Source organism: Streptomyces piniterrae, from assembly GCF_005048155.1.
Taxonomy (GTDB): domain Bacteria; phylum Actinomycetota; class Actinomycetes; order Streptomycetales; family Streptomycetaceae; genus Streptomyces; species Streptomyces piniterrae.
In genome coordinates, this window is sequence record NZ_SUMB01000002.1 from 402556 (window position 1) to 460226 (window position 57671).

Annotated in this window: 43 protein-coding genes and 2 pseudogenes (2 of these 45 only partly in view); 25 read left to right on the plus strand and 20 right to left on the minus strand. The window is 70.1% G+C overall.

What is annotated here, in order from left to right:
* Nucleotides 1-2494: the 5' portion of an ALF repeat-containing protein gene (locus FCH28_RS39665; protein WP_281289680.1), read on the minus strand. 989 nt of this gene lie to the left of the window's left edge; 2494 of the gene's 3483 nt are visible here — the first part of the coding sequence; it begins with the start codon at nucleotides 2492-2494; the stop codon falls past the left edge of the window.
* Nucleotides 2495-2917: 423 nt separating this feature from the next.
* Between FCH28_RS39665 and FCH28_RS06110 the strand changes: the two genes are divergently transcribed.
* The 3 genes from FCH28_RS06110 to FCH28_RS06120 all read left to right on the plus strand — a co-directional run bounded on the left by FCH28_RS06110 (nucleotide 2918) and on the right by FCH28_RS06120 (nucleotide 7129).
* The gene (locus FCH28_RS06110; RefSeq protein WP_136738662.1) at nucleotides 2918-3448 is read left to right on the plus strand and encodes a hypothetical protein; all 531 of its coding nucleotides are present in this window, start codon (nucleotides 2918-2920) and stop codon (nucleotides 3446-3448) included.
* Nucleotides 3449-3498: 50 nt separating this feature from the next.
* Nucleotides 3499-5091, plus strand: a complete 1593-nt coding sequence (locus tag FCH28_RS06115) for a S1 family peptidase (protein WP_136738663.1) — start codon at nucleotides 3499-3501, stop codon at nucleotides 5089-5091.
* 100 nt (nucleotides 5092-5191) lie between these two features.
* Complete coding sequence (locus FCH28_RS06120) at nucleotides 5192-7129, plus strand: trypsin-like serine peptidase (protein WP_136738664.1); 1938 nt, start codon at nucleotides 5192-5194, stop codon at nucleotides 7127-7129.
* Nucleotides 7130-7267: 138 nt separating this feature from the next.
* Here FCH28_RS06120 and FCH28_RS06125 read toward each other — a convergent pair whose 3' ends face one another.
* The gene (locus FCH28_RS06125; protein ID WP_136738665.1) at nucleotides 7268-7888 is read right to left on the minus strand and encodes a hypothetical protein; all 621 of its coding nucleotides are present in this window, start codon (nucleotides 7886-7888) and stop codon (nucleotides 7268-7270) included.
* Between the two features lie 799 nt (nucleotides 7889-8687).
* Between FCH28_RS06125 and FCH28_RS06130 the strand changes: the two genes are divergently transcribed.
* From FCH28_RS06130 to FCH28_RS06150, 5 genes are read left to right on the plus strand one after another with little or no spacing between them, the layout of a single operon-like run.
* On the plus strand, nucleotides 8688-10187 hold the full coding sequence (locus tag FCH28_RS06130; RefSeq protein ID WP_425471886.1) for a sensor histidine kinase: 1500 nt from the start codon (nucleotides 8688-8690) through the stop codon (nucleotides 10185-10187).
* A gap of 50 nt (nucleotides 10188-10237) precedes the next feature.
* Complete coding sequence (locus FCH28_RS06135; protein ID WP_136739135.1) at nucleotides 10238-10624, plus strand: roadblock/LC7 domain-containing protein; 387 nt, start codon at nucleotides 10238-10240, stop codon at nucleotides 10622-10624.
* Nucleotides 10621-10992, plus strand: coding sequence for a DUF742 domain-containing protein (locus tag FCH28_RS06140; protein WP_136738667.1), 372 nt, complete (start codon nucleotides 10621-10623; stop codon nucleotides 10990-10992). Before FCH28_RS06135 ends, FCH28_RS06140 begins: the two co-directional genes overlap by 4 nt.
* Nucleotides 10973-11596, plus strand: a complete 624-nt coding sequence (locus tag FCH28_RS06145; protein ID WP_136738668.1) for a GTP-binding protein — start codon at nucleotides 10973-10975, stop codon at nucleotides 11594-11596. The genes FCH28_RS06140 and FCH28_RS06145 overlap by 20 nt, the downstream gene beginning before the upstream one ends.
* The gene (locus FCH28_RS06150; RefSeq protein ID WP_136738669.1) at nucleotides 11593-13068 is read left to right on the plus strand and encodes a cytochrome P450; all 1476 of its coding nucleotides are present in this window, start codon (nucleotides 11593-11595) and stop codon (nucleotides 13066-13068) included. Before FCH28_RS06145 ends, FCH28_RS06150 begins: the two co-directional genes overlap by 4 nt.
* A 604-nt stretch (nucleotides 13069-13672) precedes the next feature.
* On the opposite strand, the gene FCH28_RS06160 is transcribed toward FCH28_RS06150, so the two are convergent.
* Both FCH28_RS06160 and FCH28_RS06165 read right to left on the minus strand, forming a co-directional pair.
* A complete protein-coding gene (locus tag FCH28_RS06160; protein WP_136738670.1) occupies nucleotides 13673-15142 on the minus strand; it encodes a prenyltransferase/squalene oxidase repeat-containing protein in 1470 nt (489 codons plus the stop codon).
* Nucleotides 15139-16239 (minus strand): terpene synthase family protein, encoded by a 1101-nt coding sequence (locus FCH28_RS06165; RefSeq protein ID WP_136738671.1) that lies wholly within the window; start codon nucleotides 16237-16239, stop codon nucleotides 15139-15141. The genes FCH28_RS06160 and FCH28_RS06165 overlap by 4 nt, the downstream gene beginning before the upstream one ends.
* A gap of 778 nt (nucleotides 16240-17017) precedes the next feature.
* Here FCH28_RS06165 and FCH28_RS37935 point away from each other — a divergent pair.
* Complete coding sequence (locus FCH28_RS37935; protein WP_169314062.1) at nucleotides 17018-17179, plus strand: hypothetical protein; 162 nt, start codon at nucleotides 17018-17020, stop codon at nucleotides 17177-17179.
* 308 nt (nucleotides 17180-17487) lie between these two features.
* On the opposite strand, the gene FCH28_RS06170 is transcribed toward FCH28_RS37935, so the two are convergent.
* Nucleotides 17488-18402, minus strand: a complete 915-nt coding sequence (locus FCH28_RS06170) for a LysR family transcriptional regulator (RefSeq protein ID WP_136738672.1) — start codon at nucleotides 18400-18402, stop codon at nucleotides 17488-17490.
* Nucleotides 18403-18540: 138 nt separating this feature from the next.
* Between FCH28_RS06170 and FCH28_RS06175 the strand changes: the two genes are divergently transcribed.
* Genes FCH28_RS06175 through amaB form a run of 3 tightly spaced genes read left to right on the plus strand, consistent with a single transcriptional unit; the run spans nucleotide 18541 to nucleotide 22749 of the window.
* Nucleotides 18541-19725 (plus strand): NAD(P)/FAD-dependent oxidoreductase, encoded by a 1185-nt coding sequence (locus FCH28_RS06175; RefSeq protein ID WP_281289681.1) that lies wholly within the window; start codon nucleotides 18541-18543, stop codon nucleotides 19723-19725.
* A 28-nt stretch (nucleotides 19726-19753) separates the two neighbouring features.
* Entirely contained in the window at nucleotides 19754-21157 is a 1404-nt protein-coding gene (gene hglS / locus FCH28_RS06180) for a 2-oxoadipate dioxygenase/decarboxylase (RefSeq protein WP_136738674.1), read from the plus strand.
* Between the two features lie 59 nt (nucleotides 21158-21216).
* On the plus strand, nucleotides 21217-22749 hold the full coding sequence (gene amaB, locus FCH28_RS06185) for an L-piperidine-6-carboxylate dehydrogenase (RefSeq protein ID WP_136738675.1): 1533 nt from the start codon (nucleotides 21217-21219) through the stop codon (nucleotides 22747-22749).
* A 40-nt stretch (nucleotides 22750-22789) separates the two neighbouring features.
* On the opposite strand, the gene FCH28_RS06190 is transcribed toward amaB, so the two are convergent.
* Nucleotides 22790-23434 (minus strand): LysE family translocator, encoded by a 645-nt coding sequence (locus FCH28_RS06190; RefSeq protein WP_136738676.1) that lies wholly within the window; start codon nucleotides 23432-23434, stop codon nucleotides 22790-22792.
* 144 nt (nucleotides 23435-23578) lie between these two features.
* On the minus strand, nucleotides 23579-24322 hold the full coding sequence (locus FCH28_RS06195; protein WP_246102449.1) for a maleylpyruvate isomerase family mycothiol-dependent enzyme: 744 nt from the start codon (nucleotides 24320-24322) through the stop codon (nucleotides 23579-23581).
* Between the two features lie 169 nt (nucleotides 24323-24491).
* Between FCH28_RS06195 and FCH28_RS06200 the strand changes: the two genes are divergently transcribed.
* From FCH28_RS06200 to FCH28_RS06230, 7 genes and pseudogenes are all read left to right on the plus strand, one after another.
* Nucleotides 24492-26993 (plus strand): SpoIIE family protein phosphatase, encoded by a 2502-nt coding sequence (locus tag FCH28_RS06200; protein WP_136738677.1) that lies wholly within the window; start codon nucleotides 24492-24494, stop codon nucleotides 26991-26993.
* 349 nt (nucleotides 26994-27342) lie between these two features.
* Complete coding sequence (gene sbnA, locus FCH28_RS06205; RefSeq protein WP_136738678.1) at nucleotides 27343-28299, plus strand: 2,3-diaminopropionate biosynthesis protein SbnA; 957 nt, start codon at nucleotides 27343-27345, stop codon at nucleotides 28297-28299.
* 16 nt (nucleotides 28300-28315) lie between these two features.
* Nucleotides 28316-29317, plus strand: a complete 1002-nt coding sequence (gene sbnB / locus FCH28_RS06210) for a 2,3-diaminopropionate biosynthesis protein SbnB (protein ID WP_136739137.1) — start codon at nucleotides 28316-28318, stop codon at nucleotides 29315-29317.
* The gene (locus FCH28_RS06215; RefSeq protein ID WP_136738679.1) at nucleotides 29311-31206 is read left to right on the plus strand and encodes an FAD/NAD(P)-binding protein; all 1896 of its coding nucleotides are present in this window, start codon (nucleotides 29311-29313) and stop codon (nucleotides 31204-31206) included. The genes sbnB and FCH28_RS06215 overlap by 7 nt, the downstream gene beginning before the upstream one ends.
* Nucleotides 31203-32405 carry a trans-sulfuration enzyme family protein gene (locus FCH28_RS06220; RefSeq protein ID WP_136738680.1) on the plus strand — a complete coding sequence of 401 codons (1203 nt, stop codon included), beginning with the start codon at nucleotides 31203-31205 and terminating at the stop codon, nucleotides 32403-32405. The genes FCH28_RS06215 and FCH28_RS06220 overlap by 4 nt, the downstream gene beginning before the upstream one ends.
* Nucleotides 32402-33685: a benzoate/H(+) symporter BenE family transporter gene (locus FCH28_RS06225; RefSeq protein ID WP_136738681.1), complete on the plus strand. Its 1284-nt coding sequence runs from the start codon at nucleotides 32402-32404 to the stop codon at nucleotides 33683-33685. The genes FCH28_RS06220 and FCH28_RS06225 overlap by 4 nt, the downstream gene beginning before the upstream one ends.
* An 86-nt stretch (nucleotides 33686-33771) precedes the next feature.
* Nucleotides 33772-34710, plus strand: a pseudogene (locus FCH28_RS06230) (hydroxyacid dehydrogenase); the annotation flags it as partial.
* 163 nt (nucleotides 34711-34873) lie between these two features.
* Here the strand turns inward: FCH28_RS06230 and FCH28_RS06235 are convergent.
* The 4 genes from FCH28_RS06235 to FCH28_RS06250 form a co-directional block, all read right to left on the minus strand.
* Nucleotides 34874-36325, minus strand: a complete 1452-nt coding sequence (locus tag FCH28_RS06235) for an amino acid permease (protein ID WP_136738683.1) — start codon at nucleotides 36323-36325, stop codon at nucleotides 34874-34876.
* A gap of 251 nt (nucleotides 36326-36576) precedes the next feature.
* A complete protein-coding gene (locus tag FCH28_RS06240; RefSeq protein ID WP_136738684.1) occupies nucleotides 36577-36792 on the minus strand; it encodes a dodecin in 216 nt (71 codons plus the stop codon).
* A gap of 125 nt (nucleotides 36793-36917) precedes the next feature.
* Nucleotides 36918-37379 (minus strand): universal stress protein, encoded by a 462-nt coding sequence (locus FCH28_RS06245; RefSeq protein ID WP_136738685.1) that lies wholly within the window; start codon nucleotides 37377-37379, stop codon nucleotides 36918-36920.
* Between the two features lie 69 nt (nucleotides 37380-37448).
* Nucleotides 37449-38123: a PAS domain-containing protein gene (locus FCH28_RS06250; protein WP_246102450.1), complete on the minus strand. Its 675-nt coding sequence runs from the start codon at nucleotides 38121-38123 to the stop codon at nucleotides 37449-37451.
* 128 nt (nucleotides 38124-38251) lie between these two features.
* Here FCH28_RS06250 and FCH28_RS06255 point away from each other — a divergent pair, with 128 nt between their 5' ends.
* The gene (locus tag FCH28_RS06255) at nucleotides 38252-41443 is read left to right on the plus strand and encodes a cytochrome P450 (RefSeq protein ID WP_136738687.1); all 3192 of its coding nucleotides are present in this window, start codon (nucleotides 38252-38254) and stop codon (nucleotides 41441-41443) included.
* 146 nt (nucleotides 41444-41589) lie between these two features.
* Nucleotides 41590-42774, plus strand: coding sequence for an FAD-dependent monooxygenase (locus FCH28_RS06260; RefSeq protein ID WP_136738688.1), 1185 nt, complete (start codon nucleotides 41590-41592; stop codon nucleotides 42772-42774).
* A 173-nt stretch (nucleotides 42775-42947) separates the two neighbouring features.
* On the opposite strand, the pseudogene FCH28_RS06265 reads toward FCH28_RS06260, so the two are convergent.
* A pseudogene (locus FCH28_RS06265) lies at nucleotides 42948-43451 on the minus strand (DUF2165 domain-containing protein); the annotation flags it as partial.
* Nucleotides 43452-43586: 135 nt separating this feature from the next.
* Between FCH28_RS06265 and FCH28_RS06270 the strand changes: the two are divergent.
* Nucleotides 43587-44624 (plus strand): phosphatidylinositol-specific phospholipase C domain-containing protein, encoded by a 1038-nt coding sequence (locus FCH28_RS06270; protein ID WP_136738690.1) that lies wholly within the window; start codon nucleotides 43587-43589, stop codon nucleotides 44622-44624.
* Between the two features lie 30 nt (nucleotides 44625-44654).
* Here the strand turns inward: FCH28_RS06270 and FCH28_RS06275 are convergent, their stop codons facing one another.
* From FCH28_RS06275 to FCH28_RS06305, 7 genes are all read right to left on the minus strand, one after another.
* The gene (locus tag FCH28_RS06275) at nucleotides 44655-45761 is read right to left on the minus strand and encodes a trypsin-like serine peptidase (protein ID WP_246102451.1); all 1107 of its coding nucleotides are present in this window, start codon (nucleotides 45759-45761) and stop codon (nucleotides 44655-44657) included.
* Between the two features lie 189 nt (nucleotides 45762-45950).
* Nucleotides 45951-46880, minus strand: a complete 930-nt coding sequence (locus tag FCH28_RS06280; RefSeq protein WP_136738691.1) for a phosphatidylinositol-specific phospholipase C — start codon at nucleotides 46878-46880, stop codon at nucleotides 45951-45953.
* A gap of 118 nt (nucleotides 46881-46998) precedes the next feature.
* Entirely contained in the window at nucleotides 46999-47961 is a 963-nt protein-coding gene (gene egtD / locus FCH28_RS06285) for an L-histidine N(alpha)-methyltransferase (protein WP_136738692.1), read from the minus strand.
* Complete coding sequence (gene egtC / locus FCH28_RS06290; RefSeq protein ID WP_136738693.1) at nucleotides 47958-48713, minus strand: ergothioneine biosynthesis protein EgtC; 756 nt, start codon at nucleotides 48711-48713, stop codon at nucleotides 47958-47960. Before egtC ends, egtD begins: the two co-directional genes overlap by 4 nt.
* Nucleotides 48714-48747: 34 nt before the next feature.
* Nucleotides 48748-50070 (minus strand): ergothioneine biosynthesis protein EgtB, encoded by a 1323-nt coding sequence (gene egtB / locus FCH28_RS06295; RefSeq protein WP_136738694.1) that lies wholly within the window; start codon nucleotides 50068-50070, stop codon nucleotides 48748-48750.
* On the minus strand, nucleotides 50067-51383 hold the full coding sequence (gene egtA, locus FCH28_RS06300) for an ergothioneine biosynthesis glutamate--cysteine ligase EgtA (protein ID WP_246102452.1): 1317 nt from the start codon (nucleotides 51381-51383) through the stop codon (nucleotides 50067-50069). The genes egtB and egtA overlap by 4 nt, the downstream gene beginning before the upstream one ends.
* A gap of 322 nt (nucleotides 51384-51705) precedes the next feature.
* Complete coding sequence (locus tag FCH28_RS06305) at nucleotides 51706-52917, minus strand: pyridoxal phosphate-dependent aminotransferase (RefSeq protein ID WP_136739138.1); 1212 nt, start codon at nucleotides 52915-52917, stop codon at nucleotides 51706-51708.
* 117 nt (nucleotides 52918-53034) lie between these two features.
* On the opposite strand from FCH28_RS06305, the gene FCH28_RS06310 reads away from it, so the two are divergent.
* A complete protein-coding gene (locus FCH28_RS06310) occupies nucleotides 53035-53685 on the plus strand; it encodes a winged helix-turn-helix transcriptional regulator (RefSeq protein ID WP_136738695.1) in 651 nt (216 codons plus the stop codon).
* Nucleotides 53686-53730: 45 nt separating this feature from the next.
* Complete coding sequence (locus FCH28_RS06315) at nucleotides 53731-54213, plus strand: phosphatase domain-containing protein (protein ID WP_136738696.1); 483 nt, start codon at nucleotides 53731-53733, stop codon at nucleotides 54211-54213.
* Nucleotides 54214-54252: 39 nt separating this feature from the next.
* On the opposite strand, the gene FCH28_RS06320 is transcribed toward FCH28_RS06315, so the two are convergent.
* Nucleotides 54253-57066: a CHAT domain-containing protein gene (locus tag FCH28_RS06320; protein ID WP_136738697.1), complete on the minus strand. Its 2814-nt coding sequence runs from the start codon at nucleotides 57064-57066 to the stop codon at nucleotides 54253-54255.
* Between the two features lie 309 nt (nucleotides 57067-57375).
* On the opposite strand from FCH28_RS06320, the gene FCH28_RS06325 reads away from it, so the two are divergent.
* Nucleotides 57376-57671, plus strand: partial view of a glycosyl hydrolase family 18 protein gene (locus FCH28_RS06325; protein WP_136738698.1) — the beginning only. It continues 799 nt past the right edge of the window; the window shows 296 of its 1095 coding nt (coding positions 1-296); its start codon is at nucleotides 57376-57378; its stop codon lies beyond the right edge, outside the window.

The following is a 57671-nucleotide window of genomic DNA, read 5'->3' on the forward strand; positions in this document are numbered from 1 at the left end:
CCGCATCCGCCTTCGCGTTGTTGGCCGTGGCCGCCGCCTTGGCCGCCTTCCAGGCGTTCGCCCTGGCCTTCGCGGCCGTCCCGGAGGCCTCGGCGATCAGCCGCCGCATCTGGGCGGTGTGCGTCTCGGCGAGCAGGTCCTTGCGGACGGCCATGTACTGACCGGCCTGGATGAAGGCGTGCAGCTGCTCGGGCGTTCCGGACAGGGCGATCTTGGCGGCCGCCTTGGCCTCCGGGCCGCCGACACTGGTCAGCTGGACTGCGCGGACCCGCTCATCGGAAATCCGGGCCAGATACTGGCCGCTGTTGAGAAAAGCGGCGAGCTTCTTGGGCGAGCCGTCCTTGAGCGCGTCCTTGGCGGCTTCCTTGACGGCCGGTCCGCCGACGCTGTTCACCTGGACGGTGCGCAGACGGTACTGGGCGGCCGCGGCTTCGTACTGCCCGTTGGTCAGGAAGCCGCTGATCTGCCGGGCGTCGCCCTGGAGGGCCTTTTCGGCCGCCGCGCGGACGGTGTCGTAGGGGCTTTCGTAGGCGAGCTGCTCTACCTGCTGACGGATGTCGTCCTGCGCGGCCTGCTGCACGCCGGTACGGAGATAGTCCAGCATGGACGCGTCGGAGCCGGCCAGCGCCCTGGCGGCGGCCTCCTGGCTCCAGGGGCCACGGCTCTTCATCACCCGGATCGCCAGCTTGCGGCCCTTGAGCGCCACGGCCTTGACATCGACATCGGGCTTGCCGGCCTCGGTGGCCAGCCGTCCGGCCTCCGTGTCGAGTTCCCGGTCGTCCCGCAGAGTGTGACCCAGACCGACGGTGAAGTCGTCATCGGCCTTCTTCAGGTCCTTGGCCTGCTCGATCGCGGCGGACGTCCGCTGGGCGAGGTCCGTGGCCTCGGCCTCGCGGGCGATCTCGTACACCGACTTGGCGGCCTTGACCGCCCGGTCGGCAGCATCGGCCGCGTTCTTCGCCGCGTCTGCCTGCCGGCCGGCTTCCGCGGCGGCGCCGGCCGCCTGCCCGGCGTGCGTGGCGGCCTTATCGGCGTCGTCCGCGGCGCGCTGCGCGTGGCGCGCCGCCGACCTGGCCGCATCACGCGCCTCGAAGGCCGCGTTGGCCGACTTGTCGGCGAGCGCCTGGGAGGCTCCGGCCGCGCGCCTGGCCTCGTTGGCGTGGCGGCGGGCCTGAGCTGCCGCGTTACGCGCCTCGCTGGAGTGCGCACCCGCGGCGGCGGCGAACCCGTCGGCCTGCTCGGCAGCGACGGCGGCCGCATCGGCGTTTCCGGCGGCACTCAGGGCCGCACTCGCCGCCTTCCCGGCCTCCTTGGACGCGTTGCCCGCCGACCCCGCCGCTTCCGCGGCGTCGTTGGCACCCTTGACCGCTTCCCGCGCCACCTGCGCGGCCTTCCTGGCGTCGGCCGCCTTGCCCGCGTCACCGGCGGCGGCAGTGGCCGCGTTACGCGCCCGGGAGGCGGCATCGGCCGCGGCCGCCGCGGCGTTGGCCGCCTGGGCGGCGGCGGTGGCGGCGAGGCGGGCGGCGTGGTTGGCGGCGTTCGCGGCGCCGATGGCCTGCCGGGCCGCGGCGGCCGCACCGCGCGCCGCGTCCGCCGCGCGGCCGGCCGCGTTGGCGGCCCGCAGCGAGTCCTTCCCGGCCTCCTTGGTTTCCGTGGCCGCGTGACGCGCGGCCTCCTTGGCCAGCTCCGAGGCCGCCACCGCGCGCCCCGAGGCCGCGGTTGCCGCATCGGTCGACCGTTTGGCCAGCGCACCGGCCGCCTTCGCCTGCAAGGCCAACTGCGCGACCGTGGCCCGTTCTTGGTCCCGCGCGCGGGCCACGTTCTGGCCCACGTCCAGGAATTCCCGTATGTCGTCGGGAGAGCCCTTGAGCGCGACCTTCGCGGCCTCCTTGGTGGCCGGCCCGCCCACGCTCAGGATCTGCACGACCTGCACCCGCTCGTCCTGCTCCCGGGCGCCGTACTGCCCTTCGTCGAGGAACTTGCGGACGGCGTCCGGCGACTGCTTCAGCGCCGCCTTGCCCGCCTCCCGGACGGCCGGACCGCCGACGCTGATGGCCTGGACGGTCTGGACCCGCTGGTCCTGCTCCAGCGGCTCCTTCCAGCCGTCCTTGAGGAACGCGCTCAGATCCTCCCGCTGAGGGCTCTTCAGCGCCTTCTTCGCGGCCTCGCGCACCGCGCTGCCGCCGATGGAGACCATCTGTACGGCCGCGATGCGGTTGTCGTGGTACTCGGCGAGGTCCTTCTCGCCGTCCAGGAAGCGGCGCACATCCGCGTCGCTCCCCAGAAGGGCGGCCTCCGCGGCGGCTTTGACGCCCGGCCCGCCCTGCTGCCACAGCTCCACGACGCGGCCGCGGTCGGTCTGCGGACTCCCGCGGTCGTTGCCGCTGCCGTCACCGCCGCCGCGGTCACTGCCGCTGGCGGCTCCCCGCTCGGCCGCGAAAGCGGGAGTCAATCCGGGCGCACTCGCCAGCACCGCCAGCGGGAGCAGGCTCACCGCCGCGGTACGTATCCCGCGCGACCATTTCCCTCTCGCTCCGTTCGAATGGACTCTTCGCCTCACGAAGCAGACACCTCTTGCTAGTTGCTCGTTGGTTGTGGCCGGCTGCCAGCCGTGCGCAGCCGCCTTTCAGCGACGCGAGCATAACTGCCGTATTTGGCATACGAGAAAAGGGAGTTGGGCATGCCCGGAGCGCCGCTCATAACCCTGAGGGGGTGGATGCACTTCCCCCCTCTGCCTTGTCAGACCGGCCGTGCCACAAAGGGTTGCACGACACTTTGACGACGTAACTGATTCGTTATCGAAACAATCTTGATTAACTCGCCGACTTTTATGGGTGGTACGTTCGCTGCTGCCCATTCGGCCGATTCCCCTGCGGCTGCCAACGTTTCGCCGCAGTACACCCGGAAGGAATCTCTGGTGATACTCCGCGCGCGCAAGACGCTGATAGCCGGCGTTATCGGCGCCGCCATCGCTGTTATGGGGGCCGCCACCCTCGCGGTTGCCCAGGACACCCCGCAACACACGAACAGCACTGGTCAGCAGGCCTCCGGTGGTAACCCGCCCCCTGCGGTGGAGGACTTCACATACCCGGATGCGGACCGGATCCTGAAGGAAACGGGCCTCAAACTCATCAAGGGGGACGGTCATATCCTCCTGGCCGACTGCGATGCCTCCCCGGACTTCGACGTCATGGCGGAGAAGGCGAACCACACCCCCGTCAACCACTGCTTCAAGGTCACCGGGAAGACGGGGCATCTCACCCTCGAAATCCCTAAGGTCAACAGTATTTGGGAGAACGCGGGCCACTCCGCCCGTGCCACTATCAGCACCGAGGGCAAGAGCAAGACCGTCACCCTCAAGAAGAACGACATCACGCCTCTTGGTCAGGGCGACCTGAGCACCGGCGGCAAGGAAGCCACCCTGCTCGAACTCCGCGTCACGGGCTGATCCGGAAACCGCGCGGCGCATAGCTCCGACTCAATTCCAAGGAAAGAAACATGTCTGGCATACGTCCCCGCACAGCGTGGGTGACAGCAATGGCGGCGGCCCTGATCGCCGGTGGCGCCCTCAATGCCGCTCCGGCACAGGCCGTCGCCGGTACCGCGGCCGCCACGGACGGGGCGTACGCATTCGCCGCCAAGCTCGATATCGGCGCGGGCAAACGCAGTTGCTCCGGCTCACTCGTCGACAAGCAATGGGTGCTCACCGCCGCCAGCTGCTTCGCCGATGACCCCGCCAAGGGTTTCCGGGTCGCCGAAGGCGCGCCGAAGTGGCAGACGAAGGCGACCGTCGGTCGTACCGATCTGGCCGGCTCGGCCGGCAGCGTGACGGATGTCGTCGAGCTGGTGCCCTACGAGGGGCGTGACCTGGTGATGGCGAAGCTGGCCACGCCGGTCGCCGGGGTCACACCGGTGCCCGTCGGGAGCACCGCGCCCACCAAGGGCGAGGAGCTGAAGGTCTCGGGCTTCGGCCGTACGAAGACCCAGTGGGTGCCCGACAAGCTGCACGGTGCCGCGTTCACGGTGGACTCGGTGCAGAGCGACTCGATCGGAATCAGCGGCCTGCGGACGTCCTCGGTCTGCAAGGGCGACACGGGCGGGCCGGCGCTGCGGGAAGCGCCCGGCGGCGTGGAGCTGGTCGCCGTCAACAGCACGTCCTGGCAGGGTGGTTGCCTGGGCACCGCCCCGTCCGAGACCCGTACGAACGCCGTCGACGCCCGTGTCGACGACCTCAACACCTGGGTGCAGAAGGTCCGTTACCGCACGGTCTTCCCCCACTCACCCTGGAACAAAGCGACACACATCGCCTCCGGTTACTTCACGGGCGGCTCCGCCGGCGGCACACGGCATATGGACATGATCGTGCGCTGGATCGACGGTGAGGTCACCCTCTACCAGGGCGCTGACGACAAGGACGCCCGGCACCCCTTCACCGCCGAGTTCCAGCTGGCGAAGGCGAAGAGCACCTGGAAGTACGCCAAGCAGATCACGGGCGCCGGCTTCGGCGGAGGCTCGGACGGCCTGGTGGTGCGCTGGATCGACGGGGAGCTGACGCAGTACACCCATGTGGACCAGAAGGGCTTCCACGGGGAGAAGAAACTCGCCCCCGCCAAGAACAAGACCTGGCCGAACGCCAAGCAGATCACCGGGGGCAGGTACACGGCCAACGCGCAGCGCGACGACCTGATCGTCACCTGGGCGGACGGTGAGGTCTCCCTGTACACCGACCTGAACACCAAGGGCCTGAGCGGCAAGAAGAACCTCGCCAAGGCCAAGAACAAGACCTGGCCGCACGCCGAGCAGATCAGCGCGGGTGAGTTCACCGGGAAGAAGACCGCGGACCTGCTGGTGCGCTGGTCCGATGGCGAGGTCACCATCTACCCGGGCGTCGACACCGCCGGATTCCACGGCGAGATCAAGGTCCGGCCGGCCAAGTCGCCGTGGATCAAGGCGACGGTGGTCACTGCTGGCGCCTTCGTCGCCAACGACCGTCCCAATGATGTGCTGGTGCGGTGGGAGAACGGCACGCTGGGCCTCTACCCGGGCGTGAACGCCGCCGGCACACATGGCGAAATCAAGATCGTCGGCTGACAGAGCGAAGCTGCGGGGGCGGCCGATCGCCATACGCGGCGGTCGGCCCTTCCTCCCCCTCCCGAATTCCCCCGAACCTTCCCTCCCCATCGGACATCACGTGCGACGAATACCCTGGCTGCTGCGCGCCGCCGTGCTCGGCATCTGCGCCTCCCTTGCCCTTGCCATCCCGGCGACCGCCATTCCTCCTACGAAACCGGCTCGGGACAGCCCCTCCACCGCCGCCAATGCACCCACCGCCAATGCCCCCACCGCGCCCCCGCCCTCCAAGGGGGTGACGCAGGAAGAGATCCGCAAGGCCCAGGAAACGGAGCGGTACTGGACGCCGGAGCGCATTCGTAGCGCCGTCCCGATCAACGCGCCGCAGCCCCGAGACAGCGCCTCAGCTAACCCGGACACCTCGATTACTCCGGATAGTGGGGGCATCGCGGACGACGACTCGGGTGAGCAGCAGGCTCCGCCCGTACGCCGCAAACGCTCCCTGCGCCAACCGACCCACCCAATCGACGCCGGTATCCCCACCGTCGGTGTGTTCCTGATCCGCGGTGCCGACGGCTCGGCCACGCCCAATCAGTTCTGCACCGCCGGAGCCGTGACCTCGTCGACCAAGAGCCTCGTCATTACGGCGGCGCACTGCCTCAAGGGCGACAGGCGCAACCGTGACATCGCCTTCGTACCCGGATACCGCGTGGGGACCTCAAAAGCAGGCCAGGCGGGCGAAACGCCGTACGGCATCTTCCCGATGAAGCCCGGCAAGGTCTGGATCGACCAGCGCTATCTACAGCCTGCCCCCAACGACGACGTGGATTTCGCCTTCCTACGCGTCGGCCCGAATGCACGAGGTCAGCTGCTGGAGGAAGCCACCGGCCGCGGAAACCGACTCACCGCCGTTCCGACCGCGAAGCTGGCGCGAACGAATGTGACCGTTGTCGGCTACCCCGGCGGTCAGAAGACCCCGTTGCAGTGCACGAACGACACCAGCGCCTTCCAGGGCCGGTTCATGGAAATCAAGTGCGCCGACTTCCGCGCGGGCGTCAGCGGCGGCCCGTTCCTGGAGAATTTCGATGGCAGCCGCGGCGACCTCGTCGGCGTCATCGGTGGCTATAAGACCGGCGGCCTGCACGCCCACACCTCGTACACGTCGCAGTTCGACGATGACGTGTTCCGTCTCTATCAGCAGGCAGCGAGCGACACCACGCCCGACGCGCCCAACCCCCTGGGCAGCGCCGAGACCTGGAAGAACGCCAGGGCCATGACCACTGGTAAATTCCACACCACCTCGGTGGGCAACAACACCAGTGACCTGGTCGTGCGCTGGTCAGATGGTGAGCTCTCCCTCTACCCCGGAGACGGCCAGTACGGCTTCCGCAAGGACATCCAGCTCACCAAGCGGAACGAGACCTGGAAGCGCGCGGCGGCCATCACCGCAGGCAACTTCACCGGCGACAACACCTACGACCTTCTAGTCCGCTGGACGGACGGGGCGCTGACCCTCTACCGGGACGTCAACGAGACCAACAAACTCCGCAACGAGATCAAGCTCCAAGGCCCGAACGGAACTTGGACGCACGCCAGCGGAATGGCCGCCGGACGCTTCGGCGGCGGCAACACCCGCAACGACGACCTGGTGGTGCGCTGGTCCGACGGCGAGGTCACTCTCTATACCAATATCGATGCCAAGGGCCTGCACGCCGAGAAGCAGCTCGCCAAACCCAACAAGACCTGGCCATACGCCCGTGACATCACAGCCGGCGATTTCGGCACCGCCACCACGGGAGACCAGGACCTGTTCGTCCGCTGGGTGGACGGCGAAGTCACCGTCTACGCAAACATCACCACCAAGGCCCTCAAGGCCGAACACCGTCTCCGCCCGGCCAAGTCCCTCTGGCGCCAAGCCTCCCTCGCCACCGCCGGCACCTTCGGCGGCGACAGCCGTCAGGACGACATCGTCACGCTCTGGCCCGCCACCGGCAGACTGACGATCAACCCGGACACCACGGTCAAGTCCCTGGCCCGGGAACGCACCCTCGTCCCCTAGCCCGCAGGCTGACCGGGGACCGGGGACCGTCCGGCCGTACGCGTACGCCCGAGGCGCTCGCCCGGCCGACACGACGATGCCGCGAGCCGAACCAAGACGGGTTCGGCCCGCGGCATCGTCGTGTCGGCCGCCCGTACCTCACTCCCGCGACACTTGCGGTGAGCCGTACTTGCGGCGCTTCTTCGCTGCGACGTCCCAGTCCGAGCGCCGCCGCTGGCCGGCGTAGAACATCGCCGCACCGGTCACCGCGAACAGCCCGCCGGTGATTCCCAGCCCCAGGCCATCAAGAGTGCGGTCATCCGTGGCCTCCACCCAGGGATCGAGGGCGCCGAGCGGGTCCTTGAACAGAATGACATGCTGCCTCGGCGTGAATTGGCCGTGGCAGTTCTGCTGTTCGGAAAGGTCCTGGACCTCGCCTGAAGTGTCGACCACACGGCACACGGCCAGCTCGGACCCCTTGAGGTTCACACGCTTCCCGGTGTCGGCCACCAGAGCATCGACCCGCTCGCCGACCTGCTTCACGTACGTCTCATAAAGGTTGGACCCGGCGAAGAGCGAGAGGGCCATAGCGGCGAAGGCCGCTATGGTCGCGGCACCCGAACGGTTCCAGATACCGCCCGCCACAATCGCCGCGGCTGCCGCCGTGCCGAGCGTGATGATGACCCCGACCCATATCAGTCCGTAGGGGTACTGCGCGAGAAATCCGGCTCCAGTGGCCACCACGGGAATCAGCACGGTCCACAACAGAGTGTTCAGCACACGCCGGTGCGTGGAAACGCCTTCTTCCTCTGCCTTTTCCTCCGTGGTCCCGGATATTCCGGACGTTCCCATGCTGATCCCCCTGCAATAAGTGGCACGCCTTTCGGGGCACACTCTATGGGTCTCGCGAACAGCCAAGTCACGCCCGGGGCAATGCGTTTGCTCGCCCCTGCGAAGCCAGCGTCGTTGATGAAGACGAAGAGGCACCCCAGGTAATCAGTCGGCCATCAGGCGGACCCGTCCCCCCCCGCACCGCGCGGCCCGGCCACCCCTCCCGCTGCAGGGACCCACCACCCCCACGTCCCACACGCCACGTCAGCACCACCACCCGAGGCGCCCTGGTTTCGCCGGCCGATACCGTCCTCGTCGCTCGATCCTCGCCTCTTTGCAGGTCAACGGCCTCGTCCGCCAACGCGGCAGCCGATCACGCAATTCCCCACTAGGTTGAATCCCTGGGGCTAAACGATTCTTCTGCATTTCGCACATGAGTGCATTTATGTGTTATACGCACTCAGGCCACGGAAGCCCCCTCGTCCCCGCTATGCTCGCTGTCGCGCAGCGAGTTGCGGCGATTACCGCACGTCGCCGCTGGCTGTCGTGTGCCGCTAATCGCACAAGGGCTCGGGAGTCCTGGGACCCGGCCTCATGCGTGCGGAACGCCGCCTTGGAATGCACTGAGGCCAAGCAATTGGTGAGCGTGCCCCCACGGTCGTCGATCTCGTTCAGGCGGCCTTCCCCTGGTGCCCATATACGCCATGTATGTCGCCCTATCCATTCCATTAGTGCTTTGAGGATGCCGATGGTTCGTGCTGGTTCGTCACCCGGAGGGCCGGAGTCTGCCTCCACCCCAATATGGCTGTTGCCACCCGTACTCCTGGCCGTGTGCACGGCTGTGGCCGTGTCGTTGACGCCCTCGACCGCCCGCGCCCAGGTCGTCTGGATCGGCGTCTTGGCGACGGCCGCTGTGGCCGTCGCGGCCTGGCAGGCAGCCTGCCGGGCACGCACGCTCGACGAACTGCGCCGTCAGTACGCCGGCAGAGAGGCGATCCTGCACCGGCACCTGTCCGAGCAGGAAGCCGAAACGGTGCGGATGGCCAAAGAGACGCTGCCCGCGGCCATGGCCCAGCTGCAGAAAGGCAGTACAACCGAGGAAGTACTGCACAACGTCGTCCATGTGTCCCGCGTCAGCCCCGAGTTCGAAGCCGCGCACAAGGCAGTGCTGCGTTATGTGCTGGAAGCCGTCGAGGCCGAGGAAGACCTCCGTGACTCCGCCCAGCGCGCCTTCGTCAACATCGCTCGGCGCGTTCAGGCCATCGTCCACCAACAGGCCCAGGAACTAAGGGAGCTGGAGGACAAGCACGGTCAGGACCCGGAAGTCTTCGGCGACTTGCTGCGCGTCGACCACCGCACCGCGCTGGTCGGCCGGCTCGCGGACAGCATCGCCGTACTCGGCGGGGCCCGACCGGGCCGTCAGTGGCAGCAGACCATCCCGCTGTTCAATGTGCTCCGTGGCGCCATGTCCCGGATCACGGACTACCAGCGCGTCGATCTGCACTCCGTGGCCGAGGTCGGCATTCTCGGACGCGGCGTCGAGCCGCTGATCCACGCCCTGGCCGAGCTGCTGGACAACGCCACTCGCTATTCACCGCCCCAGACACGGGTCCATCTGACCGCGACCGAGATCCAGACCGGTGTGGCCATCGAGATGGAGGACGCCGGCATCGGTCTGACCGATGAAGCCCGCACCCGTGCCGAACGGGCCCTGGCGCAGAGTTCCCCCACCGGCATCGACCTCGACGACCTGGGCGAGTCACCACGACTCGGCCTGGCCGTGGTCGGCCGGCTGGCCCGCACGAACGACTTCAAGGTCTCCTTCCGGGCCTCCGCGTACGGCGGTGTACGCGTCGTCCTGATGGTCCCGCAGGAACTGATCACCGCGACTCCGGTTCCCGGTGGAGCGATGGCCAAGGCCGCCACCCTTCCGCCCCCCAGGCGCCGCGGCGGTCCGTTGCGCCGCTCGGAAGTCACCACCGAGGAGCCGGCGCCCGTCGCCTCGTCACGCACCGCGAACGGGCTCCCTCAGCGCAGGCGCCGTACACGCGCCGTGATTCCGCCCATGCGACAGAAGCCTGAGGCCGCCACCACCACTGAATCCAAAACCTCTGTGTCAGCCGCTCCACCCCCACAGGCCGGGATGTGGCTGGCCGCCTTCCAAGAGGGCATCTCCGGCGAGTCCCGAGCTGAGTCCCCAGACCTTCGTTCCGACGGCCTGAGCGACAAAGAGTCCGAGCGTAACTGAGTCATTAGGTAAGGATGAGTAAGTAAGTGGTGACACAGCAGCGGCTCAATATGAACTGGATGCTCGAGGGGCTGGCGTCCAGCGTTCCGCACACCCGTGACGTCGTGGTGCTTTCCTCGGACGGCCTGTGCATGGCTCAGTACGGTACGGACGAGGACACCGCGGATCGCCTCGCCGCCGCCTGCGCCGGACTGCAGAGCCTGTCGGCGGCCATCGCCACGGAATTCCCGCACGGCGACGGGCGAATGAAGCTCGTCGTCATCGAGGTCAACGGCGGCTTCTTCTATCTGATGGCGGCCGGCGCCGGAGCGTATCTGGCAGTGCTGGCCGATGACGACGTGGACGCCGGGCTCATGGGCCAGGGAATGCGGGACCTGGTCGCCCGTATCGGACAGCACCTCACCAGCCCGCCGCGGGCCGACCGGCAGGTCCCATGAGCGACCCGAAACCGGAAAAGCGCCAGAGCTGGGAAGAAGGCGGTCCCGAGCGCCTTTACGTCCTTACGTCCGGCCGGAGCACTCCCTCCGATCCAGCCCCCCTGGACATGGTCACGCTGATCGTGACCCGGAACGGCCCCGGTTCGAGCATGCAGCCCGAACAGGCCGGCATCCTCCGGATATGCGACTACCCGCTGTCGGTCGCCGAGATCTCGGCATACCTCCACCTGCCGGTCAGCGTGGTCACGGTACTGCTCGCGGATCTGCTGGGAAGCGGCCATGTCGAAGCCCGGGCACCGATCCCGGCCACGTCGTTGCCCGATGTCGAACTTTTGGAGGCGGTGATGCATGGACTGCAAAATCTCTGAGCCCATCGTCGGTCCGCGGAGCGAGGACATCCTGCCGGCCTCGGTCTCCACCGCGGTGAAGGTAGTGATCGTCGGCGGCTTCGGGGTGGGGAAAACCACCCTGGTCGGATCGGTCAGCGAGATCCGTCCGTTGACCACCGAGGAGACCATGACGCAGGCCGGCGTCGGGGTGGACGACACCGCCGGAGTCGAGCGCAAGACCGAGACCACCGTGGCCATGGACTTCGGCCGGATCAGTCTCAGCGAAGAACTGGTGCTGTATCTCTTCGGAACTCCGGGCCAGCAACGCTTCTGGTTCCTGTGGAACGGCCTCTTCGAAGGCGCGCTGGGGGCGGTGGTCCTGATCGACACCCGCCGCCTGGAAGACAGCTTCGACGTGATGGGCCGCCTCGAGGAACGCGGTGTGCCCTTCATCGTCGCCATCAACGCCTTCCCGGACGCCCCCCACTACGCGGTGCCTGAACTCCGAAAGGCCATGGACCTCCCGGAATCCGTACGCATCATCGACTGCGATGCCCGCGACCGTGCATCCAGCCGCGATGCCCTGCTCACACTCATGCGTTACCTGTACTCCCTCAACACCACAACCACGGAGCCCCAGTGACCGCCTCTTCCCACGACCAGGCCCGCACCGAGTCTGCATCTGTGCCGCCTCCGGAGTGTCCGGCGCATGCCCGTGCCGTGAACGGTGATGGAGTAGCACGACTCTTCGGGCCCGAGGCAGTTCACGATGCGCCGGGCTTTTATGAACGACTGCGGGCCGAGCACGGCCCCGTGGCGCCTGTCCTGGTGGACGGTGACCTGCCCGCTTGGCTGGTCCTCGGCTATCGAGAGAACCTCGAAGTGGCACGCACACCCTCCCGCTTCTCACGCGACCCCCGTCTCTGGCACTGCTTCCAGGAAAACAAGGTTGCGGCGGACTCACCACTACGGCCAGCCATTGCCTGGCAGCCCGTATGCCTCTTCCTCGACGGTGAGGAGCACGAGCGGCTTCGCGCTGCGCTCACGGACAGCATCGCTCGATTCGACCGTCGCGGGATGCGCCGCTCCGTCACCCACTTCGCTAACCAGTTGATTGACGAATTCGCCGGTGACGGGGTGGCCGATCTCGTCAGCCAGTTCGGGGAGCAACTGCCCCTGCGAGTAATCACACAGCTCGTTGGAATGTCCGACGAGAGCAGTCCGCAGTTGGTCGAGGCCATCAATGACCTACTTAAGGGCACGGAGACGGCCTTCAAGAGCAATGAATACGTCGTTGAGGCTCTGCATGATCTCGTGCAACGCAAACGAGCAACTCCTGCGAACGACTTCACATCATGGCTATTCAGCCACCCTGCAGAGCTCACTGATGAGGAGGTTCTACAGCATGTACGGATCGTCCTCCTCGCTGCCAACGTAAATACCATTAATCTAATGGTGAGTACCATGCGTATGGTGCTCACCGACCCCCGCTTTCGCGCGTCGCTGACGGGGGGACGTATGACATTGCCTGACGCGCTGGAGCAAATGCTGTGGGATGAGCCGCCGACCGCAGTGGTACCCGCCAGGTGGGCCACCGGCGACACGGAACTGGCCGGCCAGTCCATCAAGGCCGGGGACATGCTTCTGCTTGGTCTAAGCGCTGGAAACAGTGATCCTGCTATCCGTCCTGACCTCTCAGTGCCCATGCACGGTAACCGCTCGCACCTGGCCTTCAGCGGCGGCCCGCACGAGTGCCCCGGCCAGGACATCAGTCGAGCCATCGCTGACACGGGAATCGACGTTCTGCTAATGCGTTTGCCCGACATCGACCTTGCGGTCCCCGAGAGCGAGCTGAAGTGGGTGTCCACGTGGATCCACCGTCATCTGACGGCACTTCCCGTGAAGTTTGCTCAGAGTTGCCCTGGGGTTCTTCCTGTATCTTCCAGCGCAACGGGCGATGGACAGAGCAAGCGACCCTTCCCGGGCTCCACTGCTCGCAGTACGGACGGAACAGATGAGACTTCTGAGCCAGCCTCGGCGGCCGTGTCGCCGGGGAGGCGTTCGTCTTGGTGGGGCTCGTTGAAGGGATGGCTGCGAGGAACCCAACCTCGTTAGCGAAGACGCACGTTGTGGCTCTCTCGTAACATAAGGTCAGCACGTCGAGGCACTGATGCATAGCAACAGTGCCTCGGCGTGTGTGTCTTGGCGCCTCAGTCAAACGCCGGACGTGACTACTGTGCGTTAAAGATCTCCCCATGTTTCCTTCGGCAGCTAACAGCGGCTTCCGCAAGATGCCCTCCGCGTGTCCCGAGGGCGGTCAGGGCGTTCCAGAGCTCTTCGCGCTCCGCGTTCCTACCGGACTTCTTGTCGGCGTAGATGCGTACGCAGCCGGCGGCTTCGAGGGCGAGGATCTGGCGGTCGAGGAGTTGACCCTTGTCCGTTATCCTCGCACATCTGATCGACTTACCACTGGGAACGGAGGGGGCCGGCGCGAGAGGATCTGTGTCGTCATCGAGAGGCTGCGGCACCCCGGAAGGTACAGAAATCGGGGTGGTTAAGTTGTTGAGCGCCGCGACTTTCTGACACCGCTTTATAAGCATGATCCATGCGGATCGGCGATCATTCGGGCCGATTTTTAACCTTGCCCAGGTATCGACCGATACATGAACAAGATCGACAGCGGCGGGGGTGAATATGTGTCTGAGTATTTGCCTTGGTCTCACCGCAGTGACATGGACCCGCCTACTGAACGGTTCTCCCTGGCTTGCTCGGCCAGGGCAGTGAGGACGTGGATGTCGGCGAGGACGGGATAGTCGAAGGGGATGGGGCGCGGGCCCACCTGGTCGGGTGGCGCGGTGAAGCCGCCGTCCGGGCGGCGGTGGCTCAGCAGGTAGGCGGCGGCCCGCGCCCGGGAGACTTCGGATCCATGGCTGGCCGCGACGGGGAGCGCATGGGCTGTGGAGATGGCGTCGGAGGGTGCGCCCGGTTGGTGACCCCAGCCGCCGTCGGGGTTCTGGGTCCGGGCCAGGTACCGGGTCGCGGTGGCGATGGCCTGAGGAATGCGGGGGTCGCCGGGTGGGGCCTGAGTGAGGGCCTGCAGCACGTGCGCCAGGACACTCGACGCGCTTGCGGTCCAGCTCGGGGCGAAGGAGCCGTCTTCGCGCTGGGCGTCGAGGAGGAAGGCGAGGGAGGCGTTGAGGAGCGGGGCGTGGCGGGGCCAGGACGGAGCAAGGGCGATGACGGCCCCGGCGGTGAGGTCGGTCTCCGCGGCGTGTCCGGAGAGGTAGGTGGAGTAGCCGCCGCTGGAGTCGGCCATGGCGACGAGGTACTTCTCCGCTTTGCGGAGCGCTTCGGCGTAGCGCTGCGGGGCGAGTGTGCGGAGGAAGTGCATGCATCTGGTGGTGTCGTCGACGTCTGTCTGAGTGGTGGTTTCGGTGTAGCCCCAGGCGCCGTCGATCTGCAGGTCCGCAAGGTAGTCGGCCATGCGGAGCGTGATCGGCTCGGGAGCGCCGGCGAGGGTCAGCGCGGTGCCTGCCAGAGCGGTGACCCAGACCGTCTGGCCTTCGATGAAGGGGATTCCGCCGTCGGGGTTGGCGGTGCGGGTGATGGCGTCGATTCCCTTGGAGAGGAGCGGGCTGTCCGGTCGGCAGTTGTGCAGGGCGTGCAGCGCGATCAGATGGGCGAGGACGTTGCCCTCCCACACGCTCTCTGCTCCGAACCCTTCGAGTCGGCTGATGAGTTGGGCCAGGTCACGCGGGTCCGGCGGCAGGCCACGCGCGTGACCGTGGAGGAGGCCGATTGCGCACAGGGTGAGTTCGGTCCAGCTGGCCTGCGGGCCGTAGTGGGGCGGCTCGGGGCGACTGGTGAAGGGAAGCTCGCCTACGATCCCGAGCACCGCTTCGATCAGGACGCGCTTTCGAGGCCCCGTGACGTGCTGGTAGCTCTGCAGATAGGTGAGGACCGGCCCGGGGTCGCCGGGGCCGTGCAGCGTGGCGTGTGCGAGGCGTTCGTCGAGGAATCCGGACGGACGCGCCGAGTCGAGGAAGGCGCCGAGCTTCTCGTTGCGCAGATCTGTCTTGTCGAGGAGCGCATACAGCAGGGCTGATTCCAGAATGCGGCTTTCGCACGGGGTGCGGACGGCGCCGTCAGCCGCGATCTGGCTGACGATCCGGTCGATGAGACGGTTCACACCTCCCACCACCAAGCGACCGACGGGAGGGCGGTCAACGGCGGATGGGGGTGGCCGCTGGGAGCGTCGGCGAAGACGACAGGCCACCTCACGCGGGTCTTGCGCTGGAAGTAGGAGAAATCGCTCCGATTCCGCATCAGGTCTGACGCCCAGTCCAGATGGCCCCGGATCAGGGCGGTCAGATTGAGCAGATAGGCCCGCAGTTCGGGTCGCGCCGTGGTCAGCACCCGGTCCCTGAGCTTCAGAAAACGGCCCACTAGGAGATCGTGCGTTCCGACAGTCTGGGCTAGCCCAGCGTCGAACGAGCCCACCTCGCGTGCAAGGGTCGCGACCAGAGAGCTCTCGATGTCGCCGTCCAGATCCCTGCCGTAGCTGTACAGATCGTTGTCGATCCTGGCGATCAGGCAGGTGAGCTCAGTCAGGGCCCGCACCTCCGGCCGTTCCAGGTCGTCCGGCGCCACCGTCGGTCCGTCGATGACGGCCATGACGTTGGTGAAGATCTGCAGCAGGCTGGAGCCGATGCCGCGGACGAAGTATTCGTCGAGCGAGGGGAAGCGGCCGCGCTTCTGGTAAGCGGCTTCGTGGAGGCAGACGAAGAAGGTGATTCGCACGGAGGCGGCCCACCGGCCGACCTGCTGATCGGAGGTGCGTTCCTCCATGCGTCTGCGCAGGTCCCGGGCAGCCGCCAGATGGCCAGACCCCGATTCTGGGCCGTCCGGCAAGGGCATTGCGGCGGGAGTGTCGAAGGCGCGCTGGATCCGGGAGAGGAACCCGCACAGGTCGGCCAGATCCGGCGCCTTGGGCTGGGCGTCGTTGGATTGGGGGCTGGGATCTGTGTCGTCGTCGATGATGAAGGTCCAGTAGGCGACGTCCGAGAGCAGTTGCAGACCCTTCAGATCCGCCGCGGGCGCGAAGCGTCCCGCCAGTTCGCCAATCCGGAGCTTCTCCGGCTTAACTTTGACGAGTTGCGGATCGCGAGGAAGTCCGAACCTGCGGGCGAACTCCGCGGTCCCGCGGTCGGCCGCGCGCCAGGCCGGGTTGATCGCGGGCTCGATTGGACACCACAGTGGCGGAATCGTGTACGCCGCATCCGCCATGCCGCCTCCCCTCACTGACCGTGTCATCAGGATTCTGGCGTGATCAGCCTTAGCCAAGAGTCTGATCGTCACCAAACGAAGCAGAAACGTCACCAAACGAAGCAGAAGTAGCACAGGTCGGCGCACATCACGAGTACTTACGCGCCCCCCCGAGTGTCACAGGGGGCACCGGCCCCGGCGCCGTCCCTCCCCTGGGGTGCCGCCGGGGCCGCCCGCTACAGTCCGACTCCGGGCTCGTCGATGGACACGGTCCACAGGGGCGGTGTCCATCGACGAGCTGGGCGAGTTCGCGCGGAACTTTCGCAGGAACGGTGAGGGCGAAGTAGCGGATCAGCTCGTCCTTGCCGATCGTTGGGAAGGACCGTAAGCCCTCCAGTTCCTCATCCGAGAACACCCGCGTTGCCATCGGCCCCTCCCACCCCACTCGATCAACACAGACGGGCACCACCGGTACCCGGCCAGCTGGTGCGGACAGAAGAGAACCCCCAAAGTGGCCTCAGCAGTACGGGGGTTGCGTCAGCCTACGGCATCCGCGACGTGGGCCGTCCCCTTAATCCCGGAGGCTCGCCACGGTCGGGTCGGCCTTGATCCGCTTCGAGCTGCGCACCGCGCCGAGCACCCGCGGTCGGCCGTTCGTCCGGCCATTCCTCGGGCTCGACCATAGTCTGCCGGCCGACCGTGAGTACGGACATCAGCAGCCCCTTGTCTGCTCGTCGTTCAGGTCGTTCAATGGTGGCTCGTCGGCACTCAGCATGGCCGCGACGCTACCGACCCGCCCATGGGCACCACGCCGTTCCCCGAGATCGCCCAGATCAACGGCTGCCGCATGGCTCAGCGTTGTCTCTTCCGCGAGAACTACCGGGATCCCGACGGTGGCGGCCAGGCTGAAGATGCCGACCCCGATGCCGATCATCGTCAGCTGGGTGAGGCCGTGTGCTGACTGGCTGGCTGCTCGTGGGGCAGCGTTCGTCTGAAGACTCCCTGCGGTCCTCTTCCCAGCAATGGGGGAAGGTGCAATTTCGGGGTGTGGTTGGGGGACATCGCTCGCTGCCTGTCAGGCAACGGCGGCACGACGACGGGCCACCGTCGTGGCGTGGTCACTACAGGCCTGAAACCATCGCCCAGGTTCATTGCCCGCAAAGAGATCCCAGCGCGAGCACAGCTGATGAGGCTGTGGATGCGCTGCGATGCGGATGCGTCTGTGTCCGGGCCTGCGCCTGCGCCTGCGCCTGCGTCAGAGCGTGCCCGCTAAGTCGGGCTGCCGCGCCGGGTTTCGGCCACCGCCCGCAGGACGTCGACCAACGCCGCAACCGTCGGTCGGCGTTCGGTCGAGGAGCGGAACACCACGACGATGTGCCGCTCGATCTTCTCGCGCAGCTTCACCACGTCGAAGCGGGAGGCGCGCAGTCGGAGCATGAGGTCTGTCACCGTGCTCACGCCGATGCCCGCCTCGACCAGTGCCAGGGTGGCCGCGGTGTCCGTCACCTCGTGGCGCACGTCGGGTTCGATGCCGGCTCGTCGGCAGGCGGTGCGCACGGCGCGGCCGTAGTAGCTGTCGGCCGACGGGAGGATCCAGCCCAGGTGTTGGGTGTCGGCCAACGAGATGTCCTTGCGGCGGTCCATCGACCCAGCCGGTACCGCGAGTGAGAAACGTTCCCGGTAGAGCCGTCTCACCCGAAGGGCCGGATCGCGGGGGATGGGCACATCCGGGTAGTCCAGGCCGAGGGCCAGGTCGACGGCCCCGGAGGCGACCGCGTCGTACACCTCGTCGACGTCCATATCGCGGCTGTGCACGGCCAGCCCCGGATGGGTCTCGCGCGCCCGTTGCAGGGCCAGCGGCAGAATCTCGGCGGCGGCGGTGGCGAACAGGCCGACGAGCAGTACCCCGGAGATCTCGTTGCGGGTGCGCTCCAGGGCCTCGACCGCTTCGGCCTCCGTGGCCAGGATGCGCTCGGCGTGCGAGGCCAGCGTCCTCCCGGCGTCGGTGAGTTCCACCCTCCGTCCCACCCGCTGCAACAGCTCCATGCCGGTGGTCTTCTCCAGCGCGGCGATCTGCTGGGAGACCGCTCCGGGGGTGTATCCCAGGGCGTGGGCCACCGCGGTGATGGTTCCGCGCCTGGTCAGCTCGACGAGGGAGCGCAGCTGGGAACTCGTCCAGTCCATATAGAGACCCTAATAGATCAGTCGCATTAATTATTCATGGACGTCAATGGTTGGGTGCGCCACGATGGCGGGCAGGCAGCGGGGAGTGGGCAGTGGCTTGTCGGCGTTTGGGGTTGCCTTGTGGAAGGGATCGGCGTTTTGTCCAGCTCACCTACCGCGTCCGCCTTTCGTGCCGTTCCGTCGGCCGCCGATGTGGTGATCATCGGTGGCGGGGTGATGGGTGCCGGCATCGCGTTCCATCTGGCCGAGGCCGGGGTGCACGACATTGTCGTGGTCGAGCGGGGCGAGCTGGGCAGTGGCAGCTCGGGGAAGCCGATCGGCGGCGTACGGGCCCAGTTCTCCGACCCTCTCAACATCGAACTCGGCAGCCGGAGCCTGCGGGCCTTTCAGGACTTCCCGCAGCGCCCCGGCGCGGATATCCGGCTCGACAACGTCGGCTACCTCTTTCTGCTCACCACCGACGAGCAGGCCGCCGAATTCGAGAACAGCGTCAGGATCCAGAACGGTCTGGACGTGCCCAGTCGCATGGTCACACCCGAGGAGGCCCGCCGGCTGTGTCCCTATGTCGGCAGCGAAGGTCTGGTGGCCGGGGTCTTCTCACCCGCCGACGGACACGCCCGGCCGGGCCTGGTGGTGCGGGGATATGCCGCAGCGGCGGCCCGTGCCGGGGTCACCTTCGTGACGCATACCGGAGTGACCGGTATCGACACGGCCGGCGACCGTGTCACGGCCGTGCACACGGACCGGGGCGTGATCTCCTGCGCCACCGTCATCTGTGCGGCGGGTGCCTGGTCCGGGCAGATCGGCGAAATGGCGGGGATCGACCTGCCGGTACGGCCGGTACGGCGCCAACTCGCGTTCACCGAGCCGCTCACGCGCCCGGTGCCGCGCATCCCGTTCACGATCGACTTCACCTCGTCGGCCTACTTCCACAACAGTGACGACGGGCTGCTGTTCGGCCTGGCCGACCCGGACGAGCCGGACGGGTTCGACACCACCTGGACCCCGGAGTGGCTCGGACTCTTCCGGGACGTCGTACGGCGCCGGGCCCCCGCCCTGGCCGACATGGGGACGGCGAGCGGCTGGGCCGGGCTGTACGAGGTCACGCCCGACCACAACGCGTTGATAGGTCGGTCCGGTGAACTCGTCAACTTGCTTTACGCCACCGGGTTTTCCGGTCATGGCTTCCTGCAGGCGCCCGCGGTCGGGGAGATCGTGCGTGACCTGTACCTGGACCGCGCACCGTGCGTCGACATCTCGCCGCTGAGCGCCGACCGCTTCCGGACCGGGGACGGGACCCGCCCAGAAGCCCATGTGGTGTGACCCTCTCGTGCGAAAGGCAGAACCTTCCATGATCAGCCAGTGGCAGCTGCGCGCCGCCTTCGCCGCGCGGCTCTCGGAGATGTACGGGCGTGAGGTCCCCGCGTACACCACGCTCGTGGACGTCTCGCGCGAGGTCAACGAGGGCGTCCTGCGCGCACGGGGCGCGGACGCCGAACGCCTCGGTTCCATCGGCCGGGTGACCTCGGAACGGCATGGCGCCATCCGGGTCGGCACCCCCGGTGAACTGCGCCAAGTCGCCCGTATCTTCGGTGCGTTGGGGATGCGCCCGGTCGGGTTCTACGACCTGCGGGAAGCCGCCGCCAGCGCGGTGCCCGTCGTGTCGACCGCGTTCCGCCCCGTCGACGGAGAGGAACTGGCCCGCAACCCGTTCCGCGTCTTCACCTCCCTGCTCACCCCCGCCGACCCCCGGTTCTTCGACGCCGGTCTGCGCTCCCGCCTGGAGACGTTCCTCGCCGGCCGAGAGCTGTTCCCGCCGGAGCTGCTCGCACTGGCCGACCGGGCGGAAGCGGAGCGGGAGCTGCCGGACGCCGAGGCCGAGCGGTTTCTCCAACTCGCCGTCGGGGCCTTTGAGTTGTCCACCGAGCCGATCGACAAGGCCTGGTACGAGACCCTGGAGAGGGTCTCCGCCGTCGCCGCGGACATCGGCGGCGTACGCAGCACCCACATCAACCACCTCACCCCGCGCGTCCTGGACATCGACGAGCTCTACCGGCGGATGACCGAGCGCGGCATCGAGATGATCGACACCATTCAGGGGCCGCCGGCCTGGAAGGGGCCGGACGTCCTGCTGCGTCAGACGTCCTTCCGGGCGCTCGCCGAGCCCCGGTCGCTGCGCCTCGCGGACGGCAGCGTGACCCGCGGCGCCCTGCGGGTGCGGTTCGGCGAGGTCGAGGCCCGCGGTATCGCCCTGACCCGTGAGGGCCGGGCGCTCTACGACCGGCTGCTCGGCCTGGTCGACCGCCGGGCTTCCCGCCAGCCGGACGCTGACCGTGGCGAACTCGCCCGTGCCGTGTGGGAGGAGAACCTGCCCGGCACCGAACGGGAACTCGCCGCACGGGGGCTGGGCTACTTCACGTACCACGTGGTGCCCGGTCGGGCGCGGGACGGAAGCCGTCCGCCGGGCAGTGTCGGCGAACTCGTGGAACAGGGCTGGGTACGCGCCGAACCCCTCGTCTACGAGGACTTTCTGCCTCGCTCCGCGGCCGGCATCTTCCAGTCCAACCTCAGCGGCGAAGGCTCCAGGGACAACGAGCGGGAAGGCGCCGCCTACGACACCGAGTGGCTCTCCGGCGCCATGGGCCGCGAAGTCCTGGACCCCTTCGACCTCTACGAGCAGCAGCGGAACGAGTCCCTCGCCGCGGTCGCCCGGCAGCTCGGCACCGACACCCCGCTCGTCCGACCTGTCACCTGACCTGTCATCCGACGTGTCACCTGACCTCTCACCTGACCTCTCATCCGACAAGGAGCGCTGTGACCACCACCCGCACTCTCCCCACCACCGACGACCTGCGCGCCCGTGCCCGAGCCGCCCTGAAGCGGATCGGAGTCAGCGTTCCGGAAGGCACCGACTTCGCCGCCCGCACACCCATCACCGGCGACGAACTCTTCGGCCTCGCGGCCGCCGGCCCGGCAGACACCGAGGCGGCCATCGCCGCCACCCGCGAGGCCTTCCTCACCTGGCGCACCACACCGGCGCCCCGGCGCGGTGAACTCGTCCGCCGGCTTGGCGAGTTGCTGCGTGATCACAAGAGCGACCTGGCCGACCTCATCACCATCGAAGCGGGCAAGATCCGTTCGGAGGCGCTCGGCGAGGTCCAGGAGATGATCGACATCTGTGACTTCGCGGTGGGCCTGTCCCGTCAGCTCTACGGCCGCACCATCGCCTCCGAGCGTCCGGGCCACCGTCTCGCCGAGACCTGGCACCCGCTCGGTGTCGTCGGTGTCATCTCCGCGTTCAACTTCCCCGCCGCCGTGTGGTCGTGGAACACCGCCGTGGCCCTGGCCTGCGGCGACACCGTGATCTGGAAGCCGTCCGAGCTCACCCCGCTCATCTCGCTGGCCTGCGACCGGCTGCTGGACCAGGCGGCCGAAGACGTCGGCGTGCCCCGCGATGTGCACCGTCTGCTGCTCGGCGACCGTGCCATCGGCGAGCAACTCGTGGACGATGCGCGCATCGCCCTCGTGAGCGCCACCGGCTCCACCCGTATGGGGCGCGAGGTCGGCCCGCGTGTCGCGGCCCGCTTCGGGCGCAGCCTCCTCGAACTCGGTGGCAACAACGCGGCCGTCGTCGCGCCCTCCGCCGACCTCGACCTCGCCGTACAGGGCATCGTCTTCGCCGCGGCCGGGACGGCGGGACAGCGCTGTACGACCCTGCGGCGCCTGATCGTCCACCGCGACATCGCCGACACCCTCATCGCCCGGCTGACCGCCGCGTACGCCAAGCTCCCCATCGGCGACCCCTTCGACGAAAGCACCCTGGTCGGACCGCTGATCACCACCAAGGCGCTGGACGGCATGCAGGACGCCCTCACCCGCGCACAGGCGCAGGGCGGCAAGATCCTCGCGGGCGGCGGCCGGCGCCTCGCCGACGCCGCGCCCCGGGCCGCGTACGTCGAGCCGGTCATCGTCCGCGTCGACGAACAGACGGAGGTCGTCCGGGAGGAGACCTTCGCCCCGGTCCTCTACGTGCTGACGTACGACTCCCTCGCGGAGGCCATCGCGCTGCACAACGACGTTCCGCAGGGCCTGTCGTCCAGCATCTTCACCCGCGACCAGCAGGAAGCCGAGCTCTTCCTCTCCGCCGAGGGCTCCGACTGCGGCATCGCCAACGTCAACATCGGCACGTCCGGGGCGGAGATCGGCGGTGCGTTCGGCGGTGAGAAGGAGACCGGCGGGGGCCGCGAATCCGGCTCCGACGCGTGGCGTGCCTATATGCGCCCGGCCACCAACACCATCAACTACTCCGGCCGGCTCGCGCTCGCCCAGAACGTGAGCTTCCTCTAGGGCCGGAGCCGGAGCCGGGGCCGGGCGGCGGTGCGGGGGGCTAGTCGGCGCGGCCGGTCGCTGCCACGGTCACGCCCAGGCCGATCATCGCGAAGCCGCCCGCCCCGCCGACCATCGACAGGCGGCGGTCCGAGCGGGCGAACCAGGAACGGGCCGCCGCGGCACCCAGGCCCCACAGGGTGTCCGAGATCATGCCGATGGCGACCGGGACCAGCCCCAACACCATCATCTGGCCGGGGACATGGCCCGCCGAGTGGTTCACGAACTGGGGCAGGACCGCCGCGAAGAAGACGACGCCCTTCGGGTTGGTGACGCCCACGAAAATGCCGTCCAGGATCGTGCGCAGATCACCGCGCCGCTCGGCGACCGGGGCCTCCAGGTCCGCCGCGCGCATCTTCTTGCGGTGCCGGAAAGCCTGCACGCCGAGGTAGACGAGATACGCCGCGCCGGCCAGCTTGACGCCCATGAAAACCGCCGCCGAACTCTCCACCAGCGCGCCGAGGCCCCACGCCACAGCGATCACCAGGAGGTACGAACCGACCAGGTTGCCGAGGACCGTTGCGAGCGCTGTGCGGCGGCCGTGCGCGAGGGCCCGGCCGATCACGAACAGCACGCTCGGCCCCGGAACCACGATCACCAGCAGCGACATCGCCGCGAACGCGAGAATGCTCTCCACGGACACCATCTGTCCGACACCTCCTGGATTACTTCCAGTGGTCATACAAACAGATGGCGGGCTGTCCGCTCTAGGCTCGTCCACCTGCCGATATCGCCGGGCGCCGACATGGCGGTGGCGCCCGTCGCTTGGCGGGGGCTCGTCGTGGCGCGGTCAGATCCAGTACGGCGCGGCCGGGAGCGTATCGGCCCCCGAAGCGGTGAGTTCGGCGCCGGGCGAGCGGCCGGTGAGCCAGGCGAGGAGAGCGGCCTGGGTGCCGGTGACGACCGGGCCGCCGGTGCCGAGTTCATGGGCGAGGCCGGTGTCGGTCGCCTCGATCCGCAGGGGCGCGATGCCGTCGCGGCGGCGCTGGGCCGCGATGAGGTCGTCGATGATCCAGCGGGCGGCGGACGGTGGGACATCGGCGAAGGTGTAACCGGCGGCCAGATCGGCGTGATGCACTTCCAGTTCCCGCAGCCGCGTGGGCACCAGGGTCGCGGGCGTGCGCAGTTCACCGGTGCGCATCCGCACTTCGGCCCGCCAGGCCTCCGCGGGCAGGGCGCGTACGGCCTCCTCGAAGCGCGCGGCGCCGGCGGTGACATCGTCGACGAGCTCCGCGACCGGTCGCGCGGCGCCCGCCTCGATCTCCGCGGCACGTGCCGCCATGCTCGGGTACTGCGGCGTCTCGACTCCCGTGCGGGCCCAGGTGAGCAGCCGGCAGAGGCTGTCGCCGGCACGCGCCACATGGGTGATCACATGGCCTCGGGTCCACGGTGGTACCAGTGTCGCCGCACCGATCTGCTCGTCGGTGAGGGCCCTGACGGTGGCGACGAAACGGTCCGTGGCTTCGGCTATCGGGCCCAGGGCCTCGGTGACCTGCATGACTCCCCCCCGCAGCTCTTCACCTCTGTCCGCCATGCGGGATATGAAATCCACATGGCGGTAGGAATGTGACCCTAAGTGGCGTGCCGACAGACGTCAACGGAAGGTCGGGGACGTGCCACTTCCAGCCCGTCCGCAGATGCCGTCTCGGCGGTTTCTGCCACGATGAGGGGAGTGCGGTCCTTCCCCGGCCAAGGAGGCGGAGGTGCACGACGCGACGGACGCCGACCGCTCCGCGGAGCACAGCCGGGCACCGGTCGAACGCATCGACGCGGTGATGTTCGACATCGGCGGAACCGTCTACGACGACGAGCGTTTCGTCCAGGCGCTGTACCGGGCGACCTGCGACCTGGCGGGCGACATCGACGAGACCGAATTCTGGGATTTCTACGACTCCGTCCGCGCCGGAGGAACCCCGCTCCGTCCCGCGTTCGCCGACCGGTTCGTACCCGGCGGCGATGTCACCCTGCTGCACAAACAGATCGTGAAGCACTGGGAGTACCCCGTCGAGGCGCTCTACCCCGACGTGCAACCGGTGTTCGCGGTACTGGCGCGGCAGTACCGGCTCGGCATCCTCTCCAACTCGCCGCCGCAGGTCCGGGACGCGCTGCGCCGGGACGGCCTGGACGTCCTGTTCAAGGCGATCCTGCTGGGCGGCATCGACACCGCCGAAAAGCCCGCTCTCCGTGCCTTCCGCGATGTGCTGGAGAGGATGGACGTCCCGCCCGAGCACGCCGTCTACGTGGGCAACCGCCTCGACGCCGACGTCCGGGGCGCCGCCCGCGCCGGGATGCGCACCGTATGGCTGCTGCGCGGCGAGGCCCCGCCGGCCCCCGTCCTCGATCAGCTGGCCCAGGCCGACGGGGTGATCACCTCACTGACCGGACTGCCGCTGGCACTGGCCCGGCTGGAGAACCGGGCCCCGCCGGCGGCACCGCGGGTACGGGGCGTGTCCACCGCGGCGCTCGACATCACCGGGCAGTACCGGACCCGGCAGCGCCTGGCCATCGTGAACGCGGCCAGCGTACGCATCGGCTCCGCCCTCGACATCACGCAAACGGCCCAGGAGCTGGCGGATGTCGCCACCGAGCACTTCGCCGACTTCGTCGCCGTCGACCTGATCGAGGACGTCTTCCGCGGCACTCCGCTGCCACCGGAACCGGCCAGCGAGCCCGTCCTGTGCCGTGCCGCGCAAGGGTCCGTCCTCGACGGCTGCCCGGAGTCCGTCATCGCCCCGGGCCAGACGATCCGCTACCCGCCCGACTCGCCCATGGCCCACGTCCTGACCACCAGGAGGCCCTCGCGGCACTGGGTCGACGACCAGGACATCCAGCGATGGCTGGCCGAGGACCCCTCGCACGCCCGCAGCATCGGCCGGCACGGCACCCATTCGCTCATCATGGCGCCGCTCCTGGCCCGCGGGACCCTGCTGGGCATCGCCCAGTACCTGCGGCACCGCGCCCCCGACGCCTTCGACGCGGACGACCTCCGCCTCGCCGAGGAGATCACCGCACGGGCCGCCCTGGCCATCGACAACGCCCGCCGCTACGCCCGTGAGCGGGACACCTCGCTGACGCTTCAGCGCAGCCTGCTGCCCCGGCACGCACCCCGGCAGGCCGCGGTGGACGTCGCCTCGCGCTACCTGCCGGCCGGCTCCACCGCCGGCGTGGGCGGCGACTGGTTCGACGTCATCCCGCTCTCCGGCGCGCGGGTCGCCCTGATGGTCGGCGACGTCGTCGGCCAGGGCATCCAGGCCTCGGCGACCATGGGGCGACTGCGCACGGCGGCACTGACCCTCGCCGACATCGACATGCCGCCCGACGAACTGCTCACCCACCTCGACGACGTCGTACTGCGCCTGGACCGCGAAGAGGCGCCGCAAGGGGCCCGGACCACCGTGCCGGAGGCCGAGGTCGCGGGCGCCACCTGTCTCTACGCCGTCTACGACCCGGTCTCCCGTATCTGCACGTTGGCCCGCGCCGGACACCTCGCACCCGCGATCGTCTACCCGGACGGCATGGTCGACCTGCCCGAACTGCCGCCGGGACCGCCGCTGGGCCTCGGCGGCCTGCCCTTCGAGTCCGCGGAACTCCGCCTGCCCGAAGGCAGCCTGATCGCCCTGTTCACCGACGGCCTGGTCCGATCCGCAGGCCGCGACATCGAACTCGGACTCCAGCAGCTGCGCCACAGCCTGGCCGGCGCCACCACCTCGTCCCTGGAGCAGACCTGCGACGACCTGCTCCGGACGCTGCTCCCCGAGAGCCCCACGGACGACGTCGCCCTCCTCGTCGCCCGCACCCACTCCCTCGACGCCTCTCAGGTCGCGACCTGGGACCTGGACCCCGACCCGGCCCTGGTGGCGCACGCACGTGAACTGACCACCCGTCAACTTTCCGACTGGGGACTGGACGAGACGGCGTTCGTCAGTGAACTGGTCGTCAGCGAACTGGTCACCAACGCCATCCGCTACGGCCGTCCGCCGCTCCAGCTGCGTCTGATCCACGACACCGGCCTGATCTGCGAGGTCTCCGACGCCAGCAGCACCGCACCCCACATGCGCCGGGCCCGGGTCTTCGACGAGGGCGGCCGCGGTCTGCTCCTCGTCGCCCAGCTGACCCAGCGCTGGGGCACCCGCTACACCGGCACCGGAAAGACGATCTGGGCCGAGCAGGCGCTGGGAACGGGGGCGGGGGTCGGCTCCGCGTAAACCAGCGCATCGCTTCGCCATAACGCCCTCGATAAAAAGAGAGGCGCCATTCCACTTTCCGTCGGAGACGGAATGCAGAACTCCACTCGGAATGTTCAATTCGGAACGAAGTGGGCTCAAAAAAATTTTCTGGACGAATCGTGTGTACTCGTGTGATCCTGCAGTAGCCGCGGTCGGGGGACACCTAGGCGGTGAACGGGGGGATCACCATCTCTTCTGCATGCCTGCGTTCGACCAAGCGCAGTAATCACGCCCATGGGCTCACGCATTTCGGCGTGCGCCGCGCATCCGCATGCCCATCCACACACAGCGTTGGATTCCAGTGATAGCAGAGGAAGTTTATGATCTGGTGCTGGATGACGTGTTCATCCGGGCCGATCACCTAGTACCTGGAAGCTCAGTCTTCCTTAAACTCGAGGGCCTCAATCCGGCCGGCTCGGTGAAGCTCAAGACCGCAGTCGCCCTGGTGGCCCAGGCAGAGGAATCGGGTCGCGAATTCCCGCGCACCCGGCTCATCGAATCGACGTCGGGAAACCTCGGTGTGGCGCTGGCCATGGTCTGCGCCGCAAAGGGTTACCGCCTGACCTGCGTGACGGATCCCAATGCCAACGCCCAGTCGATGCGCCTGATGGAGGCGCTCGGCGCCGAGGTGGTGGTGATCGACGTACGCGACGGCAACGGCGGCTACCTGCAGTCCCGCATCAACTACATCCGTGACCGCGTGGCACGCGAGCCGAACACGTACTGGCTGAACCAGTACGCGAACCCGGCCGGCCCGCAGGCACACCGCGACCGCACGGGACGGGCCATCTTCGACGAGCTCGGCCACGTCGACTACGCCTTCATCGGGGCCGGCACCACCGGCACCCTGATGGGCTGCGCGGAGTTCTTCCGGCAGCACAGTCCGGCCACCCGGATCATCGCCGTCGATTCGGTCGGATCGGTGTCCTTCGGCGGTCCGCCGGCCCGGCGCCACATTCCCGGGCTCGGTACCAGCAGACGTCCGGAAATCCTCGACGAGGGGAAGATCGACGAGGTCGTCATGATTTCCGAGGCGGCCGCCGTGGAGATGTGCAGAATGCTCGCGGAAGAACGCGGGCTGCTGCTCGGCGGATCCAGTGGGACGGTTCTTTCCGCGGTCCAGGAAAAGGCCAAGGAAATCCCCGAGGGCAGCGTTGTGGTGGCGATCTCGCCGGACCTGGGGGAGCGCTATCTGGAGACGATCTACAACGATTCATGGGTCGCCGACCGATGGCCCGAGCTCACTTACCAAGAAATATCTGAAATTTCTCAGGCCGGCGCCTGAGGAGAGGTGTATGAACATGTTCGACTTCGATGTGGTCGCGGGCGAAACCGTACGCGAGGTGCTCAGCGACAAGCGTGCCGAGGTCCTCGGCATCGTGAGCCAGGCCTATCGCAGCCATGAGGCCGGAGAAAGCGTCAACCCCGACAGCTACTTCCTCCGCTTCCCCGAAAAGCCCGACTCCCGGATCATCGCGCTGCCCGCCTACCTCGGCGCCGACGTCCAGCTCGCGGGCATCAAGTGGATCGCCAGCTTCCCGCAGAACACCAAGGCCGGAAAGCCCCGCGCCTCGGCCGTGCTCATCCTCAACGACTACGAGACCGGCTACCCGGTGGCCTGCCTGGAAGCCGCCAACATCAGCGCCGCGCGCACGGCCGCGTCCGCCGCCGTCGCCGCGACCACGCTGCGCCCCGGCGGCTTCGAGGGCACCCGCATCGCGGTCATCGGCGGCGGCGTCATCGCCCGCAACATCTGCGACTACCTCCACGCCGCCGGCTGTGCCCCGGACGCCTATCTCGTGCACGACCTCCACGAGGAGTCCGGCCAGGCCCTCGTCGAGCATCTGCGCGGCACCCAGCAGCGCCCCGCCTCGTTCACCGCCGACCTCGGCGCCGCGCTGGAGGCCGAGACCGTCGTCTTCGCCACCACCGCGCTCGAACCGTACGTCACCACGCCGTTCAAGCCGGGCCAGCTCGTGCTGAACATCTCGCTGCGGGACCTCGCACCCGAGGTCGTGCTGGCGGCGGACAACATCCTCGACGACGTCGACCACTGCCTGAAGGCCAACACCTCGCCCCACCTGGCCGAACAGCTCACCGGCTCACGGGACTTCGTGACCGGCACGCTCGCCGGAGTCCTCAACGGCGAGGTGACCCCGACCGAGGGCCGCCCGGTGATCTTCTCGCCGTTCGGCCTCGGCGTCCTCGATCTGGCCGTCGGCGCCTACGTCCTGGAGCAGGCCCGTGCCGCCGGCTCGGCCATCGCGGTCCCCAACTTCTTCGGGGAGACCCGGCGATGGTAACCACAACGCAAGACGCGACCACCGAAGCCGCCCCGCGGAACACCGAGCGGCACCCCACCATCGCCATCGTGGGAGCCGGTTCACGAGGGCTGGGCATCGTGGAGCGGCTCGTCGGCCACTGCCTGGCGAAGCCCTTCCCGGTCACCGTCCTCCTCGTGGACCCGCAGCCCCTCGGCCCCGGATTCCACCGCCAGGACCAGCCCGACCACCTCCTGCTGAACACGGTGTGCGCGCAGGTCACCGCCTTCGCGGACGACGCGATGGTGGACGGCCCCACCGGGGTGGGCGGCCCCTCGCTGTACGAGTGGTGTCGCGAGCGGCAGCTGCGCGTGGGGGCCGACGGATACACCGTGCGTGCGGGGGACGGACGGGAGATCCGGCCGAACGACTTCCTGCCTCGGAGGCTGCTCAGCGAATACCTGACCTGGGCCGCCGAACGCATCGTCGCCGCAGCGCCGCCTGGCTTCGCCCTCATCCGGCACACCGCGACGGCCACCGACATCCAGCCGGGACCTGACGGCGGGGAGACCGTCGTCCTCGACGACGGCACCCGCCTGGAGGCCGACGCGGTGTTCGTGACCGTCGGACACCACTCGCTCCACCTGCCGGCCGAACCGGCCGACGAGCCACGGCTGATCACCCGTCCCTACCCGCTGCCCGCCGCCCTCGAAGGCATCGCCCCCGGCGACGAGGTCGCGGTCCTGGGCATGGGACTGACCGCCATGGACGTGATCGCCAGCCTGACCCTGGGGCGCGGCGGCCGGCACGAGCCGGCGGACGACGGCCGGCTGCGCTACGTACCCAGCGGCCGAGAGCCGCGGATCGTCCTGGCCAACCGGTCCGGCATACCCTCGCGCAGCCGCCCGCACCTCAACCCGGGCCGGACCCGCTTCGCCCCCCTCGCACTGACGCCGGACCGGCTCCGGGAGCTGCGCGGGAACCGCGACAGCGGACTGCTCCACTTCACCGACGACGTCCTGCCGTTGGTCGAGGCGGAGATGGAACTGGCCTACTACCGGGCCGTCATGGCCCGCACGACCGGCGACGCCGAAAAGGCGGGCGCGGAATTCGCGCGCCGGGTGGCCGAGTCGGGCGTGGACGGAGCGCTGGCCACCGTCCGCACCGAGTTCGGGCCCTACCCGCTGCACGGGGTGCTGGTCGACGAGCTGACCGACCGTCAGTGGGCCGACCTGGGCGAGTACACCGGCTGGTTCACCGCCCAGGTCGCCGAGGACCTGGCGGAGGCCCGCGAGGGGCTGGGCGTCAGCCCGGTCAAGGAAGCCCTGGAGGTGCTGCGCGACCACCGCGACGCCCTCCGGGCCGTCATCGACTCACCAGGTGTCGACGACACCTCCCTGGAGTACTTCTTCGGGGAGTTCACCTCCACGGTCAACCGTCTGGTGATCGGCCCGCAGCTGGACCGTTCCGCCGAGCTGCTGTCGCTGCTGGACGCCGGAGTGCTCCGGCTCGGCCCCGGCCCCCGGCCCAAGGTCATCGCCCCGGCCGGAGACGGCCCCTGGCGACTGGAGTCCACCTGCCTGGCCAGGCCCGAGAGCATCGAGGTGGCGCACGTCGTGCGCGCACACGTCGCCGAACCGAGCCCGGACCAGCTCCCCGGCTCGCTGCTCGGCCGCCTCGTCACGGCGGGCCGTGTGGCCACCCTGGCCGCCCGCGGCAGCCGGATCCCGGGACTCCATGTCACCCGCGAGGGACAGGGCATCGGGCCCGCCGGGGAAATACGCCGCACGCTGTTCTTCCTCGGTCCGCACACCGAAGGATCCAGCTACTACAACCACTACGTTCCGTCGCCCGGCGCGCCTTCCCGCGCGCTGAAGGACGCCGAACTCGCCCTCCGTACCGCACTGCCCCTTTCCGTGAGGACATCATGAGCAACCGCGAGACCTACACGCCCTGGACCCGCGAGTACCGCGCCGAGACCCGAGCCGCGCAGGGCGACGGCTGGCGCTGCCCGACGACCGGAGCGGTACCCCCGCCGGTGAGCATGGGCGCCACCTTCGCCCGCGACGACCAGTACCGCACCCCGGCCGGCCTCGCCTATCTGCGCGACCAGGGCACCCCGGGCTACGAGCAGGTCGAGGGCGTGGTGGCCGGGCTGGAGGGCGGCTCCGACGCGCTGGTCTTCGCCTCCGGCATGGCCGCCGCCACCGCCGTCTTCCAGGTTCTGCCCGCCGGGGTCCGGGTGGTGGTGCCGCAGACCATGTACTTCGGGCTCACCAAGTGGCTGCTCGAATTCGGCCCGCAGCGCGGACTGGAAGTCGTCCGCGTCCCCATGGACGACCTGGACGCGGTCACCGAGGCGGTGAACGCCGCGCCGACCGCCCTGCTGTGGGCGGAGTCCCCGGCGAACCCCACCTGGCTGGTGACCGACCTGGCGGCCTGTGCCGACATCGCGCACCGGGCCGGCGCTCTCTTCGGCGTGGACAACACCGTCCCCACCCCGGTGCACACCCGGCCGTTCGAGCTCGGCGCCGACCTGATCATGCACTCGGGGACGAAGTACCTCAACGGCCACAACGACGTGGTGGCGGGCCTCCTCGTCGCCGCGCCCGACCTCACCGAGGAGCGCCAGGCCCTCTGGGAGCGGCTGCGCCTGCACCGCCGCCTCACCGGTCCGATCCTCGGCCCCTGGGAGGCGTATCTGCTGCTGCGCGGGATACGCACGCTCTACCCGCGGATGCGGCAGATATCGGCCACCGCCATGTCGCTGGCCGAGCACTTCTCCGAGCACCCGCTGGTCAGCCGGGTGGCCTACCCCGGCCTGCCGAGCGACCCGGGGCACAAGGTCGCCTCCCAGCAGATGACCGGCGGCTACAGCGGAATGCTCTCGCTGCACGTCGCCGGTGACTGGAAACGTTCCCTGCGCGCGGCGGAACACTGCGAACTGTTCATCCGTGCCACATCCTTGGGCGGTGTGGAAAGCCTGATCGAACACCGCTACACATTTGAAGGACCGGACAGCACTTCACCCAAGGACATGCTCCGGCTGTCCATCGGTCTCGAGGACCCGGCCGACCTCGTGGCCGATCTGGAGCAGGCACTGGAACGCGCCGCGAAGGACGTACTTTGAGCTCTGAGAGCAGTAACACCAGTACCACCGTCGAGAGCAGCACCCTCGACGAACCCGCCGTCGCTCCGGCGACGGCGGGTGAACCGCCCCATCGCCCGGGGCTGTTGCGTGACATGTCGCTGTCGGCGGTCCTCGCCGGGTTCGTGGCCGTCGTGGTCTCGTACTCCGGACCGCTGGTCATCGTGCTCGCCGCCGCCGCGGCCGGGCACCTCGACAAGGCACAGACCGGCTCCTGGGTCTGGGCCATCTCGATAGGCAGCGGCCTGACCTGCATCGGACTCAGTCTGCGGACGAAGATGCCGGTCATCACCGCCTGGTCGACGCCGGGCGCCGCCCTGCTGGTCACCAGCCTGGGGGCCTACTCGTACGCGGAGGCCATCGGCGCGTTCATCGTCACCGGCGTGGTGATCACCCTGGTCGGGCTGACCGGGGTGTTCGGGTGGCTGATGCGGCAGGTGCCCACGGCGGTGGTGTCCGCGATGCTCGCGGGCATCCTCTTCTCCTTCGGCACCGGCGTCTTCGCCTCGCTGAAGACCGCACCGTGGATCGCCGGCGCCGTGCTCCTCGCCTATCTGCTCGGCAAGCGGTGGCTGCCCCGGTACGCGGTGCTGATCGCGCTCGCCGCGGGCGTGGCGGCGGCCGCCGCCACCTCGCGCCTGGACATCCACCTGGACAGCATCGAGCTGGCCCGCCCGGTGCTCACCACACCCGAGTTCTCCGTCGCCTCGCTCATCGGCATCGCGGTGCCGATGATCCTGGCGACGCTGGCCTCGCAGAACGCCCCCGGTATGGCCGTCCTCACCGCTTCCGGCTACCAGCCCAAGGACCGGCTGCTGATCGGCTCGACCGGCCTGGTCTCCACCGCGCTCGCCCCCTTCGGCTCGCACGCCATCAACCTCGCGGCCATCACGGCGGCGATCTGCACCGGCCCGGAATCCCACCGCGATCCCAAGCGGCGCTATGTCGCCGGTATCGCCTGCGGAGCGTTCTACCTCCTGATCGGGGCCTTCGGCACCACCCTCGTGGTCTTCTTCGCGGGCCTGCCGAAGGAACTGGTCGCCGCCATCGCCGGCGTCGCCCTGTTCGGGGCGCTGGCCGGCGGCCTGAGCGGAGCGGTCAAGGAGGAGAAGGACCGGGAGGCGGCCCTGATCACCTTCCTGGCCACCGCCTCGGGAGTCACCCTCTTCGGCATCGGATCGGCCTTCTGGGGGCTGGTGTTCGGTGTCGTGGCCCATCTCGTACTGACCCGTTGGCGCAGCGCTCGATCCGCCGACAGCTGACCCCCTCGGGAAAACGGCCGCCCCGGACATCTGGCCGGGGCGGCCGTCCGTTGCGCCCACGTGCGCCTTCCACGACAGGACGTTCCATGAGCAAGCCCGTCATCCTCCTGGCCGACCGACTCTCGCCCGCCACCGTCGACGCCCTCGGCTCGGCATACGAGGTCCGGCACTGCGACGGCACGGACCGCGCCGAGCTCCTGGCACAGGTCGCCGCGGCCGATGCCCTGCTCGTGCGCAGCGCCACGCGGGTCGACGCCGAAGTCATCGCCGCCGCACCGGGTCTGAAGGTGATCGGCCGGGCCGGTGTCGGGCTCGACAACATCGATGTACCCGCCGCGACCGCCGCCGGGGTGCTGGTCGTCAACACGCCCACCGCCAATGTCGTCAGCGCCGCCGAGCTGACCTGCGCACTGCTCCTGGCGGTGGCCCGCCATGTCCCTCAGGCGGACGCCACACTGCGGAACGGCCGGTGGGAGCGCGGCCGGTTCACCGGCACGGAGCTGTCCGGGAAGGTCCTCGGGGTGGTGGGCCTGGGCAGGATCGGCCTGTTGGTGGCCCAGCGCATGGCGGCGTTCGGCATGACGGTGATCGCCCACGACCCCCATGTGGCCCCCGAGCGGGCCACCGCGCACGGCATCGAGCCGGTGCCGCTCGACGACCTCCTGACCCGCTGCGACTTCCTCACCGTCCACCTGCCGAAGACCGCGGAGACCCTCGGGCTGATCGGCCGCGAGGAACTCAAGAAGGTCAAGCCGTCGGTACGCGTCGTCAACGTCGCCCGTGGCGGCATCGTCGACGAGGACGCCCTGTACGAGGCCCTCACGGAGGGGCGGGTGGCCGGGGCCGCGCTCGATGTGTACGTCACGGAGCCGTGCACCGAGTCGCCGCTGTTCGCCCTCGACAATGTCGTCGCCACCCCGCATCTCGGCGCCAGCACCGAGGAGGCACAGGAGAAGGCCGGCGTTTTCGTCGCCCGGTCCGTCGCCCGCGCCCTGGCGGGCGAGCCGGTGGCGGAGGCCGCCAACGCTCCGGAGCGGGCGCTGAGCCTGCGGGCGTAAGGCCGTCGGGCCCGGCCCGTGGCGACGGAGTTCCCCGACGCCGAGGAGACGCCCAGGCGTCGGGGAACCCACCATCAGGAGGCGGCGCGGCCGACGATCGTGCCGCATTGCCGGCGGCGCCGCCCCGCGGTCACTCCCGGCTCTCGCCGCCCCCCGCGTCGGAGACCTCGTGCTCCGCCTTCGCCATCTCGGAGCGCCGGTAGGAGTACGCGAAGTAGATGACCAGGCCGATGGCGAACCACACGGCGAACCGCACCCAGGTCTGCCACGCCAGGAACGTGATCAGCCAGATGGAGAAGGCGACGCCGATCGCCGGGACGATCGGCATGCCCGGCGTACGGAACGTCCGCGGCAGGTCGGGGCGCTTGTAGCGGAGGACGATCACCGCGACGCAGACCACCACGAACGCCAGCAGGATGCCGATGTTCGTCAGCTCGGCGGCCTCGCCGATCGGCAGGAATCCCGCGATCAGGGCCGAGGCGACGCCGACGATCCAGGTCACCCGGGTCGGCACATGGTGTTTGGGACTGGTCTTGGCGAACCACTTCGGCAGCAGCCCGTCCCGGCTCATCGAGAACCACACCCGGGTCACACCGAGCATGAAGGTGAACATGACCGTCAGAATGCCGATGATCGCGCCGACCGCGATGATATCCGCGAGGCCGCTGAGGCCCACCGACTTGAATGCCGTGGAGAATCCGCTCTCCGGGTCGATGTCCTTGTAGTTCTGCATACCGGTCAGGACCAGGCAGGCCAGCACGTACAGCACCATCGAGATCGCCAGCGAATACATGATGGCTTTCGGCATGTGGCGCTGGGCGTCCTTGGACTCCTCGGCGGCGGTGCTCATCGCGTCATAGCCGAAGACCGCGAAGAAGACGGTGGCCGCGCCGGTGAACGCGCCGCCCACACCGAACGGGAAGAACGGCTGGTAATTCCCGGACTTGATGTGGAAGAAGCCGACCCCGATCACCAGCAGGACCACCAGGACCTTCAGGCCCACCACGATGGTCTCGAAGCGCGCGGCGTTCTTGATGCCCAGCGTCAGGAGATAGGCGATGAGCAGGCAGAGCAGCGCCGCGAAGAGGTCCACCCGGTGTCCTTCACCGGTTCCGGGCGCGCCCAGCATCCATTTCGGCAGCTCGGCGCCCATCTCGCCGAGGAGGAAACTGAAGTAGCCGGAGATGCCGATCGCGACCACCGCCACGATCGCGGTGTATTCCAGCAGCAGGTCCCAGCCGATGAACCAGCCGGCCAGCTCGCCGAGGACCGCGTAGCCGTAGGTGTAGGCCGAGCCGGCCTTCGGGATCAGGCCGGCGAATTCCGCGTACGAGAAGGCGGCCGCGGCGCTCGCCACGCCCGCGACGAGAAAGGAGATCAGGACGGCGGGGCCGGCCGTCCCGTTCGCAACGGTGCCGGCGAGGGTGAAGATACCCGCGCCGATGATGCCGCCGACGCCGATGGCCGTCAGCTGCCAGAGGCCGAGCGCCCGGGTGAGCTGCTGACTCGCGGCGCCTTCCGCCTCCGTGATGTGTTCGATCGGTTTCCGGCGCAATACGCCCTGTCCCGCGCGCAGCCGCATGCGTGATTCCTCCGTATGCTCCGTCGTTCGTCCGTTCGTCTGACGGCCGATCATCATGGCCCTTCGACGGCCCCTAAAGGAAGGCAACTCCCTGAAGCGGGTGGGAGAAGCCTGTGAACGAACAGGTCGGAGCGGCATAACCCGTGCCGGTCAACAGGGATTTCGGCCTGCCGGGTCCTTCACCACACGAGAAGCGCTCAAGGAGTCTCCGGAACGGCCTCCCGAGACTCCCTGGGTATTCGGTCGGGGATTCAGTCGGCTTCCTCCAGCCGGAATCCGACCTTCAAGCCGACCTGGTAGTGGTCGATCTCGCCGTCGACGAGATGCCCGCGGACCTGGGTGACCTCGAACCAGTCCAGGTTGCGGAGCGTCTCCGACGCGCGCTTGATGCCGTTGCGGATCGCGGCGTCCATGCTCTGCTGGGACGTCCCCACGATCTCCGTCACGCGATAGGTGCGGTCGGTCACGGTGGTCTCCCCTCGTCAGGGCGGCGCCACCCCTCGTCAGGGCGGCGCTTCGCCCGTCCACCTTCCACCGTGCCTCAGGGCGGCCCGCCCCACCAGCGGAGCGGGGGGGCAGGGCGCACCGCCGGCTACGGGACGACCGTGACCGGCCAGCGCCCGGCCTTGACCAGGCGTACCGCGACCGACCCCATGATGCGATGCCCGGCCGACTCCGAAGCGCCGACCACCACCGCGTCCGCCTTCAGCTCGTCGGCCATCTGCACCAGACCGCTGTAGGGGTCGCCGCGCAGCGTGTGGAACTCCCAGCGCACTTCGTATATCCCCTGCAGACGCTCCGTGGCCCCGCGGATTTCGGCGATCAGCTCGTCGGCGATCTCGTTCGTGGTGTCGACGACGGGGGCGCCCATCGTGGCGCCGGCCGGCATGACCGGCTGGACATAGACCAGGACGAGCTTGGACGCCTGCCGCCTGGCCAGCCCGGCCGCGTAGGCGGCGGCGCGCCATGAGGAGTCGGAGCCGTCGACGCCTACGAGGATGACTTTCGGGCCGTCGGTTCCGCGCTCGAAGGGCGCGGCTGGGTTCTGCTCCACACCTGGGAGGTTAACCGGACGTGCGTGCCGATGGATCGGCGGGCGCGCGCAGCGCTGTCCCGCCCCGGGTCAGGCGGGGGCCGGCGGCCAGCTGTCCGGGGCGAGCACGCCGAGCACATACGCCTTGGCGACCAGCGCGGTACGGCCCTGCACCCGCCAGCGGCGGGCCAGCCGGGTGAGGTGGTAGTTGACGCCGTCCACGGTCAGCCCCATGGCCGTGCCGATGGCGGCGGTGGTCGCGCCGGCGGCGGCCAGCGCCAGGATGCGGGCCTCCACGGGGCTGGCCGTGCCGCGCGGCGTGGGCGGCGGCGGGGTGTCGCGGACGCGGAGCAGCGCCAGCAGCACGGGCGGCCGTAGGGAAGGGTCGCCGACCGGATCCACCGTCAGCTCCCCTTCCCGCTCGGATCCGTCGGCGGCCGACTGCCAGTGGACCTCCACCGGGTAGCGCGAGCGATGACCCAGCCGTAGCGCCTCGGCGATGCGGTGGACCTGCTCCTTCGCCCGTGGCCGGAACAGGTCGAGGAGATTGCGGCCACGGAGTTGTCCGGGCGCCGCGCCCCACTGAGCGGCCATCGCCGGGTTGGCGATCAGCACGTCGCCGTCGGCGTGGCAGACCGCGATCGGGGTGGGGATACGGTCCAGCAGGATCAGGAAGTAGTTGCGCCAGGGGTCCTCGGCATAGGGGCCCGCCGGGTCGGGCGGCCCTGCCGTGCCCGCGCCGCCGGTGCCCGTACCATCCGCCATGCCGTCGCCGCACCCGTCGTCCATTGCTCATCTCCCGTCCGACCGCAAGGGCCGGCAGCGAAATACCACTGCACAATCATGCAGTTGTCCCGTCGTGACCTGCGCACCGGGCCGGTCACGCTGGAGACATGACCGACACCATCGCGCTCCACACCGATGAACACGCCGCCGACGACGCCATACCGGTCGCCGACATCTCGGCGGTGGGTCTCACCAAGACGCCCATCCAGCACGCCATGGACCTCGCCCGGGTCCACGGCCCGCTCTTCAAGCGAAAGCTCAACGAACGGGAGACGCTGTTCGTCTCCTCGCTGGAGCTGGTCACCGAACTCGCCGACGAGAGCCGCTTCGCCAAGGGCGTGTCGGTCATCCTGGAGGACGTCCGGGAGTTCGCCGGTGACGGTCTGTTCACCGCCTACAACGACGAGCCGAACTGGGCCAAGGCGCACGAGGTCCTGATGCCGGCCTTCGCGCTCGGCTCGATGCGTACGTACCACCCGGCGATGCTCAAGGTGGCCCGCCGGGTCATGGCGAGCTGGGACCGGCGGGTCGCCGACGGCACGGCCATCGACGTCGCGGACGACATGACCCGGATGACCCTGGACACCATCGGGCTCGCCGGTTTCGGCTTCGACTTCGAGTCGTTCGCCCGGGACACCCTGCATCCCTTCGTCGAGGCGATGGTGCGGTGCCTCCAGTGGAGCATGGCGAAGTTCGCCCGCAAGCCGGGCGCCGACCACTCCGAGGAGGACGCGGCGTTCCGGGTCGACGCGGACTATCTCGCGTCCGTCGTCGACGAAGTGATCGCCGCCAGGACCGCGAGCGGTGAGACGGGCGACGACGATCTGCTGGGCCTGATGCTCGGTGCCACGGACCAGGGACGCGCGGACGGCAAGGGCACGGGCGGCGGCCCCACCCTCGATCTCGCCAACATCCGCAATCAGGTCATCACCTTCCTGATCGCCGGCCATGAGACCACCTCGGGCGCGCTCTCCTTCGCGCTGTACCACCTGCTCAAGGACCCGGTGGCGCTGCGGATGGCGCAGCGCGAGGCCGATGAGCTGTGGGGCGACCAGACGGACCCCGACCCGTCCTTCGAGGACATCGGCCGGCTGCCGTTCATCCGGCAGGTCCTCAACGAGGCGCTCCGACTGTGGCCGACGGCCGCCGCCTTCACCCGGCAGGCGCGCGAGGACACCCTGCTCGGCGGCCGCTATCCGGTGCGGGCCGGAGGCCTTGTCACGGTGCTCACGCCGATGCTGCACCGCGATCCGGCCTGGGGCGACAACCCCGAGATGTTCGATCCGTCCCGCTTCAGCCCGGAGGCCGAGGCGGCCCGCTCGCCGCACGCCTACAAGCCGTTCGGCACCGGTGAACGCGCCTGCATCGGGCGGCAGTTCGCGCTGCACGAGGCGACCATGCTGCTCGCCCTCCTGGTGCACCGCTACCGTCTGGTCGACCACAGCGACTATCGGCTGCGCATCAAGGAGACGCTGACCCTCAAGCCGGACGGGTTCACACTCACCCTGGCCGCCCGTACGCCCGCGGACCGGGCCGCGAACCGTGCCGCGCTCGCCGTGCTCCCCGGCAGTGCCACCGGCACGGACGACACGGCGGCCGACGACGGTCTGCCGACCCGGGTGCCCCAGGGGACCGGTCTGCTCCTGCTGCACGGCACCAACTACGGCACCTGCCGCGAGTTCGCGGAGCGGATCGCCGACGAGGCCACCGGGCTGGGCTTCGCCGCCGATGTGGCGCCGCTGGACGCGCACGCCGGCGGGCTGCCCGCCGACCGGCCCGTCGTCATCGTCGCCGCCTCCTACAACGGGCAGCCCACCGATGACGCGGCCGCGTTCGTCCGATGGCTCGACACCGCACCTGAAGGCGCCGCCGCCGATGTGCCGTACGCCGTCCTGGGCGTCGGCGACCGCAACTGGGCCGCGACCTACCAGCAGGTGCCGACCCTCGTCGACGACCGGCTCGCCGCGCTGGGCGCGCGGCGCCTGCTGCCGCGCGCCGAGGCCGATGCCTCCGGCGATCTCAGCGGCACAGTGAAGGACTTCACCGCCGCACTGCGCACCGAGCTGCTGACGCGCTACGGCGACCCGGCGAGCATCGGCGCCGGCGCATCGGCCGACCAGGACACCTGTTACACCGTTACAGAGGTCACCGGCGGGCCGCTGGACGCGCTGGCCGCCCGGCACGACCTCGCCCCGATGACCGTCACCGAGGCCTACGACCTCACGGCGCAGGACTGGCCGCGGCCCAAGCGCTTCCTGCGGATCGCGCTGCCGGAGGGCGTCACCTACCGCACCGCCGACCACCTCGCGGTGCTGCCGGCCAACACCCCGGCGGCCGTCGAGCGGGCGGCCCACGTCCTCGGCGTCGACCCGGACACCGTCCTCGCCCTGCACGCAGGACGCCGGCCTGGCCGCGACACCCTGCCCGTCGACCGCCCGCTGACCGTACGCCAACTCCTCACCCACCACCTGGAGTTGGGCACCAGGCCGGCACCCGGACAGGTCGCCCTGCTCGCCGCGCACAACCCCTGCCCGCCCGAGCGCCTCGCCCTCGAAAACCTCGCCGACGACGACCCGCGCACCCTGATCGACCTGATCGAGGCGCATCCGGCGCTGCGCGGCGCACTGCCCTGGCCGACGCTCCTGGAGCTGCTGCCACCGCTGCGCCCCCGGCACTACTCGATCTCGTCCTCGCCCACCCCCGACGCCCGGCACGCCGATCTGATGGTCTCGCTGCTGCCCGGCGGCACCGGTTCGACCTATCTGCACACCCTGCGGCCCGGCGACACCCTGCTCGCCCGCGTCCAGCCCTGCCGCGAGGCGTTCCGCCTCGACCCGGCCGATGCCACCCCCGTCATCATGGTCGCGGCGGGCACCGGCCTCGCGCCCTTCCGCGGCGCCGTCGCCGACCGCGTCGCCGCAGGCCAGACCGCTCCCGCGCGGCTCTACTTCGGCTGCGACGACCGCGCGGCGGACTTCCTGCACGCCGCGGAACTCGCCGCCGCCGAAGCGGCCGGTGTCATCTCCGTACGCCCGGTCTTCAGCGCCCGCCCCGAGCACGGCCACTGCTTCGTCCAGCACCGCATCGCCGCCGAGGCCGACGAGGTGTGGGAACTGCTCCAGGCCGGTGCGCGGGTGTACGTCTGCGGCGACGGCAGCCGGATGGCACCCGGCGTCCGGGCCGCCTTCCGTGATCTGCACGGGGCCCGTACAGGCGCCTCGGCGCAGGCATCGGAGGCCTGGCTGCGCGAACTGACCGCGTCCGGCCGCTACATCGAGGACGTGTACGCGGCGGGCTGAGCCGCCCGCCCCCCGGGGCCCCGGCCGGCGCGTGGTCTGGATCTCGCGACCCGCCGGGGTCAAGGTGGTGGGGGGTGCGGCCAACGGGGCCGCACCAGCCGGCGGCCGTGACCGAGGCCGCCGGCCCGACTGGGGGGAATTCCGGCATGACCGGTACGACGAAAGCGCTGATCATCGGGGGCGGCATCGCGGGGACGGTGACCGCGATGGCCCTGCGCAAGGCGGGCATCGACGCGGAGATCTTCGAGGCGTATCCGACCGGCGCGGACGACGTGGGCGCCTTCCTCGTCGTCTTCGCCAACGGCCTCGAAGCGCTCCGGGTGATCGACGCGCACGGCCCCGTCGTCGCCCATTCCTTCCCCGCGCAGCGGGTGGAGTTCCTCGGCGACCGCGGCGAACGGCTGGGGGAGCGGCCCATCGCGGGCACCGAACAGGGCGACGGCCTCGGCCCGCGCACCCTGCGGCGCGCCGCGCTCTACCAGGCCCTGCACACCGAGGCGATACGCCGCGGGATATCCGTACGGCACGGAAAACGGCTGGTGGGCGCCGAGACCGTGCAGGCGGCGAGCGGCCGACGGGTGGTGGCGACCTTCGCGGACGGCAGCCGGGCCGAGGGCGACCTGCTCGTCGGCGCCGACGGCCTGCACTCCGTCACCCGCACCCTCATCGACCCGGGCGCGCCAGGCCCCCGCTACACCGGCCAGAACACCGTCTGCGGCTACACGCGCGACGCCAAAACCACGCTCTCGCCGGACACCTACACCATGATCTTCGGCAAGCGGGCCTTCTTCGGCTGTACGGTCGCCCCCGACGGCGAGGTCTGGTGGTTCGCCAACGTCCCGGGCAGCGAACTGGACCGGACCGACCCGGTGGCCGTCACCCCGGCCGAATGGCGCAGCCGGGTCGCCGGCCTCTTCGACGACGATGACACCCCGGTCGCCGGCATCGTCCGCGCCACCGGCGACCGGATCATCGCCTCCAACGCCTACGACATCGCCACCACCCCGACCTGGCACAACGACACCATGGTCATCCTCGGCGATGCCGCACACGCGGCCGCGCCCAATGCCGCGCAGGGCGCTTCCATGGCCATCGAGGACAGCATCGTTCTCGCCAAGTGTCTGCGCGACCGGCCGGACGCGCGCAGCGCCTTCGCCGCGTACGAGGAACTGCGCCGCGAGCGGGTGGAGGCGGTCGTCGCCGCCAGCGCCGGAATGGCCAAGCTGACGGCGACGGGAGCGGCCGGCCGCCGTGCGGCACCCGAGAGCCGCATGGAGCGCGGCAGCGCGGGCGCCGACAACTGGCTCACCGGCTATCGCATCGAGTGGTAAATCGAGTAGTACGTCGGGTGGTTGGGTGCTGCCGCTCCCTACTCCGCTGCGGGGCCTTCCGCCGGACCACCTGCCGGGCTGTCCACCTGAGCACCCGCCGAACCACTGGCTGAGCCGCCCACCGAACTGGACACCGAACCACTCGGCGAACCACTTACCGGACCACTCACCGAACCACCCGCCAACTGGACAACTACCAGCACGATTCCCGCGACGGTGAAGTTCCGGGTCGCCGCGTCCAGCCCGTTCCAGTCCTCGGACTGCCACATCGCGAACCACTCACCGCCTATGGCGATGAAGCCCGCACCGAAGAGCAACAGCACCATCACCAGACCCACGGTGGTCACGCGCCGGGCCAGGGCCACACCGCCTGGTCCGCGCCTCACACCGAGGCCCCACAACACGGTGGCCGCGATCAGTACCACCGCGGCCACCGTCTCCCAGGCGATTATCGCCAGATAAGCGGCGTCCTGGAGCGAGCGGGAGGTGATGGCCCGCCACATCAGATCCTCGTCCTTGAACGTGGTGTCCATCGAAAGGACATGGCGGACGAATTGCTGATTGGTGTCGAAGTCGGTGATATTCCCGAAGGCGACGAGCGCGATATAGAGCGCGACCGTTCCCGTGAGTGCCGCCGCCGCGAGCGGCAATGCCGTAGCCGATTTCCTGCTGTTCATAAGTCCTCCGGTTAACGAAACTCTGGTCACTGTCCCAACTCCCGTACTCTGCTGCCTACTCGACCGTATGACCGAACGGGCGAGGGGCCGGGGCGGCTTGTGCCGACCGGCCGAGGACCTAGGGGAGCGGGGAACATGAAGAAGACGCGGTGCGTAGGGACGGTCGCTGTCGCGGCGGCGGCGGTGATCGCGGTGACCGGCCCGGCGGACGGTGCCGAACCGGCCGCCACGGCGTACGACACCAGCACGTCCGTGGGCGTCCACAACGCATACGAGAAAGACAAGTACCCATACTTCGCAGATGCGTTGGACTCCGGTGCCGCACTCGTCGAACTCGACGTCTGGGCAAACGGACTCGGCTCGTCCTGGCGGGTCTCGCACAGCAACCCGCTCGGGAACAATAACAACTGCGTGGGCGCCTCCACCGCACAGGAGCTGCGGACCAAGGACCGTGACCAGGACTTCGGCGGCTGTCTCGCCGATATGAAGGCCTGGCACGACGCCAATCCCGGCCACCGCCCCATCTTGGTCAAGGTCGAGATGAAGGACGGTTTCAACGCCAAGCGCGGCCGCGGACCCGCCGAATTCGACGCGCTGGTACGGCAGAAGCTGGGCGACGCGGTCTACGGTCCCGGTGACCTGACCGCGGGCCACGCCACGCCGGACGAGGCGGCACGGGCCGGCGCCTGGCCCGCACGTTCCGACCTCGCCGGGAAGTTCCTCTTCGAGCTGATACCGGGCACCGTCGAGGAGAGCAACCCGCTCGACAAACTGTGGACCGACGTGGAGTACGCCGGCCATCTCAAGGACCTTGCCGCGCAGGGCAAACTGGCGCAGTCGACGGCCTTCCCCGCGGTGCACGGCGCGGCCGCCGGCGACCCCCGCGAGCGCTACGCCGACCCGGCGCTGCGCCCCTGGTTCGTGGTCTTCGACGGCGACGCCGCGACGTACCTGAACGGCACCATAGACACCGCCTGGTACGACACCCGCCACTACCTCCTGGTCATGACGGACGCGCACAACGTCCCGCCGGTGATCGACGGCACCCATCCGACCGAGGAAGAGGCGCTGGCGCGCGTACGCCAACTCGCCGCCGCGCACGCGAGTTTCGCCACGGCCGACTGGTCCGCGCTGCCGAATGTGCTCAAGACGGTGCTGCCGCGCGGGGCCTGAGAGGGCTGACGGGACGGGTCGACACCCCACCTATGACGTCGCCCTCCGGTAGAGCGCGGCCACGCCCTCGCCGAACCTGCTGCTGTACGACGTGGTGTCGTCGCCGCCTCCGTCCAGTCCGCCGATCACGCCGATGAGGGAGCCGGTGCCGGTGGCCGGATCGAGGTCGGTGAGCAGCGGGCCGCCGCTGGTGCCGTCCGGGAATCCCGGGCAGGGAAAGCGGAATTGGGACGGGCCCTGCGCGTCCGCGGTGTGCCGGCAGCTGAGCGGTGTGTCCCGTTCGATGGGATAGCCGGTCAGCTGCGCCGGGCGCCCGGACGGGGCGTGGAACCGGATCCGTTCCGCACCGGTGACGGCCTCGATCCGGCGGTCCGCACGGCCGGCCCTGCGGACCCGGAGGAACGCCACGTCATGGTCGGGGTCCTGATCGCTGATCCAGCGGGGGTCGACATCGATGCGGGTGGGCACCCACAGGCCGTACGGCGCGATGCCGTCGTGCAGTCCGGGCGCGAACACCAGCCGGGTGCGGAAGCCGCCGTCGTGCACACAGTGCGCGGCGGTGACGACGAGATCTCCGGCGGGGGAGTGCACGACGCTGGCGGTGCAGTGGTGCGTCGGGCCGTCGACGGTACGGGGGGCGGCGTCGGCTTCCGCATCGGCCTCGGCGTTGGTGTCGGCGTCGGACTCGGGGGAGAAGAGGACGCCGATGGCGGGAGAGGGGGGCGCCGGGGCGGCCGTGAGGGGGCGGGACGCCGGGAGCGGCGCGGCGGCACGGCCCCGGACCGCCGTCACCCTGGGCCCCGGTCGCTCCTCGTACCCGCCGGCGAGTACCGCCGCCGCGGCCGCGTCGCCCGCTGCCGGGTCCGCGGCGTAGGTGCCCCTGACGGGATCCCCGTCCGCCAGATACAGAGAGCCCGACCCGGCCCTGAGCACCAGCGCGGTGCCGCCCACGACCACCGCCAGCAGTGCCAGCGCCACCGTCACCCGCAGCGGAACTCCGGCACGGGCGCGTCCCGTGCAGGCGGAGCCGCCGCGGCACGGCGGCTCTCCCGGTGGCCGGTCCGCCGGCGCCCGGTCTGTCTCGCCCGTCCGGCCCGCGCCCTCGGGCCGGGCGGGATGGTGCTCGCTCGTCTCCACCAGCTGTCGCCTCGTCGCATCAGCCGGCGCCACCCCGCAGGACGGTCGGGGTGGCGCCGTAACCAGACATTTCACCCAGTCTGATGCACGATCGCCCGCCGGGGTTCGCTGCCACGACGGATCATCATCCGACTCACCGAAACCGACGCCCCGTGCGGGCCACGGTGACACCGCCGGCCCAAGGCGAGATCAGATGTGCGCCGCGTTGTGCCCGATCAGCGTCTCGGCCAGGCCGAACTCGTTGGGGAAGTCCATCGGGACGATGCCCAGGCCCGTCCAGCCGGCGCCCTCCGACCCCTCCAGCAGGCCCTTGACCTGCGGGTTGAGGCGGTCCGCGTTCGAGCGGGGCGGCAGCAGAGCGGCGGTGCTGACATAGTTGACGAAGAGTTTGCCGGGCTCGGCGACGGCCTTGCGGAACTGTGCCTCGACCTTCGGGTACTTGGCGAACGGCTCCGCTTGGTAGTCGTCCTGGATGTCGAAGAGCTGCGGATCGGCGTACCGGATGCCGCCCAGGCCGTCGGAGTCGGCCAGCAGGACGACCTTGCCGCGGGCCTGGCCCAGGGTGGGCAGGTCGCCGTCCAGGCGGAACAGCGAGCGGTAGCCCTTGTCGTCGAGATAGATGTCGAAGATCCGGCGGAACTCCTCTGCGGCGACCTCCGAGTACTCCTGCTTGACCCGCATCAGCACCGTCTCGGAGGGGTGCGCCCCCAGGAACGCCCGGCAGGCGTTGAGTACGTCGCCGAACATCAGCTCCTGGTAGAAGGCCCCGTGGTGAATGGCGAAGACGTCGTCGATGGCCCGGCAGCGGACGTCCAGGAAGCGTATGCCGCTCGCGAGCTGCGCGTCGACGGTGGTGTTCTGGCAGGCGACCCACGGGCCGCCGAGGCGGGCGCCGGAGTCATGGGTGCCCGGGATCGTCAGCCGCTGGACGGGCGTGTCGTCGCCGATCCCCGCCATCCAGTCCTGGACGGAGCGGACGGCCGGCGTCGGCGTCCGCCGTCCGTTGCGCTCCGACGCGCCGGCCGTGAACTGGGTGCCTCCCACGCCCGCCAGCACGCCGGCCGCCGACAGTCCGGCCGCGCCCCTGAGGAATCCCCGTCGATCCAGCCCCGGTCCCATGTCGCCACCCACCCCTGTCTCAAGCGAACAAGTGATCGGGGCATCGAACCACATCGGCCGCGAACATGGCACCGGCCGGTGCGCCATCGGGCACACCGGCCGGGAAACTGGCGCCGTGTCAGGTACGGACCGCCAGCGACAGCGCGAAGCGGTCCGCGCTGTCCGTCCACCACTGGGTCAACTCCAGCCCGGCAGCGGCCAGTTCGGCACGCACGCCGTCCTCGCGGAACTTGGCGGAGACCTCGGTCCGCACCTCCTCGCCCGCGGCGAAGGACACCGCCAGATCCACCTCCGGGATCTTGACCGTCAGATCGGTACGGGCCCGCAGCCGCATCTCGATCCACTGCTGCTCGGCGTTCCACAGGGCCACATGGTCGAAGTCGGCCGGATCGAAGTCGCCGTCCAGTTCGCGGTTGATGACATGCAGGACGTTCTTGTTGAACTCGGCGGTCACGCCCTGCGCATCGTCGTAGGCGGCGACCAGCGTGGCCTCGTCCTTGACCAGGTCGGTGCCCAGGAGGAGGGCGTCGCCCGGGGAGAGCATGGCGTGCACGGAGCGCAGGAAGGCGGCCCGTTCCTCGGGCAGCAGATTGCCGATGGTGCCGCCGAGGAAGGCCAGCAGTCGGGGGCCGGGCGTGTCGGGGAGCCGGAGGCCGTGCTGGAAGTCGGCGACCAGTGCGTGCACGGTCAGCCCCGGATGCTCGGTGAGCAGCGCCTCGCCCGCCGCGGCCAGGGCGGATTCGCTGACGTCGATGGGGACGTAGCTGTCCAGGCCGGTCAGCGCGCCGATCAGGTGGCGGGTCTTGTCGGAGGAACCGGAGCCCAGCTCGACGAGGGTACGGGCCTGGGTGGCCGCAGCGATATGCGCGGCGCGGGTGAGCAGGATCTCCCGTTCCGCGCGCGTCGGGTAGTACTCGGGCAGCTTGGTGATGTCCTCGAACAACTCGCTGCCGCGCGCGTCGTAGAACCATTTGGGCGGCAGCTGTTTGGGCGTACGGGCCAGGCCGTCGGCGACATCGGCGCGCAGCGCGGCCGCGGTGGCGTCGGCGGGCAGGGTGCGGGTGATGCTGAGCGGGCTCACGTTGCGGGCTCCTTGAGCGGGGTGCGGTGGACGTCGGTCCGGGTGGCGACGAGCAGGCTGCCGTCGGGGACGTCGGTCCAGTGAGGGGAATCGTCGTACGGTTCGGAGGCGACGACCCGGCCGCCTCCGGGAATGGCCAGGTGGGAGAGCGTGTCGCCCCAGGTGGTGGCGGCGATGGTGACGCCGTCGGTGAGCAGCAGATTGAGCCGGGAACCGGGCGCGGCCTCGGCGACGGCCGTCACGGTGCCGGCCAGCGCCGTACCCGGGTCGTCGCCCTCCGCCAGCCGGTGCTGGACCAGCGCCCACAGGAACGCCGCATCGCAGCGGGCCTGGAGCCGCAGCAGTTCCACCGGCGGGAGGCCGGCGGCCAGCGGGGCCAGCGAGTCCGGCCAGCCGGCCACCGCGCCGTTGTGGCTGAACAGATAGCGGCCGGCGGCGAACGGCGCGGCCGCCGCCTCGGCGTCCGCGCCCGACTCGGTGGCATCGCGTACGGCGGCGAGCAGCGCGCCGGTGCGCACCACCCGGGCCAGGTCGGGCAGCAGCTCGTCGGCCCAGATCGGTCCTGCCCTGCGGTAGCGGGCGGGTATCGGGTCGCCGGGCGCGTACCAGCCGACGCCGAAACCGTCCGCGTTGACCGTGCCGTGATTCTGGCGGCGCGGCGCCCAGGACTGCCGGTAGAGGCCGTTCGGCGGGCCGAGCACCACCTGGCCGAAGGGTATCTCCGGTCCCAGGTAAGCGAGATGACGGCACATCAGCCGGCGGCCCCCTCCTGACGGCTCGCCGCCCTCATGCTTCCGCCACCGGGTCGGCGTCCCGGGCGGTGCGGAACCCGGAGAAGATCTGCCGCCGGATCGGCAGGTCCCAGTTGCGGAAGGTGCCCCGGCAGGCGACCGGGTCGACGGCGAAGGACCCGCCGCGCAGCACCTTGTACGAGCTGCCGAAGAACACCTCCGAGTACTCCCGGTAGGGGAAGGCGGCGAAGCCCGGATAGGGCAGGAAGTCGCTGGCCGTCCACTCCCACACATCGCCGATCAACTGCCGTACCCCGAGCGGCGATTCGCCGTCCGGATAGCTGCCGACCGGGGCCGGCCGCAGATACCGCTGGCCGAGGTTGGCATGCGCCGGCGTCGGATCCTCGTCGCCCCACGGGTAGCGCATCGCCCGCCCGTCGGCCGGACCGTGCCGGGCCGCCTTCTCCCACTCGGCCTCGGTCGGCAGCCGCCGGCCCGCCCAGCGCGCGTAGGCGTCCGCCTCGTACCAGCTGACGTGCAGCACCGGCTCGTCCGGCGGCACCGGCTCGGTCACCCCGAACCGGCGGCGCAGCCACTGGTTGCCCTCGCGCCGCCAGAAAAGCGGCGCATGCAGCCCGTGTTCCCGCACATGCGCCCAGCCGTCCGCCGCCCACCAGCGCGGATCGTCGTACCCCCCGTCCTCGATGAACCGCTGATACGCGCCGTTGCTGACCGGTGTGGTGTCGATCAGGAAGGAAGGCACCATGCGCCGGTGCGCGGGGCGCTCGTTGTCCAGCGCCCATGGCTCGGTGGAGGTCCCCATGGTGAACGGGCCCCCGGGGACGAGGACTTCGGCCGGGAGGATGCCGTCGACCAAAGCGGGCAGCGGCTCCGCCTCGGTGAGCACGGCGGGCCCGCGTCTGAGTTGGTGTGTGATGAGCATCGTCTCGTCGTGCTGCTGCTCATGCTGCGCGATCATGCCGAAGGCGAAGCCGGCGTCGAGCAGCGGGCCGCCGCACAGCGGGATGCGCTCCAGGATGTCCAGTGCACGGGCACGGACGTCGGCGACATAGCCGTGCGCCTCGGCGGGCGCCAGCAGCGGCAGCGAGGGGCGCGCGGCGCGCGGGTGCTCGAAGGCGTCGTAGACGGAGTCGATGTCGGGCCGCAGCGCGTCGCGCCCGCCGACGGTGCGCAGCAGCCACTGCTCCTCCTGGTTGCCGATATGCGCCAGATCCCACACCAGGGGCGACATCAGCGGGGAGTGCTGTGCGACGAGGTCGGGTTCCTCGACACAGGTGGTCAGCAGCCGGGTACGGTCACGGGCGGCGAGCAGGGCCGACGCCGCGCGCTCCCGGAGCGCCTCGGGATCCATGGTCATGTGCTGTCCCTCCCAAGGATGAGGTCGACGTCTTCCCGGGCGTGTCCGGTGTCTCCGGCGTACGCGCGCTCCGCCGCGTACAGGGCGTCGAGATGGTCGTCCGCGGGGCAGCGGCCGCGGGCCACATAGCGTTCGGTGAAGTCCGCGACGGCCGTCTGCACGTCTGGGGAGGCGCCGAGCCGGGGCAGCGCCTCCTGCGCGGCGGCGAAGCAGGTCACCGCGGCGGCGTGCAGCTCCGGGTCGGTCAGCGCGCCACGGGCCGCGTGCCGCCACAGCGGATTGCGCGGCGCGGGACGCGAACCGGCCGTCTCCGCCAGGGGTTTGACGGTGCGATAGGCGGTCTCCGCGGCCTCCGGGTCGTCGAAGAGCGCGGCCGTGACGGCCAGCGGCACGATCCAGCCGCTGTCTCCCGCCTGTGCGTCGATCATGCGCAGTTCCAGATGGCCGCGCGGCCGTACGGGTGGGAACAGCGTGGTCACGTGGTAGTCGAGGTCCTGCTGGGTGGGCGGTCTGGGCTCGCCGGTACGGACCCATTCGCGGAAGGTGAGGCCCTCAGGGGCGTCCCAGGGCCCATCGTCGGAACGGATGCACATCACCGGCGCGTCCAGGACATAGCGGGCCCAGGCGCCGCGCGGGTCCGGCCCTTGGGGCGGGGCGAGCGTACGGTCCGGATCGAGCTGGGACCAGACGAGCTGCCGGGTGGTGCGATAGCCCGTCGGGCAGCCCTCGCTGGTCGGTGAGTTGGCGAAGGCGGCGGCCAGCACCGCGCCCAGCAGATGGGCCAGCAGCCAGCGGCGCCCGAGGCCGAGCGGCCCCGGCTCCTCGTACCCGGCGTCCACACACACCTGCACGGACGCGGTCCCGCACATCATGGACCGCCCGGCGGCGCCCCAGCGGTCGAAATAGGCCTCCATGGCGTTGTAGCGGGGATCGGTGAGCACGCGGTTCGGGGCGTGCCAGGGATTGTGGCCGTGACCGGCCATGCCCAGACCCATGGCGAGCATGGCGGGGCGGACCAGCGCGAGGTCGGCCGCGACGGCGTCGATGCAGGCGCTGAGGGAGGTGGCGGGGAGCGAGCTGAGCTCCAGCTGCCCGCCGGGTTCGAAGGTCAGAAGGGAGTCGAGGGGGAGTGCGCGCAGTGCGGTGGCCGCGGAGTGCAGCCGGGACGGTTCGACCGGACATCGGGGGTTGCGCGCGTCGTGGACCAGCCATTCGATCTCGACGCCGATACGGCGTGGCGGACCGGTCTTGAAGCAGATTCCACTCAGGTGAGCTTCCAGATCCGCTTCCGACAGCGCAGGCCGTACGGGCATGGGTTCCCTCTTCCCTCCGGGGCGGCGGCGGGATTGCCGTCCTCCACCTAAGCGGGTGTGAGCAGTGCGCTCAAGGGGGCGTCAGTGTCGTGCGCGGCGGCGGGCGGCCACCCGCCGGGCGAGGTGGGCGGGCCAAGGGAGGGTACCGGCGAAAGGGTCCACGGCGGCCGTTCGGCGAGCGGACGGCCTTCCCGCCCGCCGCCCGACCCGGGACCGGGCCGGCGGGCGGCGGACGCGCCCGTAGGGCCGTGGTACGGCTGTTCGGGTGGCCCGAAGGCCCCAGGCCCTGTCCGACGGGTCATGGCCGGGCCCTGAAGTCGCGTCACTGCCGGTAGCCCGCCAGGAACCGGCCGATCCGGCTGATCGCCGCGTCGAGGTCGTCGGCGTGCGGGAGGGTGAGGATGCGGAAGTGGTCCGGACGCGGCCAGCTGAAGCCGGTGCCCTGGACGACCTGGATCTTCTCCCGCAGCAGCAGGTCGAGGACGAACTTCTCGTCGTCGTGGATCTTGTGCACCGCGGGGTCCAGACGGGGGAACGCGTACAGCGCGCCCTTGGGCTTCACACATGACACGCCCGGGATCTCGTTCAGCCGCTCCCAGGCCCGGTCGCGCTGCTCGCGCAGCCGGCCGCCGGGCAGTACGAGGTCCTTGATGCTCTGCCGGCCGCCGAGCGCCGCCTGAATGGCGTACTGCGCGGGAGCGTTCGGGCACAGCCGCATGGAGGCCAGGGTGCCCAGGCCCTCCAGATAATCGGCGGCGTGCTCCTTGGGGCCGGAGACGACCAGCCAGCCGGAGCGGAATCCGGCGACTCGGTACGACTTGGACAGGCCGCTGAACGTCAGGCACACCAGGTCGGGGGCGAGCACCGCCGCATGGTGGTGGACCTCGTCGTCGTACAGGATCCGGTCGTAGATCTCGTCGGCGAACACCATCAGCTGGTGGCGCCGGGCGAGATCGAGCATGCCCTCCAGGAGTTCCCTCGGATAGACGGCGCCGGTGGGGTTGTTCGGGTTGATGATGACCATCGCCCGGGTGCGGTCGGTGATCTTCGAGGCGAGGTCGTCGAGATCCGGCAGCCAGTCGGCGGACTCGTCGCAGAGATAGTGCACGGCCTTGCCGCCGGCGAGCGTGGTGACCGCCGTCCAGAGCGGGAAGTCCGGGGCCGGGATGAGCACCTCGTCGCCGTCGTCGAGCAGCGCCTGCACCGCCATCGAGACGAGTTCGGAGACGCCGTTGCCGAGATAGATGTCGTCGACGTCGACATCCGGGAGCCCGCTCTGCTGGTAGTGCTGGGCCACCGCACGGCGGGCGGAGAGGATGCCGCGGGAGTCGGTGTAGCCGTGCGCACGGGACAGATTGCGGATCACGTCCTGGAGGATCTCTTCGGGGGCTTCGAAGCCGAACAGTGCCGGATTGCCGGTGTTCAGCCGCAGCACGCTGTGGCCCGCGTCCTCCAGGGCGTTCGCGTGCTCGATCACCGGCCCGCGGATCTCGTAGCAGACGTCGGCCATCTTGCTCGACTGCTTGAACTGCATGCGGCGGCCTCCCAGTCCCTCGCTCACCGCGCGGCGCGGCAGCATTCGTAACACCGTACTTGGTTTTACCAAGCAGCCACTTGGAAAGTCCAACCGTTACTCGTCTATGCTGACGCCATGTCGCGCCGAAGCTATGACCAGTACTGCGCCATCGCCCGAGCCCTGGACGCCGTGGGCGACCGCTGGACGCTCCTGATCGTCCGGGAACTCCTCGGCGGCTCCCGGCGCTACACGGACCTGCACGCCGACCTGCCGGGCGTCAGCACCGACATGCTCGCCTCCCGCCTCAAGGACATGGAACGGGACGGCCTGGTCACCCGCCGCCGGCTCGCCCCGCCCGGCGCCGCCTTCGTCTACGAACTCACACCGCGCGGCCGCGCCCTGCTGCCCGCACTCACCGCCCTCGCCGACTGGGGTGCCCCCGACCTCGGCGAGCAGCGCCCGACCGACGCCCTGCGGGCCCACTGGTTCGCGGTGCCCCTCATCGCTCGCCTCGCCCGGCACTTCACGCAGGACGTCCGGGTGGTCGAAATCGCCCTGGACGAGGGCGAGTTCCATGTCATGCTCGGCGCGGAGGGGGCCGGCGGCCCGGACGGGGCGGGCTACGGGGACGGGGCGGCCGAGAGCCCCGACGTCCGTCTCCGGATGGACACCGCGACCTGCGCCGATGTCGCGTACGATCGCCTCTCCCTCGCACAGGGCATCGATTCCGGCCGGATCGTTGTCGCCCTGTCCGAGGTGCCGGCGGAGAAGACCGCCGCGATCTGAGGACGACACCGGCCGAACGGCACGGCAGAAGAGGACGAACACGGCATGACGACGCGCCCCTTGGCGGTCTTCGACCTGGACGGCACCCTTGCCGACTCGGGTCACCGGCAGCATCTGCTCGAACGGCGCCCGCGCGACTGGAAAGCCTTCTTCGCGGCCGCCGTCGACGACCCGCCGCTCATGGAGGGCGTGGAGCTGGCCCTGACCAGCACTGAGGACTGCGAGGTCGGCTATCTCACCGGCCGCCCCGAGCGCTGCCGCCGCGACACCCTCGCCTGGCTCGCCCGGCACGGTCTGCCGGAGGGCCCGTTGTGGATGCGCCCCAACAACGACCGGCGCCCGGCCCGGGAGGCCAAGCTCGACATCCTGCTGCGGATAGCCGAGAAGCGCGAGGTCCGGAAGATCGTCGACGATGACGAACTCGTCTGCGACGCCTGCGAGAAGGCCGGATTCCGGGTGGTACGGGCCCGGTGGGCGAAGTCGTCCGAGGCGATGAAGGACGCCCAGGAGCGGACCGGGCGTACGTAGGGGCTTTGTGCCGGGACCGACACGGACACGGCAGGCGCGTCAGGCGCCCGTGTGGCGGAAGGCGGCCCAGCGGGACGGGGCGTGCGGAAGCCGGTCGCGCAGGGCGCGGACCGTGTGGTGGAGCGCCAGGGCGGTCGGACGGCCGTCGGCGCGTAGCGCGTCGGCGACGGAGAGCCTGTCGTCGACGGGCCAGAGCGTGCCGATGGAGTCGGGGAATACGGTTCCCGAGGAGGAGAGCGGCAGACCGTCCCGCGGCTGGCCGTCCTGCTGCTGACCGTCCCGCTGCTGCCGGGCATGGCGCAGGGCGCCCACCGTCGGGGTGTACGAGGAGACCACCCGGTCCAGGACGGTGCGTCGCTCCGGTGCGTCCTCCGGGTCGCCGTGGTGCCCCGCGGCATGCAGCGGCAGCCGGCCCAGGAGACTGCCCGGCGCCCACCACACCCGCGGCCAGTCGCCTCCGGCCGCCGGCGGACCGTGGTGACCGAGTGCCCGCAGCACCGGCTCGGCCGCCACGTCCCACAGCCACTCCAGCGTCGTGTGCAGCGCGGCCTGGGCGGCCCGCTGCCGTCGGCGGTGCGGGCTCGCCGCCGCCGTGTGCAGCGCCTGGTGGAACGAGGCGACCGTGTGGGTCAGCGTGTCCTGCCGCAGCCGGGGCAGCGCGACGGAGGCGATGCCGTTCTTGGTGAGCAGCAGGGCGTCGCAGTGGTGCTCGCTGACGCTGAAGGCGACGATCGGGCCGTGCGCCGCCTCGGCCAGCAGCTCACGAGTGGTGGGTGGCAGACCGAACGCGGCGAAGCCGTCCAGCGCCCGGATTTCGGCGAGCGTCGCGGCGAACTCGGCGGCCAGCTCGCGCCGTTCGCGTACCAGGCGCTGCCGGTCCGCCGCGAGCGGTGCCGCGGTGGGCGTTCCGCGGCCCGTCCCGTCGCCGGCGGGCCGGTCGAGACGGTCGCGGAGCGCGGCGAACCGGGCCGCCGTCTCCGGGTGCGCGGCACGCAGACCGGCCAGTCCGCCATGTACGTCCGGCGCACGGGAGAGCAGTGTCGTCCGGCCGGCCTCCAGCAACCGCAGCGCGCGGGCGGCGCGCTCCCCAGGGGTGCCGCGGAGGTCGGCGAGGGCCAGCGAGGCCGCGTCATCGGACAGGCCGGCGTCCTCGGACAGGTCGTCGAAGGCGCCCGGCGCCCGCTGCCGGTCGTCGCGGTCCGGCTGTCGCGGGGCGGTGTCGGGCAGCGTCCGTACCGCGGTCTCCAGCAGGTCGGCGGCCCGGCCGGGCGCGGTGGCGGCCAGCAGCCGGCCGGCCGCGGAGGCCGCCGTGGCGCGGACCGTGGGCGCCGCCGCGCCGGCGTCCGCTGCCTTCGTGTACGCCGCCACGGCCGTGTCCCGGTCCGCCGGGTCGCCGGTACGGCCGAAGCGGTGGCGCAGCGCGTCGCCGAGCTGGGCGCCGTACGCGGCGGTGTCGGGCAGTCCGGCGGGGGAGGCGGCGACGGCGGAGCGGAGGGCGTCGATCGCGGTGTCCAGGTCGGCGCGGTCGCCGGTGGTCGTGAACCGCAGCCGCAGCACGTTGCCGAGGTGGGACAGATACCGCGCCCGCGTGGGGTCGTCCTCGGCGGTCGCCCGTGCCGCGGCCCGGAACTCCCGTGCCGCCGCGGCCAGATCGGCGGCGTCCCGGGTACGCAGATACCGCGACCACAGCGCGAGTCCGAGGTTGTCGAGCACGGCCGGGCGGGTCGGCCGACCGTCGTCCGGCATGATGGCGAGGGCGGACCGGAGGAGATCGATCGAGGTGTACAGATCGGCCGCGTTCGCCGTCGCGTCGAAGCGGAGCAGCAGCGCCAGCCCCAGGTTCGACAGGCGGGCGGCGCGCTGAGGATGGTGCACGGGCGTCGCCGCCAGCACCTCCTTCCCCGTGGTCACGGCCGTATCCAGGTCGCCCAGGCCGGCGTCGCCGCCGGTTTGTTGATAGCGGGCCCGCAGCGCGTTGCCGAGGTTGGCCAGTGCGGAGAGCCGGCTGGGGTCGTGCGCGGGGAATCCGTCCACCGCGCACTGGAGAAGCTCGATCGCGCGGTCCAAGTCGGCTGCCTCGCCCGTGTGCTGGGCCCTCGTCTGGAGTGCGACGGCGACATGGCACAGTGCCACAGGGCGTTCCGGCAGACCGTCCGGGGCGGTCTCCGCCGCTTCCGAACCCGCCGCGATCGCGCCCTCCAGGTCCGCGATATCGGCCAGCCGCCCGAACCGGACCATCAGCGCGTTGCGCAGGCTGCCCAGATGCGCCCCGCGCTCGGGATGGCCGACCGGGGTCTCGGCGACCGCCTCCCGCAAGGCGTCGATCGCCGCGTCCAGGTCGGACGGCTCCGCGGTGCGGTGGTACCGCCCCAGCAGCGCGATCCCGGGACCGGACAAATGCCGCACCCGGCACGGGTGGTCGGCGGGCAGCGCCGCCAGGATGCGCCGCCACAGGTCCGCGGCCCGCCGCAACGCCTCCGGATCCCCGGCATCGAGCGCCTCCCGCAACTCCCGCTCGGCCTCGGGCACCGCGGCGCCGGCGAGATCCGGCAGCAGTGGCGCTGGCACCCCGTCCGCACCGGCCAGAAAACACGGCCCGAGGACGCGCACCGCCCGCTCCCGGTCCCCTTCCGCGGGCAGCGACCGCGATCGCAGCCAGTACAACCGCCCCACCGCCACCCGGGCGGCCAGGACCGTCGCCACTTCTGCCCCCAACTCCCTTTCCTCACCAAGGAGTTGCTCCAGCCACCGTGCCTCGGCGAGTGCCTCCGGCTCCAATGCCGCACCGATGTCGCCGGCCTCGTCGATCCGTCGCAGCCGCAGTCGTACCGCGGCGAGGTGCTCCTCCAGCATGCGGCGAGTCCCCGTTCGTCCCATGTCATTCCCGTCTGAGCGACCCCGCTCGCTCATGCCCACAGAACGTAGCCCCAACGGCCAACGCTTTGACCGAGTCGCCCGATCAGGCCGTGTGCGGCGGGACGCTGTGGTAGTGACGGCGGGATCCCGGGACGCCTCGGCCGAACACACCGTCAGGGTGGGTCAAACACACCGTCAGGGACGACCACCTGTACGGCGCAGACGGTGCACGGTGCCGAGTGGCCACCGGGTCCGTTCGGCGGAACTCGCGGAGCGGGCCCGGGAACGGCGGGCGAGGCTCGGGGAATGGAGCGAGTATCGGCGTCCCGGGCGCGGTCAGGGGTCGGGTTTGTGCTGGGTGTGGTGGCGCTCGCCGGAGCTCTCACACCGGGGGCGTGGCTGGGAGGGGCGGCCACGGCGGAGGCGTCCGGAGAGGCTCGGGCGGCCGTCGGCCGGCGCACGTCGGCCTGGCTGCCGTATTGGGGCGACACGCTCGCCGCCTACCGCGACGCGTTGCGGCACGCCTCCCAGCTGCACACCGTCAGCCCCTTCTGGTACGAGGCGTCCGCCGACGCCGTCAAGGCGCAGCCGGGAGCGGGAAA

Excerpts from the sequence above, each read along its gene's own strand:
- FCH28_RS06115 (WP_136738663.1), top strand. The coding sequence starts at position 3,499 with ATGTCTGGCATACGTCCCCGCACAGCGTGGGTGACAGCAATGGCGGCG.
- FCH28_RS06130 (WP_425471886.1), top strand. The coding sequence starts at position 8,688 with ATGGTTCGTGCTGGTTCGTCACCCGGAGGGCCGGAGTCTGCCTCCACC.
- FCH28_RS06135 (WP_136739135.1), top strand. The coding sequence starts at position 10,238 with ATGAACTGGATGCTCGAGGGGCTGGCGTCCAGCGTTCCGCACACCCGT.
- FCH28_RS06140 (WP_136738667.1), top strand. The coding sequence starts at position 10,621 with ATGAGCGACCCGAAACCGGAAAAGCGCCAGAGCTGGGAAGAAGGCGGT.
- FCH28_RS06145 (WP_136738668.1), top strand. The coding sequence starts at position 10,973 with ATGGACTGCAAAATCTCTGAGCCCATCGTCGGTCCGCGGAGCGAGGAC.
- FCH28_RS06165 (WP_136738671.1), bottom strand. The coding sequence starts at position 16,239 with ATGGCGGATGCGGCGTACACGATTCCGCCACTGTGGTGTCCAATCGAG.
- FCH28_RS37935 (WP_169314062.1), top strand. The coding sequence starts at position 17,018 with ATGGGCACCACGCCGTTCCCCGAGATCGCCCAGATCAACGGCTGCCGC.
- FCH28_RS06170 (WP_136738672.1), bottom strand. The coding sequence starts at position 18,402 with ATGGACTGGACGAGTTCCCAGCTGCGCTCCCTCGTCGAGCTGACCAGG.
- hglS (WP_136738674.1), top strand. The coding sequence starts at position 19,754 with ATGATCAGCCAGTGGCAGCTGCGCGCCGCCTTCGCCGCGCGGCTCTCG.
- FCH28_RS06190 (WP_136738676.1), bottom strand. The coding sequence starts at position 23,434 with ATGGTGTCCGTGGAGAGCATTCTCGCGTTCGCGGCGATGTCGCTGCTG.
- FCH28_RS06195 (WP_246102449.1), bottom strand. The coding sequence starts at position 24,322 with ATGGCGGACAGAGGTGAAGAGCTGCGGGGGGGAGTCATGCAGGTCACC.
- sbnB (WP_136739137.1), top strand. The coding sequence starts at position 28,316 with ATGTTCGACTTCGATGTGGTCGCGGGCGAAACCGTACGCGAGGTGCTC.
- FCH28_RS06215 (WP_136738679.1), top strand. The coding sequence starts at position 29,311 with ATGGTAACCACAACGCAAGACGCGACCACCGAAGCCGCCCCGCGGAAC.
- FCH28_RS06220 (WP_136738680.1), top strand. The coding sequence starts at position 31,203 with ATGAGCAACCGCGAGACCTACACGCCCTGGACCCGCGAGTACCGCGCC.
- FCH28_RS06235 (WP_136738683.1), bottom strand. The coding sequence starts at position 36,325 with ATGCGGCTGCGCGCGGGACAGGGCGTATTGCGCCGGAAACCGATCGAA.
- FCH28_RS06250 (WP_246102450.1), bottom strand. The coding sequence starts at position 38,123 with ATGGCGGATGGTACGGGCACCGGCGGCGCGGGCACGGCAGGGCCGCCC.
- FCH28_RS06255 (WP_136738687.1), top strand. The coding sequence starts at position 38,252 with ATGACCGACACCATCGCGCTCCACACCGATGAACACGCCGCCGACGAC.
- FCH28_RS06260 (WP_136738688.1), top strand. The coding sequence starts at position 41,590 with ATGACCGGTACGACGAAAGCGCTGATCATCGGGGGCGGCATCGCGGGG.
- FCH28_RS06270 (WP_136738690.1), top strand. The coding sequence starts at position 43,587 with ATGAAGAAGACGCGGTGCGTAGGGACGGTCGCTGTCGCGGCGGCGGCG.
- FCH28_RS06280 (WP_136738691.1), bottom strand. The coding sequence starts at position 46,880 with ATGGGACCGGGGCTGGATCGACGGGGATTCCTCAGGGGCGCGGCCGGA.
- egtC (WP_136738693.1), bottom strand. The coding sequence starts at position 48,713 with ATGTGCCGTCATCTCGCTTACCTGGGACCGGAGATACCCTTCGGCCAG.
- egtB (WP_136738694.1), bottom strand. The coding sequence starts at position 50,070 with ATGACCATGGATCCCGAGGCGCTCCGGGAGCGCGCGGCGTCGGCCCTG.
- egtA (WP_246102452.1), bottom strand. The coding sequence starts at position 51,383 with ATGCCCGTACGGCCTGCGCTGTCGGAAGCGGATCTGGAAGCTCACCTG.
- FCH28_RS06305 (WP_136739138.1), bottom strand. The coding sequence starts at position 52,917 with ATGCAGTTCAAGCAGTCGAGCAAGATGGCCGACGTCTGCTACGAGATC.
- FCH28_RS06310 (WP_136738695.1), top strand. The coding sequence starts at position 53,035 with ATGTCGCGCCGAAGCTATGACCAGTACTGCGCCATCGCCCGAGCCCTG.
- FCH28_RS06315 (WP_136738696.1), top strand. The coding sequence starts at position 53,731 with ATGACGACGCGCCCCTTGGCGGTCTTCGACCTGGACGGCACCCTTGCC.
- FCH28_RS06320 (WP_136738697.1), bottom strand. The coding sequence starts at position 57,066 with ATGCTGGAGGAGCACCTCGCCGCGGTACGACTGCGGCTGCGACGGATC.